Consider the following 57671-nt stretch of genomic DNA (forward strand, 5'->3'; position numbering starts at 1 on the left):
GACCGGCTTCTGCTAAAGCCTCTTTAATTAGAGGAATGGTTTTACGCACATGGTCTCTTGAAGCAAGTTCAGGCACTACTCCGCCATAATCTGCATGTACCGCAATTTGTGAATATAAACGGTGCGCCATGATCCCTTGCTCTTCATCATAAATAGCAATACCGGTTTCATCACAAGAGGTTTCAATACCCAAAATTCGCATCTTTAATTGTTCCAAACGTCATTTTTATGCGATCATAGCGCCGAATTTATAAATTAACCACTGCTTTTCGATAAAAAAGCCATTTATAACTTTACATGGCCTTGGGGTTCAGATTAGAATAGCGCACCAATTTTAATCGGCTTGGTTAAATTTTACCAAGTATCACAGTATTCACTAGAGGTGAGGGCAAAAATGCCAGTAATTAAAGTAAGAGAAAACGAACCGTTTGACGTTGCACTACGTCGTTTTAAACGTTCATGTGAAAAAGCAGGTATCCTTTCAGAAGTTCGTCGTCGCGAATCTTTCGAAAAACCAACTTGGGAACGTAAGCGTAAGAAAGCTGCAGCTGTTAAGCGTCACGCTAAAAAAGTTTCTCGCGAAAACGCTCGTCGCGTTCGTTTATACTAGAACTTAGGTAATAAGTTCCTAGTTATGAGTTTGCTAAGTCAACTCAACGAAGAAATGAAAAATGCCATGCGTGCCAAAGACAAAATTCGTCTTGGCGTTATACGCATGGCATTGTCAGCTGTTAAGCTTGCTAAAATTGACAATCAACAAGATATGTCAGAAGCAGATATTCTTGCTTTAATCACTAAGATGATTAAACAACGTAAAGAATCTGTTGCCATGTTTACCCAAGGTGGACGTGACGAATTAGCAGCAAAAGAACAAGCTGAAATTGTTGTATTAGAAGAGTTTTTACCACAAGCATTAACTGCAGATGAAATTAAGCAATTAATTTCTGCAGCTATCACTGAGTCTGGCGCAGCATCTATGGCTGACATGGGCAAAGTAATGGCGATATTAAAGCCGAAAATGCAAGGCAAAGCTGACTTAGGTCAGGTGAGCGGACAGGTTAGAGCCACTCTAAACGCATAAATCTATAAAAGATTTATTAGAAGCCGTACTTACCTAGTAAGCACGGTTTTTTTATATCTAAAGCATACTAATTATTGTTATACCAATTCCATTAATTAACCGCTCATTTTTAATGGTTAAAATGAATAACTACTGCGTTATAAAATTTATAAGTAGAATAACTACTTACTAAATTTTATGCCTTGTATTTATCCATTTTTCCTTATGAAAAAGTAGATCGCAAACTTAATGGAATTGGTATTACGCCTTTTAATTAATATAGTTGTATGTCTTTAATAATTTATGCCACTATAATCATTACCCTACAATCCATTTTCCAAAAAAGAAATTATCCTTAACTATGGCCGGTATGATCCCCAGAACATTTATCGACGACTTATTAGCTCGTACAGATATTGTTGATTTAATTGACTCTAAAGTTAAATTAAAAAAAGCAGGGAAAAACTATCAAGCATGTTGCCCTTTTCATAGCGAAAAAAGCCCTTCTTTTTCAGTCAGCCGTGACAAGCAGTTTTACCATTGTTTTGGTTGTGGTGCGCATGGCAATGCAATTAGTTTTATCATGGAATATGAGCGTTTAGAATTTGTTGACGCTATCGAAGAGCTCGCCAGCCATAACGGGGTTGAAGTAGAGAGAGAACAATCAACTCAAACTCCAGCTCAACAACGTCAGCAGCAAATAGCACATAAGCAAAAGCTAGACGATTATGAATTACTCGGCAAAATAAGCCAGTTTTACCAGCAAAACTTAACTCGCCACGCTGACGCAAAAACCGTGATTGATTACCTCAAAAACCGTGGTTTAACGGGTGAAATAGTCAAACAGTTTGGTATAGGTTACTCAGCCGATAGCTGGGATGACATGATGAAAGAGTTTGCTAAAACCAATCAAACTTCAACTCAGTTAGTTGATTTAGGTATGGCAATTCAAGGTGACAAGAGTCGTCCTTACGATCGTTTTCGCGGTCGAGTTATGTTTCCAATCAAAGATAAACGTGGACGAGTCATAGGTTTTGGTGGCCGCATTCTTGGTGATGGTACGCCAAAATATTTAAACTCGCCAGAGACTCGTATTTATCATAAGGGCCAAGAGTTATATGGTCTTTATGAAGCAAGGCAAAATTGCAAAAACCTTACTCGTTTAGTTGTGGTTGAAGGCTATATGGATGTCGTTGCTCTTGCACAGCATGGGGTTAATTACGCCGTTGCTTCACTAGGTACGTCTACTACCGAAGAGCAACTCACCACCATGTTTAGAACTGTTAAAGAAGTTATTTGCTGTTACGATGGTGATAAAGCTGGACGCGATGCGGCATGGCGAGCAATGGATAACGCCCTGCCTTTAATCAATGATGGTATTTCATTAAAGTTTGTTTTCTTACCTGATGGCGAAGATCCAGACACTTTGGTAAGAAAACAAGGCCAACAAAAATTTGAACAAATTTTAGATAACGCTAAGCCTTTATCACAATTTTTATTTGAACATTTGTTAAGTGAAGTAGATATAAACTCTTTGGAAGGAAAGTCGGCCTTAGTTGAATCATTTCAGCCATTTTTACAAAAGCTGCCAGAAAGTACTTTAAAAGACTCAATCCGTAATGAGTTAGCAAATAAATTTGGCCATGGCACCGAACAACAGCTTGCCAAACTCAATAAAAATAAGACTCCGAGCCAACAACAAGTAAAAAAATCGAAATCAAAAGCAACTCCAATTCGATTAGCTATTGCATTATTGCTTGAGCATCCCCATTTAGTAAACGTACTGGATGATTTATCAATTTTAGAACAGATAAATATACCAGGAATAGAATTATTCAAACAGTTAATGCACCAATGCAAAGCCAACCCCAACATAACCAGCGCACAAATTGTTGAAAGCTGGCGAGATACGGAGCAAGGTAAGGTATTAGCAAAATTAATTGTTTGGCAGCATCATATTGATGATGAAGCCGCAGAAGAAGTTTTTATTGATATTTTGGATAAAATTATCAACACATTTGTAGAGAATAGAACAGAGTCTCTACTACAAAAAGCTCGTTTAGGACAATTAAACTCTTCGGAAAAACAAGAACTTCAAGCCCTGCTTAATGCGCAGAGTGAATAAAAAAGCTAGTATACTAAACTGGCTTTTATGGAATCGTCTTGCTATAATTTCGTCCTTTACTATTTGTATTTTGATAGCCATATATAGGTGGACATTTGTCAATGGATCAAGCCCCACAATCTAGACTTAAAGACCTTATCACTAAAGGTAAGGAGCAAGGGTACTTAACTTTTGCTGAGGTGAATGATCACCTTCCTCAAGACATAATTGATTCGGATCAAGTTGAAGATATCGTTCGCATGATTAACGACATGGGTATTCAGGTGTTTGAAAACGCACCAGATGCCGATGACTTAATGATGAGCGAAGCTAATACAGATGAAGATGCAGCCGAAGCTGCAGCTCAAGCATTAGCAACGGTTGAAAGTGAGATCGGTAGAACTACCGACCCTGTACGTATGTATATGCGTGAAATGGGTACAGTAGAGCTTCTTACACGTAAAGGCGAAATAGTTATCGCTAAGCGTATTGAAGAAGGTATCCGTGAAGTTCAACGTAGCGTTTCTGAATATCCTCCGGCGATTAACCACTTACTTGAGCAATGGGATAACTTTGAAGCTGAAGAAGCTCGTTTAACAGATATCATTGTTGGTTTCTTAGACCCTGATGCGCCTGATGAAGTTGCTCCAACAGCAACACACATCGGCTCTGAATTATCAGAAACTGAGTTAGATGACGAAGATGAAACCGATGTAGATACTGACGACGAAGATGAAGAAGAGGAAGATACAGGCCCAGATCCTGAGCTTGCTCGCGAAAAATTCAACGAGTTAAGAGCTAGCTACGAAGCAGCAAATAAAGTTATTGAAGCTAAAGGTCGTAATCACAAAGATGCGGTTGAAGCGATTGATAAAATTGCTGAATGCTTTAAAGAATTCCGTATCGTTCCTAAGTTATTTGACCGTTTAGTTAAAGGCATGCGCGATGTTATGGACCGAGTTCGTGTTCAAGAACGTCTTATCATGAAGCACTGTGTTGTTGGTGCTGGTATGCCAAAAACTACTTTCATCAAGATATTCCCTGGCCATGAAACTGAAACTCAGTGGTTAGAAGATGAAATTGCTGCAGGTCACCCGTACTCAGAAAAATTAAAACTTGTATCTTTTGATATCGAGCGTTGTATTTACAAATTAACGCACCTTGAAGAAGAAACTTTTTTAAACGTTCAAGGTATTAAAGACATCAACCGTCGTATGTCAATCGGTGAAGCAAAAGCTCGTCGTGCGAAAAAAGAAATGGTTGAAGCTAACTTACGTCTTGTAATATCAATCGCTAAAAAATACACCAACCGTGGTTTACAGTTCCTAGATTTAATCCAGGAAGGTAACATTGGTCTGATGAAAGCTGTTGATAAGTTTGAATACCGCCGTGGTTACAAGTTCTCAACTTACGCTACTTGGTGGATCCGTCAAGCAATAACACGTTCAATTGCCGACCAAGCACGTACCATTCGTATTCCGGTACACATGATTGAAACAATCAATAAATTAAACCGTATTTCTCGTCAAATGCTACAAGAGATGGGCCGCGAGCCAACTCCTGAAGAATTAGCAGAACGTATGGTGATGCCAGAAGATAAGATCCGCAAGGTATTAAAAATTGCTAAAGAGCCAATCTCAATGGAAACGCCAATTGGTGATGACGAAGATTCGCACTTAGGTGACTTTATTGAAGATGGCAGTGGTGAATTACCAGTTGATGCAGCAACAACTGAAAACCTTAAAAATGCAACTCACGAAGTTCTAGCTGGTTTAACAGCACGTGAAGCTAAGGTATTAAGAATGCGTTTCGGTATCGATATGAATACTGACCACACTCTTGAAGAAGTTGGTAAACAATTTGACGTTACCCGTGAGCGTATTCGTCAAATCGAAGCAAAAGCATTACGTAAACTTCGCCACCCTTCTCGTTCTGAGCAACTTAAGAGTTTCTTAGACGGCGAATAAACAACGTTTATACCCATAATAAAAACCTGCTTCGGCAGGTTTTTTTTTATACGCAAATGTAAGATTTATTTAACAAAGCCAAACAAGTCTACTTAAATGAAAAGATTAATAACAAGTTATTACTTTTCATTATTCCTAAGCTACTAATTTCAATAAATAAAAATGATAAAGTTAACTTAATCTTTAGTTAACAAGTGTTTGAGTTTATGAACAATCAAAAAAAAGAAATTAGACAAAACTTTGAGGGCTTAACATCAGGAATGGCAGCAGCTATTTCAGCTTACCTAATAGCCTTGGCCACTAAACTTGTTTCTATCACCCTATTCTCAACGGTAGCAGCCTATGTCGGTACTTTTTCTTTAGTTATGTTGGTGATGTTTCGAGTAGGATCTTTTTTTGAGCAAACCGCCCAAATCAAAAATTCAGAACATTTACGCAGCATATTTTTATTAGGAATGACAAGCGGCTTACTTACTTACCTTATTATCTTAGCCAGCATAAGTTGGGGCCTACCATTACTTGCAATAATGGCGTTCTCATTGTCATTATTCCTATTTCAACCTAAGAAAAAGCCAGCCAAGCGTAACATGCCAAATCAGGCTCAATTAACAGCGGCTAACAATTATCATTTGCCAAACCTGAATAAAGCCAGAATGCAAAATAAAGGCAAGCTAATACCAAACATCATTAAGTTTAAACAGCTTAGTAAAACCGCATAAAGCCAATGTTAATATAATGATAATCGCTTGCACTAAAAATTAGCCTCCCCTATGATGAAGGTACTTAACAATAAAAAAGTTACCTTATGAAAAAAAGTTTAATCATCCCGGTTCTTGCCTTGAGTTTTTCTCAACCTTTATTTGCAGCTGACAATGCCGACGATGGAGCTTGGCAATTAACCGTATTTGCCGGGCAACGTACATCAACAACATTAGAAGATGATAAAGATGACGACGATGTAAGTATTGATGAAACGGTAACTGAGGTAGACTTTCTTAATGATACATCTGCTGGCCTGATTTTAGGTTGGGAATACGATAATAACGGACGATATGGCGAACTATTATTTAGCCATTCAGCCACAGAATTTGAGTTTGACAACGATGTTGAACTCGACGATATGGATGTATCTGTTACCTACCTTCATTTTGGAGGCTCTGTACCAGTAAGTAGTGGCAAAGTTCCAATATATGTAAGCGCTGGTATTGGTATTGCTCATTTAGCTCCTGGTGATGACTCCTTAGATACTGAAACCAGACCTTCAGCCAACCTTGGTGTTGGCGCTAGATTTAACTTTAATGAAAACTTTGCTCTAAGATTGGATGCTAGAGGTTATGGCACATTCTTTGACAGCGATGGCTACATCTTTTGTTCTGGTGATACTTGTAGAATCCGCACGTCTTCCAACGTTTGGTTTCAAGCCGATTTTACTGCGGGCTTAACTTATACATTTTAAATTGACTAATTTATAAACGAACAAACAAAAACATCAAAATAAATACGCTCCAAGTGGTGACAATAAAATAAAAAGTGCTTATACTTGCCACCGCTTTTGGTTATTATCTAAATAACTAAAAAGTTGCTCTCTAGATGGCCCCTTAGCTCAGTTGGTTAGAGCATCCGACTCATAATCGGCAGGTCCCCTGTTCAAGTCAGGGAGGGGCCACCATCTAGAACATCAAAGTCTACCTAGGTAGGCTTTTTTTGTGCCTGAAATTTACTTTCTCTTCTAAAAACACTTCCTTCTAGCGCTATCATTTACCGTAATTACATTTGCCAGTTATATATTCTTCTAATATTATTTAGGGGCTTGAAGCGTACAGCCCTAGTTTCTTACTTTAGATGTAGCTTAGCAAAACACCCATAACAAAAAATTATTATATTTATAAAATCTAATAATTTTTATTAATCATACAAGTTCCATATAATAGCCTCATTGAAACAGACAACGTATTTAATTTAATTAACACTTAGGAATTTATATTATGAAAATGAATCATGTAGGCCTTATGGTAGGCGATATGGACAAAGCAGTAGACTTTTACACTAAAGCATTAGGTTTACGCATTGTGATGAATAACACCAAAGTTCAAGAAGAGCGTGAATCAGCAATTGGCAGAATGTGTATTGCTGTATTTGGTGAAGGTTTTGAAGGTTTTAACATTGCTCACTTAGTAACAACTGATGGTATCGGTGTTGAATTATTTGAAATGAAAAACCGTGAAGATCGTCACAACGTTGACTTTAACCGTTTAGGTATCTTCCACTTTTGTTTACAAACAGATGACTTTGAAGGTGCAATGGCACGTGTTGAAGAGTACGGCGGTAAAGTACGTATGGATGTTATGCGCTACCACCCTGAAGATGATTCTAAACCAGCAAAAATGGTTTACTTAGAAGACCCGTTTGGTAACTTATTTGAGTTCTACTCACACACGTATGAAGAAACTTACGCTACTGATTACGAGTAAAAATAATCTTATATTTTATGGGGCAGTTGTGAACTGCTCCATTTTTTAAGTTAGTCCCTTTCCTTAAATACCTCACACCATTATCTATTGATTTCAAATTTTATTTATTATTGTATCAGAGCAATAATTACCCTATGATATTTCTTTAAAAGAATAATTCTTCAAATAAAACAATAATCTAAAGGAATAAGTTATGTTTAAAAATCTCGCCTTGTATTTTTTCATCTTCTTCATTAGCTGTAATGCGCATGCAAATAAATGGGATAAACTTTTTGATCGCCCAGAATATTTAAGTGTCAAAATTTCTCCCGATGGTGAACATCTTGCAGTAAAAGTAATGAAAGATGGTAAGCCGGCTTTAGTTTTTTTAAATACGGAAACAATGAATGTTACAGGCAGTAGTATATTTCCGGGTAAAAACGAAGTTGGCTACTATAAATGGATAAATAACGAACGAGTTGTGATTCAGGTAAACCAACGAGAGCCATGGAATAAGGAGTCATTTTATTACGGAGAACTTTTTGCAGTAAATATGGATGGCTCTAAAGGAAAATTAATCTACGGTTACAGAGCCGGTGAGAAGCAAGTTGGTAGTAATATCAAAAAGAATAAACAAATCATTGGTTGGGCACATATTATAGATACTCTTCCCGATGATGATGAGCATATAATTATAAGCTCTACCCCGCAAAGTAAGCATAGTAATGTTATCGCATCTATATTAAAAATAAATATTTATAACGGTAGAATAAAAGAAAAGTTAGGACGAGCTCCGGCTGTTAATGCCAATATAATAACGGATGTAAATGGTCAAATAAGGGCAGCAACAGCTATTGATAAAAACCAAGTATTGCGAGCTTACCTGAAAAAAGATAATGAATGGCAAACAATTCCACAGGAAAATTTTGGCTCTAGCTTTACACCAATAACAATCAATAGTTCGGGGGATCAGCTTTATACCCTAGATAATTATAATCAAGATTTTACCGGTCTTTTTAAATTAAATCTGAACACTGGTGAGTATAAGCATATTTTAACGGACAAAAATGTAGATATTAGTGACGCTATCAAATCAACAGATGGCCGAACTGTTTATGCGGTACGAGCTGATGATGGGTTTCCTGTCTATTACATGATCAATAAATCTTTACCTGAAGCAAAAGTTTTCAAAAACCTAGTCGCTACTTATCCTGGCCATTCAATTGATATCACTAGCCATACTAAAGATGGTAAATCTTATATTGTAAAAGTTTCATCGGATATTGAGCCTGGCAACTTTTATATTTACGATACAGAAAAAAATTCGATAGCATTACTCTTCAAATATTATCCTAAGTTAGACAGTAAGCACTTAGTTTATACTGACCCATTCAAGTTTACCGCATCAGATGGATTAGAAGTAAATGGCTTTTTCACCCAAGGTAAAGTCGCAAAAAAAGGCGACATAGCACCATTAGTTATATATGTTCACGGTGGGCCACACATTAAAGATTCTTGGGGATTTGATCCTAATAACCAGTACTTAGCCAACAATGGATATTCGGTTTTGCAAGTAAACTTTAGAGGTTCTACAGGCTACGGTGCAAATTTTGAAAGTGCAGGGTATAAAAATTGGGGTACTAAAATTCAAAGGGATATTAGAGAAGCTTTTGATTGGGCGGTTGCCAATGGTAAGGCAAAAAAAGATAAGGCTTGTATAATGGGTGGTAGTTTTGGTGGTTATTCTGCTGTACAAAGTACCATTATTTACCCTGATGCTTACAAGTGTGCTATATCTTATGCTGGTGTATTTGACCTACCTTTAATGTTTGATGAAGGCAATATTAAAAACGTATATTATGGTAAAAGTTATCTCGAAAATACTGTCGGGAAAGACGAATCAACATTAAAAGCGATGTCACCCGTATACAATACCGAAAAAATGAAAACACCATTACTTTTAGCACATGGAAGAAATGATAAGCAAGTTCCTTTTGAACACTCTCAGCGTTTATTAAATGCAATGTCTAAAACCGGAAATGATTATATTTGGTACCCTGTAGACTCAGAGACACATGGCTTATTTGATCCTGAAAATAAAAAGCAATATATGAATAACGTATTGAAATTTCTAAATAAGCACTTGATGTAACTCTATTACTAAATACGTTAATTATTTAAATTACTGATAGTAACAATTAACCAGCGAGGCTAGTTTAACTATGCCTCGCTTTTTTATTTTTTACTTCTTTCCATTTTAATGTCCAAGTAGCAGGCAGAGAAAAGCTAATATTTTAGATAATTTATTGACAAAATTTAATTACAGACAAGAATTTTATAAGCAACTAAGTTCTTTAAGGGCAATATGAGAGTATTCAACAAGCAACGGAAACTATCTTTATTTACCAAAAAAATACGTCAATATTTAGCCTATGCCTTAGGGGAAATCGTTTTAATAACCCTTGGTATACTGCTTGCCTTACAACTTAATAATTGGGATAAATCGATAAAAGACAGGGCAATAGAAGCTAATTTAATTACTAAGTTACTCGCAGAGTTTACCGTAAATCAAAGCAATTTAGATTCTTCTATTACCCATGTTGGCATCGTAGCAACTAAGATGACTGATTTTTTAACCTTAATGGGCCCAACACCTAAAGCTGTCGATGATCAAGTAATTCATGGTTATGTTTCTAATTACTATTGGAATCCAGGGTATACGCCAACCAAAGTAGTGTTTGACGTATCATTAAGTAACGGAGATTTAAACCTAATAAAAAACACAGATCTCCAAGAAAAGCTCGGTACCTGGTCAGCAATGCTTAACTCTAACGATCAATTAGAGGTAAGTATTGGCAAACATCAAGGAGACTATGCTACTGCATGGCTAGGCCTACATTCATGGAAAAGCGCTATAGCAGCGACAGGTGAAATGAAAGATATAGGACCGAGTAACTTCCCTTTTGATCAAAAAAAGTTTTTATCGTTACCAGCCTTAGAGCATGCAGTTTCTCTGAAACTTATTTTAGTAAGCATGCAGAAACAATTACTTATAGACATAAGTGAACTACAAAAAGAAATTATCGAGATGTTAAAAAAAGAGCACTCTTTATCTTAGAAAGTAGAAAAATCAACAACTAACTCGCTATTATTTATACCTTATAAGTTATTCTGTTAACATTATTTTCATTGGCTTATAGGCTATTTATCACTATGATTAAAACATAACAAAAATATTACATTTATCTGGGGATATATATGTCATTTAAACTACTTCCTATCGCTCTTGCGCTAGCCTCAGCTCCTGTTTTAGCTGAGGAAGCTGCTGAACAAGAAAAAATTTGGTCCGGAGATATTGAATTCGGTTACACAAATTTATCCGGTAACACAGAAGAGACAACAACCGTAGGTAAATTTTTAATTAAAAGAGAAAGTGCTCCATGGAAATGGCAAACATTTGTTGAAGGTTTAGCATCTGAAAAGGACGATGAGCGTACAGCTGAGAAGTACGGCATGTTTTCTCGTTTGGAATATAACTGGACAGATAAAAATTACGTGTTTGGTCGAGTATCATACGAAGAAGATAAGTTTAGTGGTTTTAAAAACCAATATACAGTGACTTCAGGTGTGGGTTGGAACCTGTATGATCTTGAAACTTTAGCATGGGACGTTGAGGCTGGTCTCGGTTACCGCTTTGAAGAGAGCGAAGATATTTACGATGAAATAACTGGCGCTTTGATCAGCTTAGGAGAGAAAGAAGAAGAGCCTATTGTTCGTTTATCTACTATCTTCTCTTGGGATTTTGCAGAGAACGCAAAGTTTGTACAATTACTTAGCTCTGAAATGGGTGATGAGAATACAATAAGCTATTCAAGAACAGCTCTTGAAGTGAAAATTATTGGTGAGTTAGCATTAAAGGTAAGTTATAACATTAAGTATACAGAGGAAGTTCCTGCAGAAACGGAACATGCAGATAAAGAAACTTTAGTAACGCTTTCATACTCATTCTAATATCAACTCCTATAAAAATTCGAAGGTTTGTTCACAGCAAACCTTCGAATTTACTAGTGAATTAAAGTCTAAAAATATTATTAATTGTCGCTTAATAGCAATTTGAAATAAATCAAAAAAACGTCCTTAAATAAATTATTTCCATTGGAATTTATCGCGTTTGCCTCTATCATTGCACAACTAAATACCCATAGCATTTATCGAAATTATGACACCAAAATTATTACCTTTAGCCCTTGTATTAGCATCAGTTCCTGTTTATGCAGTGGAGCCTGAAGAAGTAAGCTCTAAACAAAAAGAGCATGTTTGGTCAGGTGATATTGAGTTCGGCTATTCTCACTTTACCGGTAATACTGAAGAAACCAATACGGTCGGCAAGTTTTTAATTAACCGTGAAAGCGCTCCTTGGAAATGGCAAACCTTTGTTGAAGGTTTATCGAAAACCAAAGAAGGTGAAAGATCAGATGAAAGATACGCGATGTTCACCCGTATTGAATATCACTTCACTGAAAAAAACTACCTTTTTGGACGTACATCATACGAAGAAGATAAGTTTAGTGGCTATGAAAGACAATATACAGGTACGGCAGGTTTAGGTTGGAATCTTTATGAACTTGAAACTTTGTCTTGGGATAGTGAGATCGGTATTGGTTATCGATATGCCGCAACAGAAGATGTTTATGACGACGACACAGGTAGCCTTTTAGCTTTAGGTGAAGAACAAAAAGAAGCAATAATTCGTTTAGCAACCGGCTTAACTTGGGAGTTTTCTGAGAATGCTAAATTTACGCAAACACTCAGTACCGAACAAGGTGATGAGAATAATGTTAGTACCTCGAAAACGGCCATACAGTTAAAAATCATTGGCGAGTTAGCATTAAAGCTAAGCTACGATGTTAAGTATATTGAAAAAGTACCGCTTGATACTAAGCATACAGATACTGAAACCGTAGTTACCCTATCCTACTCTTTCTAATCCGCTAATAATATAAACTAGGTTTAGAGGTGAAACGCCACTAAACCTATTCCATAAATAGATTAACCACAGACTTTATTACGGCCAGTTTTCTTCGCTTTATATAAAGCTTGATCAGCTAATTTAAAAGTTTGTTCAAAGTTAGTATTTCGCTCTTTTTGAGCAACTCCAATTGAGACACTTACACTTACTTTTTTAACTGAGCCTTTATTTTTTTTGTTATTTCTTTGCTCTTTAGTTTTTCTTTTTGGGCTACGTATAACCATTTTATAGTTAGCAATAACTAACCTGATGCGTTCTAACTCAGTAAGAATTTGTTCAGTATTTTTTCGAGGAAAAACAATACAAAACTCCTCCCCTCCATAGCGAAAAACTTTACCGCCTTTTTTAACCGTATTGAGTTTACTTGCCACCAATTTCAACACCTGATCGCCAATATCATGACCATAACTGTCATTGAACTTTTTAAAGAAGTCGATATCAACAACCGCAATTGAATATTTATTACTCAAAGATAGTGCTAACTGATTAAGGGCGCGGCGAGATGGAAGCCCGGTAAGCTCGTCGCGATAGGCAAAAAAATAAGACTCGACAACCACAACAAGTAAATAATAACTTACCAAAACAGTTAAAGTTACACTCCATGGCAGTTCGATAATTTTATAGAAATGTAAGCACCAAACAATACAACTAATAAGCAAAGCAACAACAACTAAGTTGGCTGTAACTATACTTCGCCAAAGTAATAATAAGCTGACCAATAAAATTGGCACTTCGAGTAGTAAATAATGATTCCAGTTACTAGTAAATTGATTAACATTTAACTGCTCAATAACCACTTCAATTGCAATACCCCAAACATAAGCAGAAAGTCCACATAGGCCAAATAATATTACGCGACTAATACCATGAGCGGAAATAACACCACGCTCTTTTAACTGTGATAATAAGGCGAAAATAAACAACCCACTTAATAGTAACCAGCTTTGGTTTGCTAAAACCCAATTAGACCAAGCCAACTGCTCATTAATGGTGATATAAAATAATGCAAAAATGATGGTAAGGAAGGTAAAGCGACTACGGCTAAAGTGTGCCGAAAAAATGATGGTGATAATAAACAAGCCATAAAGGGATTGCTCAAATAAAGCTACTTTTGACAGCCAAATATGTTGAGTATCTATAGCAACATAAAAGGCCAAAGATATTACCACTAAGCTTAGTAATGTAACTTTAATTCCATTTGCGATATTCAACAAAGCCTTCCATTTCCTATTATCAATAATTATTTTAAAAGTATTTACTTAATTTATAACAGCAATAAACATCTAGCAATCAAATAGCACTTTAAAAATAATTTCATTTCAAAACAACAAGAAAACGTTTTCTTGACATAAGCAAAAACCACAACTAACTTAAATACTCTTAGATAAAACGTTTTAACAATTACTAAGAATATTTTGTGAGTACTAGGAAATATAATAAAGCTCACTTTAACAGTGCTAAGTAATATCAAAAGGAAAAGTAAACTAGCAACGATAATAAAAATAATGAGGCAAACATGTCCAAGTTTAACAATATAAACAACAAGAAAGTATCTGCATTATCATTGTTGATGATAGCATCAGGATTCACCACAACAGCCTATGCAGCAATAGTAACTAAAGCAAATACAGTGATTAAAGCCGATCACTACTTATTAAGTAACAACCTATATAACGATGGCAGTGATATGTCTTACGATCCTGCTCAAGTTGATGTGTTAGGTGCTGCTTTTTCAATAAATTATGTTGATGCCGGTGGTTCGGGCATGGATGCTTATGTCCAAGGTACTGTAGGGGGAGCAAAGAGTGGTGGTGCATGGCGCCCTGGAGATTACTCTCTTACAGGGATGCCCGTACAAATTCAATCTTTAGATAATAACTTTCGTTTGAAGTGGAAAACATTTCAAAATAGTGATGCTCATGATGCTGACGACAAATGGTGGGCAACCATTAATGTCATTTTTGATGCAGGTACTGATGTATCCGAACCCATAGCAGCTGATCGTGATTATGATGTAGTTATTCAAATGGAGCGTTACGAGCAAGACACTCTTACCGACAAGGAGAAAGCTAATAATAATTCTTACTGGTGGTTTGCACGTAACCCTGATTCGAGTATAAAGCCTCTGGTTTTAAATGTTGACGGCATTGATTATGAGTGGGCAGTGCGTTATAAATTTTTCCAAAATAGTGGCGACGATAACAATAAAGTTCATATTAAGTTTATCCCTGTAGATAATAGCAATACTCCTCCTTATATAGATCACCCTTTAAAAACTTTTGTCGATGCAACAGTTGATTACTTACAATACATTGATATTCCGTCAGCAGAACTTAGCTTAGCGAATGAAAAGGTCGCAGATCCGAATTTATGGGTCAAGTCGGTACGTGCAGGCTATGAGGTATACACAGGTCAATTCACTGTTGGTAATGAATACTTTAAGACCGTCATAGACCTTACCGCACCAGACACACCAGAAAACCTTTCTGCTATAGAAAATTCTGACCATATCGCTGTCAATTGGGATGAAGTTAATGATCTGGCATTACAAAATTATATACTTTATCGCTCAGTGAATGGTGGTAACTTTACACCAGTTGCCGCTGATTTATATAATGGAAGCTATAACGATAGTGATGTTCTAACTGGCAACAACTATGATTATTATGTAACGGCACAAGATAGATCGTTTAATGAATCACCGGCTTCAACGATTGTAAACCAATCATTTGGAGGCGTTAGTAATAACGCTCCAGTTTGGAATAATCCCGACTTTAGCCAACCCGACATTATAGAAAATGTAAGTTACGTCAAATATCTTGCATCTCGAGTCACAGATGCTGAAAGTGATCCATTAACCTTTAATAAGGTATCAGGACCTACTTGGTTAACCATAAACGCAAATGGCAAAATAGAAGGTACGCCATTAAATAGTGATGTAGGAACTAATGTATTTGTAGTGAGTGTAACTGATGGTTTTAATAGCCCAGTTAATGCGACGATGACCATTGAAGTATTAGCGGACACAGCATCTAACAGTGCTCCAGTATTTAATAGCGATCCTATAGTTTCAGCTAGCGCTCAAAAAAACCAAGCATATAATCAATCAATTGCAGGGGAAGTAAACGATGCTGATGGTGATACTTTAACGTTTAGTTTAGTATCAGGCCCATCATGGTTGAATGTGAGCAGTACCGGTCAATTAACCGGTACACCACGTAAAAAGCAAGTTGGTATTAATAGCTTCGTAGTTAGCGTAACTGACGGTATTAATTCAGCAGTGCAAGCAAGTTTAACTATTGATGTAAGCAATTAATTATTTAAACCTATTTGATTGAATTAGCATTACAAATTTTGTTAACTAACACACTAAAAAAGGGTAAATGATATTTCATCATTTACCCTTTTATTTAGCTATTGATTGATAATTAGATTAGGTTATCTTTTACCCCAAGGGTCAACCTTGCCGGAGAAACGTTCACGGGTAACCTTGGCTTTGCGCGCTCTAATTTCTTCAGCATGTTCTAGGCTAAGTTCGGAAGGCTCTAGAGGTTCCAAGCCAGAGCGAAACACTCGCTTTCTTGGCGGTAAATCATATTCTTTATTATCTGGCTTTGGCATACGCTTAAAACGGTATAAGTAAAAATCTTCTAACTTCTCTCGAGCCCATTCGGTTTTCTTAAGAAACTTCACACTTGCAGCAATACTTGGATTGTTTTTAAAACAATTGAGGTTGGTATAAGCCGCTAATATTTCCCAATCATAATGATGAACTAATTCAGTAAGTAAGGCTTCAAGCCCTAAGCCATGTAGAGGGTTATTTTGTTGTTCTTCTAAAGACGCCATGAGTTTTCCTAGCAACCGTAATTTAGCAATAACTTAATTATAAATTCATAATATTTATATAGATAGTAAAAGTAAGCGCTGTTAGCTATTTAACTGAAATTTCTTTTTCATTAAGCAAATACACTTCTTTGCCTTTCGCTAAGCCTGGACATTTTTCTTCGGCTTTTTCACACCACACATCAACAACGTGTAAATCTTCATCAACCTTAACGATATAACGCCAGCCATAGGCTGTCTTTTTAGTACTTTTTTGACTTTTAGCACCAAGAATGCCACCAAATATTTTAGCCGCTGTATTACCTGAACCAGAGCCAAACATAGAGCCAATACCTGCACCCGCAACAGCTCCTAAAACAGGCTTGCCATCTTTACCTACCTCGGTAGTAATGGCCTCTGCTTTTTCAATCACGCCTTCACTAACAGAATCGCTTGCATGAGCAAAACCAGTGCAAAACAAGGCGCTTATAACAAAAATAAATCGTTTCATGAAATTCCTATAATTAGAGCATATTCAAATAAAATAACAAATTTTAAACATTTACATTGTTTTAAAATGTAAAACCTCCAGCTACCACTAAAAAAATAGAATAAATGTGCAATAAAAAGTAACGAAATAGGACATTTTGTTAACATTATCATTGACAATAATAGCTAAATTCGCCAATATCAGATTAGAATAATTATTCTAATCCATAAAAAATAAAAATAACATTTCAGGGAAATTCTAGTGAGCCTTTTTAAGAGTGCAATCAATAAATATAATTTATCTGGGGTAGCTATTGCCCTTTCTTTTGTCTTACCTAATACAACTTTCGCGGCAGAAGTACCTAGTGCTGAAGAAGATATTGAAGTAGTTGTCGTTGTTGGCTCACGAGCTGAACCTCGCAGCATTCATGAAAGCTCTGTGCCAGTTGATGTATTTGACGAAAACGACATAATTCAATCAGGCTCTTTAAGTGGTGAAATGAGCCAAGTACTTCATAATTTAGTTCCTTCATTTAACTTTCCTCGCCAGTCAAACTCAGATACTGCAGATCTTGTACGCCCAGCACAGCTACGAGGCTTAAGCCCAGACCAAACACTGGTATTAGTTAATGGTAAGCGTCGCCACACAACAGCAATTTTAAACACTGGTGGTAAAACAGGTCGCGGTAGTGCTCCTGTAGATTTAAATACTATTCCTATGAGTGCAATTAAACGAATTGAAGTACTTCGTGACGGTGCAGCAGCTCAATATGGCTCAGACGCAATCGCAGGCGTTATTAATATTGTGCTTAAAGACAACAATGAAGGCGGCTTATTCTCTGCAACTTATGGCGAGCATAATACAGATTTTGAACCAACAGATGAAAGTATCACCGATGGTGAAACAGTTTTAGTTACTGGTAACATGGGTTTTAGCACTGGCGATGGCTTTGTAAATGTAAGCGCACAATACCGTACTCGTAATGCAACTAATCGTGCTGGCTTTGATCAGGTGCCTGGTTGGGAGATGGATCCAGAGTGGTCGTGGTCAGGTGACAGTTTTGATGCCGCTGTTGGTAATAAAAATTACAAAGTAGGTGACCCTGAAGATAAAGGCTACAGCCTTTTTGTAAACTGGGAACAACAATTAACTGATGACTTAAATTTATACGGTTTTGCTAACACCAGTAACCGCGAAGCAACAGGTTCAAACTTTTATCGTTACCCATATAATACTTGGAATAACGTACCTGAGGTTTACCCTAACGGCTACCTTCCTGAGAATGTTGGTGAAACAACAGATAACTCATTGGTATTAGGTGTTACTGGCGGCAATGACTGGCAGTGGGATTTAAGTGCCAACTACGGTAGCAGCGAATTTAATCTAGACGTTGAAAATTCAATTAATGCTTCTATGGGCGTCGATAGCCCAACAAATTTCCATATTGGTGATTTTGAATACGAGCAAATGTTATTAAACTTTGACGTAGTTAAATTAGCAAACCTTGGCAATATTCCTGTAACTATTGCTCTTGGCGCAGAATATCGTAATGAAACTTATCAAACAAGCTCTGGCTCAGAAGCATCTTATGCTATTGGTCCTTTTATTGCAGCAGCTGGTTCTCAAGGTATCCAAGGCTTACGCCCTGAAGATGCGGTCGATGTTGACCGTGACGCAATGGCCGTTTACTTAGATACTGAATTTGAAGTTACCGATGCATTAACTCTAGCAACGGCTGTTCGTTATGAAGATTACAGTGACTTTGGCGATACATTAAATTCTAAATTAAGCTTACGCTACGCTGTTACAGACAACATTGCTCTGCGCGGCGCGGCAAGTACAGGTTTTAGAGCACCATCGTTAATTCAAAATAGCTACCAAGCTACTTCTACTGATTTTGGTGACAATGGCGAACTATCTACATTTGCAATTTTACCGGCAACCGATGAACTAGCAATGTCATTAGGCGCAGAAAGCTTAAATCCAGAAGAATCAGAAAACTACAGCGTTGGTTTTTCAGGTAACTGGGATTTCGGTTTAAACGTAACTCTAGATTTTTACCGTATTGATATTGATGACAGGATCACCTTATCAGAAGGCGTTTTTGCTGATGAAAATGGTACACCAATTGCTGAATTACCTGGAGCTGGTGATCACCCAGGTATTCAAGGTGCACAGTTCTTTGGTAACAATGTAGATACCCGCACCGAAGGTTTTGATTTAGTGGTGCAATACAATTGGAATAATTTCGATTTCTCAGTAGCTTATAACGCTAACGATACGGAAATTACTAACGACGGCACAACCAACGTTGAAGAAATAAACACTCTTGAAACTGCCGCACCAGATAATAAATTAATCTTTTCTACCAACTGGCAATCAGGCAATTGGGCAGCAATGTTACGTGCTACTCAGTACGGTGAAACTAAGCGTGTATTTGATTTTGGTGGTGGTTATGAACCAGAGCAAACTTACGGTAGTAATATGACGGTAGATTTTGACCTTCAATACGCATTTAATAACGGTATTACATTCGCTGTTGGCGCAAATAACTTATTAGATGAATACCCAGATGAATCAATCGATGACATAGCTTATTTCGGTAACTTACCATACGACGTAATTCCACCAGTTGGTATGAACGGTCGTTATATTTACAGTCGCTTAAGCTATAAATTTTAATTAGATATTTTTACTTTATACGACTCACTCTTTATTTGTTCTGAGTGAGTCATTTACAATCCAAACGGGCTTTATATGAACAATTTAAAAAAACTTTCCCTTTCTCTTAGCGTTGCTGCAACAATGTTAGTTGCACCAATGAGTTTTGCTCAATCAGCATTGGTTTTTCAATCAGACTTTGGTGACAAAGATGGCGCTGTATCAGCTATGAAAGGTGTATCTGTTGGCGTTGATGCAAGTTTACCTATTTATGACTTAACTCATGAAGTACCAACGTTTAATATTTGGGAAGCGTCATATCGCTTATTCCAAGCATCTAAATACTGGCCAGAAGGAACAGTGTTTGTAAGTGTTGTCGATCCAGGTGTTGGTACCCCACGTAAATCTGTAGTACTTAAAACTAAAGCTGGATACTACTTTGTTACTCCAGATAACGGCACATTAACCATGATCGCTGAGCATCAAGGCATCGCGGAAGTACGCGAAATTGATGAAAAAGTTAACCGTTTAGCTGGCTCTGCCGATTCATATACATTCCATGGCCGTGACGTATATGCTTACACTGGTGCACGTTTAGCTGCAGGCGCAATTAGCTTTGAAGAAGTTGGCCCTAAATTACCTAATCAAGTTGTTAGCATTGACTACCAACATGCAACCGTTAAAGATTCTACTATAGACGGTAACATCCCTATCCTTGACCCTCAATTTGGTAACGTTTGGACTAACATCCATCAAGACTTACTAAAAGAAGCGGGCATAAAATTAGGCGATACTTTATGTGTAACAGTAAAAGATAAAGATGAGACTGTTTTAGATACTAAACTTCCTTATTTAGCCTCTTTTGGTAAAGTTAATGTTGGCGAGCCATTAATCTACGTAAATAGCTTACTTAATGTTTCATTAGCATTAAACCAATCAAACTTTGCTGCAAAACATAACATTGCATCGGGTGCAGATTGGACTATTAAATTTAAAGAATGTAACTAATCTTCATGTTTAATTGCTGTTGATTTAACGGCAGTTTACAAATAGATTTTAAGCAGTAATTGTTTTGCAATTACTGCTTTTTTATATGCTTTTATAAATGCTACTATGGCGACAATTAAATCTAACAAGAAAAGTTTATGAGTAAAAAGTACTACGTAATTTGGAAAGGCGAGAAAACGGGTGTATTTGATAATTGGCCTTTAGTAAAGCAATTAACCGCTGGTCGTGCGGATGCACAATATATGGGCTTCCCTTCTAAAGCCGAAGCTGAAGCAGCCTTTGCTTCAACATACTCAAAAGCACTAATGAAACGCTCATTAGCTAAGAACCCTAATCAAAGTTTATCAGGGGCAAATACTAAATCTAGCGCAATAAAAGCCAGTACAGCAAAATCAGCCTATAAATCAGCTCCGGCCAACCGCAATCATGCCGACATTAATATCTATTGTGATGGGGCTTGTTCACCTAATCCAGGTAAATCAGGTACCGGGATGGCAGTGTATCAAAAATCAGAGTTAACTGAGTTATGGTACGGTTTGCATCAAGCTATGGGTACCAATAACACAGCAGAGCTTAATGGTATGCTTGAAGCTATGCGCTATGCAGCGCCTCATGCAGCAAAAGGCATGCATATCCAAATTCTTTCTGACTCAAAATACTCCATTGATTGCATAACTAAGTGGGCAAAAGGCTGGAAAAACAAAGGCTGGACCAGAGGTAAAGGGGAAGAAATTAAGAACCTAGCAATTATTCAAGAATGCTTTTCATTATACGAGCAACTAAAAGCTAACCTCACCATTACTCACGTAAAAGGCCATGCAAATATTGAAGGTAATGAATTATCAGATCGCATGGCTGTTTATGCTCGAGTAAATAAACAACAAGGCTTTGTTAAATATACTGACAACCTAGATATTCAAACCATTTTAGCAATGGAGTCTGGTTAAGAAGAATATAGGCGAGATACTTTCATTGTCTCAATAAATCAAGCAGATACACAATGTTACATATATATTCTTAGCCCTTACTTGTTAAGCTAGTGATAAAGATTATAATAAAATTAATGTTTTCAACAAATTGCTATAAAGCAATAGGGAAGTTTTATGTTTCAAGCAACGCAAGTTAAATCAAGCTTAAAAATACTGATGGCCACTTTGTTGAGTATTATTATCACCGCGTGTTCTTCATCAGGTACTGATATTGAAAGTGATTTAGATATTTCAGGCGCGCCTGATTGGGTAAATGAAGGAACAACAGCAGTTAGTGATAATGACGGTAAGTACCTACAAGGTGTCGGTATGTCTGTTCCTGTCCATGATGAATCTTTACAAAAATCAGCTGCAGATAGCAGAGCAAGAGCGCAAATAGCGCAAATACTATCAACCTTTATGGATGTTAGTATCGATGATTATATGGCTAACAATGGCGATATTGGCACAACTAATATCGAACGTGAAATAAAAGCATTAAGTAAAACATCACTTAATGGCTCTAAAATCATGGCACGTTGGAAAGATCCTGAAACCGGTAATATTTATTCATTTGCTGAATTAGATTTAGACAAGGTTGAAGAGATGATCAAGCAATCTAGCAGCATGAATAATGAATTAAAATTATATTTAAATGAAACGATGAATACCAAATTTGATCGTTTCATTAAACAAAACGAATCGGAGAATAAGTAATGAAATCTAGTAAATTAGTCGCTATAACTTTATCAAGTGTATTAATTTTAGGCGGCTGTGGCACAACAGTAGAGCGTGTCGATGCAGGTACAACCGTTGATTTAAGCGGTGCATGGAATGATACCGATTCGCAACTTACCGCAAGAACTATGGTTGAAGATGCATTATCTCGACCTTGGTTTAAAAAACATATGCAAGCAACAGGTAAAGCGCCAACAGTAATTGTCGGTAAAATTAAAAACCTTAGCCATGAGCATATTAATACACAAACATTTATTGCCGATATCGAACGTGAGTTAATTAACTCAGGTGATGTTGAGTTCGTTGCTGATGCGACTGCCCGTAAAGAAATTCGTGAAGAGCGTGGCGACCAAGACTTAAACGCCACCGAAGAAACTCGCAGCGCAATGGGCCAAGAGATAGGCGCAGATTACATGATGCAAGGTAAAATCAATACCATTATTGATGTTGATGGCACTGACCAAGTTCGTTTCTATCAGGTTGACCTAGAGTTAATCAGCATGAAAGACAACCGCAAAGTTTGGATCGGCCAACAAAAGATCAAGAAACTTGTTGAAAACAGTAAAATGAGAAAATAAGTGTTAATGAGTCTTACTAAGGGCAGAAGTACGCTTCTGCCCTCTTTTATTAGCTATCGATCATTTTTAGTTTTAGCCCTGTTATTACTTTCAGGCTGTAGTGTCACCCATAAAAAAGTAAACCAGCTATCACAATCATTAAACACCAACTCTCCTGAAGCAGTTCTTACCCAGCTGCAAACAATTAAACCTAAAGAAAAAGACCGCCCTTTATTTAATTTAAATATAGGAACATTGCAGTTTTTATCTCAAGACTATCCTAGTGCTATCACTTCATTAACGTTAGCAAAAGAAGAAATGGCCGTGCTATACGCAACCTCTATTACAGAAAATATTGGTGCCGCTACCGTTAATGAAACCATGCGCAGTTACTCGGGCACCCCTTCTGATTTAGTCATGGTGCATAACCTTTTAGCCTTATCTTATTTATTTAATAACGATCCTGATTCTGCTCGCGTTGAAATATTGCAAGCGGATATTATGATGAAAAAGCTCATTAAAAAAGATTCAAATTCAGGCCAACTTGCAAGTGCACACTTAATTTCAGCGGTAATTTACGAGTTACTAGATGAGCAAGACAATGCACTCATTAGTTACAAGTTTGCGGCCGAATTAATGCAAGCTAGAGGCACTCCTTTAACGAATGATATTAAGTTAGCGCTAACAAGATTAAGCAAAGAGCTTGGAATACTTGATCAATTCGACCAATACAAATCAGAGTTTGGTATTAGTGACGAACAAATAGAGAAGCTAACGGCCAAAAACAGTAGTGCACTTTACTTTATCCATTTTGATGGCGTGGTAACCAGTAAAAAGGAAGTTTCAATTATGGTGCCAAGTTACCATGATAACCGTAACGATCAACTCATTCGTATTGCCATGCCTTCATATCCTAACGTTGTGCGAAACATAGGAAATGCAACAATTGATGTTGGTGAACAAGATATTCGCACCAGCGAGATTGAAAATGTAAATACCATCGCCAGAGAAGATCTAGACGCAGAATATCCGGCAATATTATTAGCCACAACGTCAAGGGCTGTACTTAAATACGATGCGGTTAAAAATGCTGAGAAGAAAGATCCTTTAGCAGGCTTTATTATGAATGTAGCGACAGTATTAAGTGAATCAGCAGATGTTCGTAGTTGGAATATGCTACCAGCATCAATTCAATACGCCTATGTATCAACGGGTGAAGATAATGTCGCAATACGAGCTCGCAGGTTAGCTAAGCGTAAAATAGCCTTAAACCCTGGTAGTAAACACGTTATTTTAACCAGTAGTATTAGTGATAAGTTATTTCATTATCAGCAAGAAAAATCGATTTATTAATTTAAGCAATTTAGTCTTAAATGGATAAATTTAGCAAATGCGGCTATAAAAAGTATATAAAGGAAATATTATGAAACTTCAGTTAAAACTTACTTTGCATATGCTACTTTGTGGCTTTTTACTTGCTGCATGTAGCAGTAATGACGACACTACTCCACCAAGCTGGATAAACTCTCCTGATAGCCTATACCCAAGTACACAATACTTAACAGCCGTTGGGCAAGCGTCAAAACGCGATAGAGCATCAAATGTAGCTTTAGCTAACTTAGCCAAAATTTTTACTGTTGAGATAGAGGCCGACTCATCAGATCTAACCAGTGCTGTAAGTACTAGTTCGCTCGCGGGGATGCAAACAACTACTACGCAAGAGCTTTCTCGAAATATAGTGACCAACACCGAGTTAGAACTGCAAGGTGCAATAATTAAAGAAGCATGGCAAAGCCCAACGGGGGATTATTACGCCTTAGCGATTTTAGAAAAACAAAAAGCGGCAAGACACCTAACTCAAACCATAAGAAATGCCGATAAAAATACTCAGCAATTAATTAGCTATAGCAGCAACCAAGCGCCAAATATAGTTCTCGCGTTGACATCCTTGCGCCAAGCAAGAGCAGAACAAATAAAAAGAGAAGTTGCCAATAAACAATTAGTACAAGTAGCTAATCAAGGCATTGTTAATAAAACCAGTAGCAAAGAGATTGAAACCTTAATTAAACTCTCATTAGCTGAATTAAAAGTTGCTACGGCTGCAGAAAGCGAACGCAGCAATAACGTTTTACAGTCTGCTTTAGGGCAATTAGGTATACCGCATGCTATTGAATCGAATCTTACTTTAAAAGCAAACCTAGACACCATAGACCCGACCTTTACTAATCAATGGTATTGGCTTCGTGGAAGCTACGATTTAAGCATTTTGGATGGCGACACGGTTATTAGCTCAAAGCGCTGGCCTATCAAAATTTCGGCGAAGGAAGAGCAGCTGCTTGAAGCCCGCTTACAAGATCAAATCAGCGCAAAATTACCAGATTATTTAATTGAGTTGTTAAGTACTCAACCTACCCAGAACTTTTAAATAGCAAGCTAGAAAGCATTCAAAAAAATTTTTCTTCCCCCTAAAAAATAAGACTGTATAAAAACACAGTCTTATTATATTATGTTGACAGTATCCCGTTTTGAGTTTTCACTTTGAAGTTATACATTGCCGAGAAACCAAGTTTAGGGCGAGCCATCGCTGACGCATTACCTAAACCACATAAAAAGCAACAAGGCTATATCGAAGTTGGTAATGGAGACATTGTAAGTTGGTGTATTGGTCATATACTCGAGCAAGCTGAGCCAGATGCCTATGATGAAAAATTCAAAAAATGGGACATGGCTCACCTGCCTATTGTGCCCGACGTTTGGCAGTTAAAACCAAAATCTCAAACTCGCTCACAATTAACCGTTTTAAGGAAACTAGTTAAGCAATGTAGTCAAATTATTCACGCCGGCGATCCAGACCGCGAAGGCCAACTATTAGTTGATGAGGTTATAGATTACTTAAAAGTTAGCGCCGCAAAAAAAGCCAGCATGCAACGTTTATTGATCAGTGACTTAAATTTACCCGCGGTTAAACGTTCGCTTAGTGCATTAAAACCAAATAGCGAATTTATGCCACTGTCAGTATCCGCCCTTGCTCGCTCAAGAGCCGATTGGCTTTACGGGCTCAATCTAACTCGCGCTTACACCATTATGGGCAAAAAATCAGGCTTCAATGGCGTGCTATCTGTTGGCCGGGTACAAACCCCTATTCTAGGCTTAGTAGTACAACGCGATAATGAAATAAATAACTTTGTCAGCAAGCCTTTTTATGAAGTTATTGCTCATATAGAAGACAAAGATAAACAAACATTTACAGCTAAATGGCAGCCTTCAGAGGCCTGCCAGCCATATATGGATGACGAAGGTAGAGTACTTGTTAAAGCACTAGCCGAAAACGTGGTTAAGCGAATAAACAATAAACCAGCCATTGTTACAGAGTTAAAGCAAGAGCAAAAGAAACAGTTTGCCCCCCTGCCTTATAATTTATCTGCCCTGCAAATAGATGCTGCAAAACGTTTTTCTATGAACGCTAAACTCGTGCTTGATGTGTGCCAAAGCTTGTATGAAAAACACAAACTAATCACCTACCCTCGCTCTGATTGTCGTTACTTACCAAAAGAGCAGCTAACACAAGCAAAATCTGTTATTGATAACTTAGCCAAGTCATCAATGCCATTTTCAGTCTTTGCTAAACAAGCTAATTTAAGCATAAAAAGTAAGGCTTGGAATGACAGCAAAGTTAGTGCTCATCATGCAATTATCCCTACGGAAAAGTTAGTAAACCAAACTAACTTGAACTCTTTTGAGCAAAATATTTACCAGTTAATAGTGACGCAATATTTAGCGCAATTTTATCCAGCCTTCGAGTATGCACAAACCAAAGTTAGTCTAAATATTGAAAATGGCGTATTTAAGGTAAACAGTAAAACGCCTTTGATAGAAGGCTGGAAAGCTCTCTTCAAGCGAAAGTCTGCTGATAATAATGTTAGAGATTTATCAGAGTCACAATCATTACCTCAGTTAAATAAAGGCGATGTTCTACATTGTAACTTAGGTGAAGTATTAGAGAAAAACACCCAACCACCACAAGATTATACCGATGCCAGCTTACTTGCAGCTATGACCGGCATTGCTAAATTTGTCCGCGATGCACAAATTAAAAAAGTATTAAAAGATACTGATGGTTTAGGCACTGAAGCCACTCGCGCAGGTATTATTGAATTGTTATTTAAGCGTGGATATTTAATACGCCAAGGTAAAAAAATAAAAGCAACAGAAGTTGGAGTGTCATTGATTAACGCTTTGCCAGAACAAGCAACACTACCTGATATGACAGCGCATTGGGAGTCGACTCTCAATGCGATATGTGACAAACAAGCTAGTTATCAAAGCTTCATGTCGCCTTTATTAACAACAATTAGCCAAATGATACAACAAGCCAGTGAACTAACCTTAGTGAATTTTCCCAAGCTTGCTAACAAACCTAAATTTAAACGTAAGCGTAAAAGCAGTTATAAAACAAAGGCGTCAGCTAAGCCAAAGAAGTCAGCTTAGTTATAGCTAGTTGAATAACCAGCAGGTTAAGAAGTTGTTTCTGAATTCTCTTGCTCAGCCGCTTCTAGTTTAGCTCGCTCCGCTTTAGATATATAACGCTCTTTATTCGGTTTGTTTAGTTTAGCATTGGCTTTTTTTATCTTGGCTTTTAAGGTTGATTTCACTTTCTTTTTGCGGTTCATAACAATATCACTTGTATTAACTCTATAGTCGAACAACTATAGATCTTAGCTCTAAGTTTGGGTAAGTTAAGTATATCAGAACTGTATCTATTTAAATAAGGCTAACATGTCTGCATTAACAACCGCCCCAAAGCATATACAACTCGCTGTAGACCTAATTCAGTTGCTAGAAGAAAATAATATAGCTACCGATACCGCGATAGCAGCATTAGAAATTGTACTAGCTGATTTCAAAAATAAAGATGCAAGCAATCAAGATTAACATTTAATTTAATTGCTATACTTAAACTAGCAATAAAAATAATAACTAATTTAATAATAAAATGAACATGCAGCCAACTAACAAACAAAACCCTTTTCACAGCAATAACCGATATCGTCGCATAATTTTAGCTTCGGCTTGTGCATGTATTTTTTCATTGCCTAGCTTTGCTGCTGACACATTAGTTTATAAATACAGATCTAAATCAGGTGTGCCTTCGTTTAGTGATGTTGAGCCACAAGGTGTTGAATATAAGCTAGTGAAAGTTGGTTGTTTTGCCTGTAACGTTAGTTCAATGGTCAATTGGTATAAAACGCCGTTAAACACCAAAGCATTTGCCAGTATTATTGAAGAAATGGCGTTTACTTATAATGTAGAGCCAGCTCTTATTAGGGCCATAATTCACGCCGAATCTCACTTTAAAGAGCGGGCGTTGTCAAAAGTTGGCGCCCAAGGCTTGATGCAATTAATGCCAGCAACAGCAAAAGAGCTAGGCGTTAAAGATTCATTTGTAGCAAAGCAAAATATCCAAGGTGGCACTAAGCATTTAGCTAAGTTATTTAAGAAGTATCGCGGCAATATTGAGCTAGTCGCCGCGGCTTATAATGCAGGTGAAGGTGCGGTAAAAAGATATGGAGGCGTACCTCCATATGCAGAAACAAAAACCTACGTTGAACGAGTGCAAATATTACACATGCGCTATCGTAGAAGTTAGAGTTAGTAAGTACCTCTTAACCCCATAAAGTAATCAAAGCTTGGTTTATCTTGCGCTTTTTGTGCAAGTGACAACCCTAACTCTACTAATTGTTGATTTTGAGGGTAATTAGCAATAATCGATTTCAAGATTGCAATAGCTTGTTTGGTATCACCAGTTCCATCTACTGACAGCGCATATACATAACCATACTGAGAATTAGCTGGGTCTAATGTCATTGCCTTTTTAAATAAGGGTACTGCTTTAGGTAGTTGTTGATTTCTAACTAAATGCAAACCATAACCGTAATTTAATAATGCTGAACTAGGTACTTTATTTAAACCGGCATTGTATACAGAGATCACTTGCGCAGGCTTATTTTGCATACGATAAAACTCTGCCAAATTGCTATAAGCAGCATCAAAATATGGTTCAACTCTAATCGCTTCTTTAAAGTGCTTTTCAGCATCTGAGAAGTTCGACTTATCAATTGCCAGTAAGCCTTGATTTAATCGTCCTTCACCGCGCCAGCCACTTTGCTCTAACGAAACCGTTAACTCTTTAAAAGCTTTATTAAAACTGGCTAAGTTAGCTTGTGGCATATAAATATCGACCATAGAGCGAGCCGCTGCCACTCTAATCGCTTTTCTTGGGTCATCAAGCAAATGGCCTAATGCTTGTGCTCGAATTCCAGAATTAATTAAAGTACCAACACTTGCAGCTGCAAGTCTAAGTAACTCTTGCTCATGGTGTAAATAAGGCTGAAGAGCATCAGAGCTAATTTCTTGCGTACTAAACGTCAACATTTGCAAAGCTGTAGCTCGGCTGATCACATCAATATTGTCATCGGCAATAATTGCTAAGTGCGAATCGAGTGCTAGTGGCTGCCCCGACTTCAACATAAAGAAATCGCGCTGGGTTTTACTGTCTATACGAGGTTTTATCTTCCAAGACTTCATAAAATTTAATGCCCAGTCATTATCTTTATCTTGATGACAACTAGTACAGGCATTAGGCGAAGAAAATTGTTTAGATAATTCTGGTCGCGGTATTTTAAAACTGTGATCGCGTCTATCATCTACTCCCATGTACCGATTGTCAGGCATATGACAATTAACACATTGCGCGCCTTCGCTACCAACATCATGATTATGATGCTCTGGCTTATCAAATACTTCACTAGCATGGCATTGTAAACATAAGCCATTACCAGGAATTTTAACCTTCATCGTATGTTGATCATGACAATCAATACAGTTAACACCTTTGGCAAACATCTTCGACTGTAAAAAAGAACCATAAACATAAACTTCTTCTTTAATTTGGCCATCAACATGATAAGCGGGAGCCTGCAACAATTGTGGAGTAAATTGATCTAAGAAGTGATTATTTGGCTCAATACCATCTGTTAATGGCGCACGTAAAGAGTGGCAAGAAAAGCAATTATCCATAAAGCTATTATCACGTTTTGCTCCAATCCATCTGGCGGTATCTTCACCAAACTCTCTCTTCCAAACACCTTTGTCTACTGTTGATGAATGAGTTACATGAGTAGTATCAGCTTTATTCTTCGTTGCTTGCTCGCTATGTTGTTGCTTATCACCATGACAAGAAACACAGCCAACATTAATATTACTAAACTCTGAAGCAAAACGATTTTGTTGCACATCATAGTTACGCTTTAATCCATCCGAATGACAATCGGCGCACATACCATTCCAGTTTTGTAATGGTTGTCGCCAATGCAATCTATCTTCTGGTTTTATTTCTTCGTTAGCGTAATTATGATACCAACGTTGGCCGCCCTCTTCTTTGTCTCGGCTATCCCAAGCAAATGGTAACACCTGATAGCTGCCGGCTTTAGTTTCAACTAAGTATTGCTGCAAAGGATAATGGCCAAAAGTATAGGCTATCTCTAATGTTTGCACTTTATCGTTGTAAGAAATATCGACAAAATACTTACCTTTATTCTTATAAAAGTAGGCTTTTTGTCCATAGTGCTTGGCTGTTTGTTTATCAAAGTTAGCCTTTACTGTTGACGAATCGGCTATCGCCATAGCTTTTGCATGATCAGATTGCTGCCATTTATTGACTTGCTCAGTATGACAATCAACACAAGCACTATCGCCTTGTGCTAAAGTATTGGTAGCAAATAAAGTGGACAGCACAAGCATTACTTTAAGTAATGAAGAAAAAAGAACAATGGTTGGTTTCACAAAAAGCCTATTATTATTGAAGAGTTATTAGCTGTGATTAGCTTATTACATCAATACAGGTAATCACAGTAAATTTATATTTAAAGGGGTCAAAACCTACTTAGAAGCACTTTCTTCTAATAGTTTTTGCACTTGATAATAAGCCTTATGCGGCACTAAATCATCACTCCAGATACCAAGTGTCTTAATAGTCTTATCTTTAAAGTGCGGCACATCTGCTATTGTCCAAACACTCCAACCTACAACACCTGTATCGCGGTTATTAAGTAATACTTCCAATATATTGGTAAATGCATCAGCAACAAGCTGCTCTTCGTATGGCACTTCATTTTTTAAATGAATATTAGTTTCAGTGACATGGAATTCTAAATTGTTACTGTGCGCCCATTTAACTAACTCATCCAAAGTCTTTAATCTTTGATGGTTTCTATCGGCAAATTCGACATATTCATTACGCATATGTGCTTGCCAGCCAATGCCATCAATGCGCAAACCTCTATATCTAAGGTATATTACCAACTCTTTCATCAGCGCGATTGATTCAAGAGTTGTCATACGGTGTTGGTTTAGAATTAACTTTAAATCAGGAGCATTTCTTTTGGCTATAGCAAAAGATTCAAGAATATAATAAGGCACACCGAGTTTTTGTAATAATGGAAATTGATCAGGAATATTGGTTTCAAAACCTAAAATAGTCCACGGGTTCTCCCACTTATCAACGCCCGGTTTAGGACCAAACCAAGTCCCCTCTTCCGTAATGGCTTCATTTACTACATCTAACCATTTTACTGATTCATGTCCGTTGTAACGTTTTGACAATGCCGTCATATAATCGGTTAGCATATCAAGCATTTCGGTATGAGTACGGTGATCTGCAAGAGCCCATTTAGAGCTTTGCGGGCTAATAGGGCCATGAATTCGAACTAACTGACCATTTTCTTTAGCGGTAGCAATCCAAGCATCAGGTTTTTCCCAGCGCCACTGGTTTGGCTTAGGGTGAATGTGACTTTGCTTATAAATATTAGCAGGGGTGATATAACGAAACTCTTTATTTAATAAATCACCTTTCGGGCCATCAAGTTCATTATATTGAATGGTTCCGCCAATATATACATTAGTTGGGTACTTGTCGGCGACAATATCTCTTAATGGGCGCCCTTTATTTTGCTCAGTAACTTGCGCTTTACTTTTATCAGCGCTTTTTGCTGTAGATTCAGCTGATACATGTGCTGTAAAGGCAGCTAAGCAACAAGTTAGTAATAAATTAATTTTATTGAATTTCATAATTGATTCTTATTAATAGTTTTAAATAAAAAGGCTTAATCGGCATTATTTATTCTAATTTTTGAGCCGCTTACACCATAAAAAATAATATAGACATAGCACAGTAAAGGCACTAAAAAGGCCATTTGAATACCGATAATATCTGAAAACATCGCCTGTACCATAGGCACAATAGCACCGCCGGCAATTGCTAAGCATAAAATACCTGAGCCTTGACTCGTGGCACTTCCTAAATCTTGTACGCCCAAACTAAAAATAGTTGGAAACATAATTGAATTACACAGCCCCACCAATAAAATAGCCCACATAGCAATTTCGCCATCAGCAAATACAGCAAAAGCAATTAAGATCACAGCTAAAGTAGCATTTACGCTAAGCATAGTATTTGCGGCAATATAACGCATTAAAAAAGCACCGATAAAGCGACCAACCATAGCGCCTCCCCAATAATAAGGGACGTAATTAGCAGCTTCGACAGTACTAATATTGGCAATATTAGGTTGGTTTAAAAAGTTAATAATCAAACTACCAATAGCGACTTCAGCGCCAACATAAACAAAAATACCTAAAGCACCTAACATAAGGTGCGGAGTTTTAAGTACCGAAAGCATGCTAGATTTAACTGATTCGCCACTTTGTGCATCTTCATTTTTATGTAAATCGGGTAATTTTAGTAATACAAAAATAACCGCTAACATAAATAAAATACCGGATACTACAAGGTATGGCCCTTTTACGGAACTTGCTTGCTCGGCTTTTATTTGTGCTTGCTCGGCTAAAGATAATTGCGCAATATCTTCAACCCCAATACTCACCGCAGCTAAAATAAAGGCACCACCAATAAATGGCGCTATTGTAGTACCTAGCGAATTGAACGCTTGAGTTAATGTTAACCTACTTGATGCAGTTTTAGCTGCTCCAAGCAAGGTTACGTAAGGGTTTGCAGATACTTGTAAGAAGGTGATACCAGAAGCAAGGACAAAAAGAGCAAACAAGAAAAGAGGATAAGACTGCGTAGTTGCCGCAGGATAAAATGTTAAACAACCACTACCTGCAATACATAAACCGGTAACAATACCGTATTTATAACCAATTTTTTTAACCACATTTCCGGCAGGAATCGATACCACGAAATAGGCACTAAAAAAACAAAACTGTACTAGCATTGCTTGCGTGTAATTTAGGTCGAATACATTTTTTAAATGGGGGATTAAAATATCATTTAAGCAAGCAACAAAGCCCCACATAAAAAATAAGCTAGTTAATATTATTAAGGTATATCTCTGATTCATTGATTCATCGCTAGTTAAGTATCAAACACTAAATAAAATATTATCCTTAATATTATTTTCTCTACCGATGAAAGCTGTATAACTATTTCATTGGCAATCCCTGCACTATACGAAATAAAAATAACAGAAACAACAATTAGCTCAGCTCTCCATATTATTTTACAAAGACTTTACAAAAGCCTTTAAAATGCAAGATTGACAACGTTATCTTATTTGTTGCATAGTTGAGACAATTAACTAAAAGAGCCTAAATGCACAAGTATGTGCTTATAGTTTAGTAAGGAATTACTTTGTCTAATATAACAATTAAAGATGTTGCAGCTTTAGCAGGGGTTTCAGTAAAAACCGTTTCAAGGGTTTTAAATAAAGAAGCCAATGTTCGTGATGTAATGATTGAGCGTGTAAATAAAGCGGTAAAAGAATTAAATTTTACACCAAACCCTATGGCTCGAGGACTTAGAGGCCATAAGACATTTATCATCTCGTTACTTTATTCAAATCCTAACCCTGGATATATCGTTGAGTTACAAAAAGGTGCTATGCAACAAGGCAGCATTGATGGTTATAACCTGCAGATTTTTCCCTGCGATCACACTGCAGATGACTTATATGAAACAGTCATCACTTTTTTAAAAAATTCACCACAAGATGGTATTATTCTTACCCATCCTATTTGTGACAATAAAGCGATTATCAAATACTTAGAAGACAATCAAATTCCTTTTGCTAGGATTTCTCCGTTATATTCAGATCATAACTCTCCTTATGTGGGCAGTGATGATGAAAAAGCCGCATTTGAAATGACTCAATATTTGATCTCTTTAGGCCATACTAAAATTGGCTTTATTAAAGGTCATCCTGATTTTGCAGCCACTCAAAAACGCTTTGATGGTTATAAAAGAGCATTAACAACCAATGCCATCGGCTTTGATGAAGAGCTAATAAAGCAAGGCTTATTCACTTTTGAGTCTGGTGAGGCCTGTGCAAGACAGCTTTTAACGCAAGATAATAAACCTACGGCAATTTTTGCCAGTAACGACTATATGGCAGCAGGCGTGCTAAAAGTTGCCAAGCAACACAATATAAACGTACCTTCAGAGCTAACCATTACAGGTTATGATGATGCGCCTGTATCAAAACAACTTTGGCCACCAATAACAACAATCAAGCAACCAATTTATCAATTGGGTATGGCCGCAGTTGAAAAACTTGTCCATATCATTAAGAAAAAATCATATAAAGATATCGACTCCATTTATGATTGCGAATTAATTATTCGTGACTCGTCGAGTCCATGCATTTTATAAAAATATAAAACTAGGTAACCAAATGAAATTTAAAACCAAAACGGCATTGAGCTTACTATTGTCAGTATTAAGCGGTGCTGCCGTTGCTAGCCAAGCTGAGCGTCCAAATATATTACTACTTGTTGCAGAAGATATGAGTGCGCACGTAAAAGCATTCGGTGATGATGTAGCAATTACACCTAATATTGATGCATTAGCTCAAAAAAGTATTATTTACCCAAATTCATTTACCACTGCTGGTGTTTGTGCTCCAAGTAGAACTGGCTTAATTACCGGTGTACATCAAGCAGCGGTTGGTGGCCAACATATGCGCACACGTGATTACAAAGAGTCTCTTTATCGTGCCGTGCCAGCAGAAGATATTAAAGCGTTTCCTGAACTATTACGTAAAAATGGCTACTACACTTTCGTATCGTCTAAGTTAGATTATCAGTTTAGTGAAATTCAAGCGGGCACAGGCCCTTTCACTATTTGGGATTACGAAGGTAGCAAACCAAGTTGGCGTGGCCGAGAAAAAGATCAACCATTTTTCGGTATGTATCACTTTAATATTAGCCACGAAAGTGCATTATTTCCTAAGAAAATTGAACAAAATGTAGCTGAGGGCATTGTTAAACAAGTCGTACAGCCTGAACAAGTATCGGTACCGGCTTATTACCCTGATACACAAATAGTTAGAGAAGCTATCGCCCAGGTTTATAACAATGTTTCAGCGATGGATAGACAAATTGGCGCTATTTTAAATCGTTTGAAAAAAGACGGGTTAGCTGACAATACCATTGTAATTTGGACTACAGATCATGGTGACGGCTTACCTCGCGCAAAACGTGAGATATACGACAGTGGTATTAAAGTGCCATTAGTTTTACATTGGCCAGAAAAATACCGTCCAGAAAATTTACCTGCTCGAGGTATTAATGAACAATTAATTAGCTTTGTCGATATTGCCCCATCAATTTTAACTATGGCTAATATTGATGTACCTAGCTACATTCAAGGTAGTGCGTTATTAGCTGACCAATCATTGCCAAAGCGTGATTACATTTTTGCCTCAAAAGATAGACTCGACGAGTTTAATTTTTATGAGCGAGCAGTGCGTAGCAATAAATTTAAATACATACGTAACTACTTACCAAACAAACCAGGTGGCGTTAAGTTAGGCTATCGTGAACAGTTACCTATTATGGCCGAGTTATGGCGCACTCTAGAAAATGGTGAAATGAACAAAGGCCAAGAGTTTTGGTTTAAACCTCGTCCTGCTGAAGAGCTTTACGATATTATTAATGACCCAGATGAAGTAAAAAATTTAGCTGACAACCCTAAATATAAAGATGCATTAGAACAAATGCGTGGCGCTTTAACTGATTGGCAGCATAAAGTTAAAGATTACAGTAAGTTAAAAGAATTTGATCAAGCAAACTTATTTTGGCCACAAGGTAAAGAGCCTGTGACACCAGAGCCAACAATTACCACAAAAGACAAGCTTGTTGTTTTAAGTAACTCTAATAAAGGCGCTTCTCTTGGTTACAAAGTAAATAACGGAAAGTGGAAAGTGTATAGCAAGCCTGTTAGCTTAAAAGCTGGTGATAAAATTACCGCTAAAGCGGTACGTTATGGCTGGAAAGAAAGCTCAGCAGTAACTTTAACCATTAAATAATAAGAATAACAAATGAAACCACTATATAAATTTAGCAAAAACTTATGTTTAGCATCGGCGTTAATCGCATCAGGCTTTATATCAACAGCCATTGCAAAACCAGTGAGCTTAACCGATAGCAAGTTACAGTTTTTAGGTACAAACTACGTTAACCAAACTGCTGAGCAAGTAAGCTTTACCCGTCACAGTAAGGAAGTTTTATCGATAAAGCCAATGGAGCTTGCGTTCAATGCAGGTAAAGCGCAAACAACATCAGGTATTGCTTTAAAGCTAGCAACAAACAGTAACTCAATTGCATTTAAGTTTGTGCCATTACCTACAGAGAATCGTGGCTCAGAGTTTGTACTTTTTGAAAATAACGTTGCAGTTAAAACCTACACCTTCCCTAAAAAGGCTAAGCAATTAGATATTGCTTATACAAGCAAACTAAAGGGAGCGAAAGAGTATAAATTGATGCTACCAACGTGGAGTAATGTTGGTTTACAAGCAATCAGCATTGATGATGAAGCAGAGCTACTAAACATTAAAACACCACGAAATGCTAAATATGTAGCGATGGGCGATTCTATAACTCATGGTGTAGGTCAAAAAAATGCCACACAAACTTATCCGTATATTGTCGCGGATGCGTTAAACTTTGAGTTATTTAACATCGCAGTTGGCGGTGGTAAAACGTCAATACCAACAGCGCAAATGTTAGCTGACTTTGACGACATCGAATTAATCACTTTATTAATTGGTTACAATGATTGGAATTCGCCAAAAGCAGATGTGGCAGTATACCAAGCTAACCTAGATAAAATGCTCAGTATTATTCGTAAGTCGCATCCACAAACAACTATCTATTGTATTACGCCATTATTCACTAAGTCTTTAAAAGCTAAAAGAGTTGACCAACCTTTAAATGCATACCGTCAGGCAGTTATCGATGTAGTAACGGCTAGACAAAAAGCTGGTGATGACAATATTAACGTTATTAAAGGTGACCAAATCACTTCGGTAAAAAACTTACGTGAAGACAATCCTAAAGATCCTGTACATTTAGGTATCAATGGTGCGCGTATGTTAGCCAAAGAGCTAATTGAAATTATTAAATAGTTAGCAATCCATTTTATCTGAAATAATTCATATCTATAGGGCTTCTTAACGAAGCCCTTTTTTATTCTTTACGTAACCTTTACTAAAATCATCCCTGACTCGAATTGACACCGTTATCAATTCAGGTAATCTAATACTACACATAACTACAATAGCAATTCCAATAACCAATGTGCTTTTATTGCATGTATTAGCACATATAAATATTAAGGACTTGCTCATATAATAAATGGTGCATAAATGCAGTCTAAATTCTTACTAAGCCTTGTTGGTTCAATCTCGCTAGCGTTCAGTTTTACTACTTCAGCAATTGCAGCTGAAACAAGCGTTAAAGCTGAAAAACCAAACGTGCTGTTTTTCCTTATCGATGACATGCGTGTTAACTATGGTCCGTATGCTAAAAAAGGCCCTCTTACCCCAAACCTAGATCAATTAGCCGCTGATGGCGTAGCTTTTAATAAAGCTTATAGTAACATTCCTGTTTGTGGCGCTTCTCGCGCGAGTATGCTTACAGGTATTTGGGGTTCAAAAAATCGTTTCGTAGCGTTTAGCCCTGCCGATAAAGACACTCCTGACGCTATTGCATTACCACAACACTTTAAAAACAATGGCTATAAAACTATAAGTCTTGGTAAAGTATTTAATAACCAAACAGATAAAGTACAAAGTTGGTCAGAAAAGCCTTGGCGCCCTTCTGATAAGCTAAAGCTTAAAGGTAAAAAAAATAACCGAGCTAACTTAAAAATTCGTCATGATTACCAAACTAAGCAAGCTAATGACATTTTCGATAAAGCACAAAAAAATGGCCCTTCTAGTGAGTCTGCCGATGTAAGTGACTTTACTTATTTAAATGGTCAAATTGCCGAGCAAGCAATCGCAGAGCTTAAGCAATTTAAAGAAAATGATGAATCTTTCTTTTTAGCGGTAGGTTTTAAAAAGCCACATTTACCATTTAATTCTCCTAAAAAGTACTGGGATATGTACAACCGTGACGAATTATCTTTAGCTCCTAATCCAGAAATGGCAATTGACGCTCCAAAACAAGCAGTACACACATGGGGTGAGTTACGTAGCTATTACGACATTCCTAATAAAGGCCCTGTACCAAACGAAAAAGCGCTTGAGTTAATTCATGGTTATTACGCAGCAACAAGCTATTCTGATGCGTTAGTTGGTCAAGTAATGGCACAATTAAAAGAGCTCGATTTAGACGAAAATACTATTGTAGTGGTTTGGGGTGATCATGGTTGGAGTTTAGGTGAGCATGGCTTATGGGCTAAGCATTCAGCATATAATGTGGCAAATCAAATTCCACTAATTGTTAACGCTCCTAAAATTCTTAAAGGTCATGGCTCTAATGAATTAGTAGAATCGGTAGATATTTACCCTACGCTTGTTGAATTAGCACAATTACCAACAATGAAAGATATTGATGGTACAAGCTTTGTTAAACAACTTACCGATAGTAAAGCGCCAGGTAAATCAGCAGTATTTACTCGTTGGAAAAACTCGGACACAATTCGTACCCAGCGTTACCATTTAACAGAGTGGCGAGATAAAAAAGACAGAGTTATCGCACGCATGATGTTTGATCACAAAAATGATCCCGATGAATTAGTCAACATTGCAGAAAAAGCCGAATACAAAGAGACGGTAGCCAAATTGCATCAGCAATTACTACAGCATATAAACAATAAATAGCCTTAAAAAAGCTTCAAAATAAAAAGCACATATGAGTAATTAGTATGTGCTTTTTAAATTTGTAACCAGAAAAAAGTTACACACCTGTTAACAAGTTAATGACGTGTAATAAATTTACACAATGCTTACAGTAATTTTGAGTTTTAGGGCTTTTTTGCCATTTACAAGCGCATTTACATAACATAAGCTTACACAATGTCTATCGTTGTCTGTAATAAAGTTACAAAATAGACGCGTAAAAATATAACAAATCAGGGTTTAAAATGAATTCTAAATTAAAAGTACTCGTTATGGCTATGATGGCTACAGGCACTATTGCTTGTACTCAATCAGTAGATGTTAATAACGCAACAGTTGAAACAAAAGTAGCAGATCGCTATACCAATCTTGAAGCTGATGTAGAAAACCTACTTAGCCAGCTTACTCTAGAAGAAAAAGTATCTTTAGTTCACGCTAACAGTAAATTTGCTATCGCTTCTGTTGAGCGTTTAGGTATTCATGAAATGTGGATGTCTGACGGCCCACATGGCGTTCGCCAAGAAGTATCACGTGATAGCTGGAAGTCAGCTGGCTGGACAGACGATCAATCAACTTACTTACCGCCTTTAACTACGGTTGCAGCAAGTTGGAACCCTGAAATGTCTACATTACACGGTAATGTATTAGGCGCAGAAGCAAGACATCGTCGTAAAGACGTTATCTTAGGCCCAGGCGTGAACTTAGCTCGCCTACCTACTTACGGCCGTAACTTTGAATACTTCGGTGAAGATCCATACCTAGCATCTGTTATGGTGATCCCAGAAATCAAAGCGATCCAAGCGAATGATGTTGCTGCAAACTTAAAGCACTACGCATTAAACACACAAGAGCTAAACCGCCAAAAGGTTGATGCTATTCCTGATGAACGTACATTACGCGAAGTTTACTTACCAGTGTTTGAAGCTGGCGTTAAAGAAGCTGGTGTATATACAATTATGGGGGCATACAATAGCTTCCGCGGTACCAATGCCAACCAAAGCAAATACTTAGTTAACGATATTTTAAAAGGCGAATGGGGCTTTGACGGTATTTTACTTACCGACTGGGACGTAAATATTAATACCTATGATGCTGCCATGAATGGTTTAGATATCGAAATGGGTACTCGTGCTGATAGCTATGATGACTACAAACTTGCTAAACCATTTTTAAAAATGCTTAAGGAAGGAAAAATTCCAGTAGCCGTTTTAGACGATAAAGTTCGCCGTATTCTACGTATCCAATTACGTATTGGTATGATGGATAAAAGCCGTTTATCTGGCCAACGTAATATTCCTGAGCACAGAGCTGCGGCACGTAAAATAGCGGAAGAAGGCATCGTACTTCTTAAAAACGAAGGTATTTTACCGTTAGCTAAAGATGAAGTTAAAAATATCTTAGTCCTTGGTCCAAATACTGACAGAGAGCACGGCAAAGGTGGTGGTTCATCACAAGTTAAATCACTGTACGAAATTAGCCCAATCGAAGGTTTACAAGCAAAACTTGGCGATGACGTAAACATTACTTTCTTACGTACACGTCCTGAAACAGGTATTCCTGCAATTGCTGGTGATTACATAATTAAAAGTAACCCTGGTACAGGTACTCCGGCATGGCAAGTTTCTAACTGGAAAGAAAAAGCTCGTAAAAACTGGAAACACTGGTCATGGGTTCCAGATTCAGCTTACACAGCACCAGCTGATTCAACCATGGAACACGTAACCATGAAAACCACTATTAAGCCATTAGAGTCAGGTGTTCATACACTTAAACTTAGTGCTGTTGGTGATTTCAGATTAAAAGTTAATGGTAAAAAAGTATTAGAGCATTCAAGTACTGACGGTGCAGAATTTAACTACCCTCTTGAGCTAAGTACTGACAAAGAGTACAAGTTTGAAATGCAATACGATGGTAACAAAAACTTTGTATTAGGTTGGGATGCACCAAGCAGCTTATTTAGCACAAAAGAAGAATACATTGCCGCAGCAAAAGCTGCTGATGCCGTTATCTACTTTGGTGGTTTAAGTCACGCCGACGATCGTGAGTCACAAGACCGTGTTGACATGAAACTACCTAATGGCCAAGACGAAGTTATTACTAACTTACTTGCTGCAAACCCTGACACAGTAATCTTTTTAAATGCTGGTTCAGCCGTTGAAATGCCTTGGGTTAACAACGCAAAAGCAATTATGTGGGGCTGGTACGGTGGCATGGAAGGCGGTCACGCTTATGCTGACGCACTATTTGGTGATGTAAACCCAAGCGGTAAAATGCCAATTACTCTGCCTGTTGCATTAGAAGATACTGCAGCCATTGCTTTAAATGACTACAACTCAAAAGAGTCTTTCTATAAAGAAGGTGTATTTATTGGTTACCGCTGGTTTGAACAACAAAATATTGAGCCAATCTTCCCATTTGGTCACGGTTTATCTTACACCACATTTAGCTACGACAACGTTGAACTTTCATCGGCGTCAATTTCAGCTGGTGATGAACTAGAAGTAACAGTTACAGTAACAAATACAGGTAAAGTAGCCGGTAGCGAAATTGTACAACTGTACCTTAACGATGTTCAAGCAAGTGTTGAACGCCCAGCGAAAGAGTTAAAAGGTTTTGGTAAAGTTCACCTACAACCTGGTGAAACTAAAACAGTTAGCATGACACTTAAACAACGTGATTTATCATTCTGGGATGTAAATACTAACGACTGGTTAGCAGAACCAGGACAGTTTGATGTATTAATAGGTGCATCACACACAGATATTAAGCTAAATACTAGCTTCCAATATCAATAAAATAATAAATATTTGATTTTTAAGTTGGTTATTTAACCCACTCAAAAGCTAAAATAAGGTTAACCAAAGCCGACAATTGTTAAGCAATTGTCGGCTTTTTGTTAGCCAAATATAAATATGTAAAGAAATGTAAAGTTTCTACTTGATAACGATGTCAAATGTGATAGATTGTGTAATAACCAATTTTTACATGATCGCGATAATAATAATAAGCCCGCGATAAACAAATATACGAATTAGAAATTCAGGGGAACCAGATGAATTACAATACGACTAAAAAACCTAAACTGAGCATAATGAGCAAAGCTCTAGGTTTAGCTTTGCTTTTACCATTATCTGCAAATGCAGCTCTTGATTCGAACTTCCCTGTTTTGGAAGGCGCTTACTTAAATCACATCAATGAAACAGGAAATCCTGGCAAGAACTTGATTGTTAACCCAACTCTAGATTTATGTATAAAAAATGTTGACGCAGAGGTTTGGACTCCTAACCCTGATGCAGATTGTTCAGCATACTCAAATCCCGTTTATGGCTGGGGCTGGACTGGCGCAAACAAAGGTGGGACAGGTAAAGCTGTAGGTGACCGATACACTCCAATCTTAGGTGGTGGCCCTATTAGTGACGATGGTGTTGCGCATAAAAACTTAGCTCGTGGAGATAAAAATAACGGTGTTTTAAAATTAGCTTCTCCTATTGCAGTTTCGGGTGTATCAAAAGTTTATGTGTATTTTGAAGGTCAACCACAAGGTTTAGGAGGCTCTATACAATTAGATTTAGACGGCACGATACATATAGTAGAAGCTGATCTAATTAAAGATGGTACTTGGGGACCTTTTGGCTATGTTGTTGATTTAAGTGAAAGTGTTTCTGTGCCTTACACAGGAAGCATTGACCTTCAGTTTATCGCTAATGGTACAACTAACGCTGATAAAATAGTGGCAGATAATATTTTCTTGTCTACAGATACTATTCTGTTTCCTGATGTAGATACAGATAAAGATGGTTTATCTGATGATGATGAAAATGATATATATGGAACAGATCCTAATTTAGCTGATACCGATGGTGATAATTTATCAGATGGTGATGAGGTTAATGTTCACGGTACAAATCCATTACTAAAAGATTCTGACAATGACGGCACAGATGATGACGTTGAGCTTGCAGAGGGTACTGACCCTACAGACCCTGCTAGCTTCCCTGGCGATGTTGATGGCGATGGAGTACCTGATTCTATCGATGATTACAAAACAGACCCTAGCGCATCTTTAGATAGCGATGGTGACAGTTACCCTGATCAATTAAACCCGGTTAATGAAGCTTGTGATCAAGCTTGTCTAGATGCCTCTGAACTGGTAGTAGATGCTTTCCCTGACAGTGCTGCCGCATTTGCTGATATGGATGAAGATGGTGAGCCAGATTCATTTATTACTGCAGAATGTAAAGTGGGTGGAGTAATCGAAGGTGAAAACTTAGCTGAGTGTGATGGCTTAACATTAGACTTAGATAGAGATGGTGACGGTGACTTGAACGAAGATGAAATTGCTCAAGGTTCTAATCCAAATAACCCAGACAGTAATTCTTTAGATTTAGATGGTGACGGTTGGGCAAATGATATAGATGGCAAAGAGCTATTAAGTTCTTATCACCTTTCTACAAATACCAATATCATAGCAAGTTACTCTCCTGATGCGGAGACTGCTATATTAGTTAATGAACGTGCAACGGTTGATGTAAATCAAAAATGGGAAACATGGGGCTCTACTGCTACAGATAACGATCCGAATCATTTTTCTATAGTTGACACTACAGACTATGAAGGTGCACCAACGAAAGCGTTTAAGTTAAGTAGCGCATCAACAACATATGATAAAAATAATTCGTCAAAATTAGGTACGCTACAACTTAGAAGTAGAAAAATAGCTCCTCTTGCCACTAATATTACTCGTGGTCGTATTGGTGCTCGCCTAAACATTTCAAGCACAAATGATGTTGATTTACTTGATACAAAGGTCGGCGTGCGCATTGTTGCAACAAGTGAAAGTAACGGGACAAGCTATGTTGGTGCTTTCATTACGGTTACGGCAGAAGATATAGCAGAATATAATGCAAAAGGCTGGTTCTATGCTGAAAATGATTTTGTTACCAAAGGTCCGATTAAAGACCTTCAAGTACAGATGACAACCGATACAACAAATGGTATTGAAGTATTGTTTGACGATGTAGAGTTAAACCTAATTACTCCAAGTGATACAGATTTGGATGGTATTGACGACTCTATCGATCTAAATGATGATGGTGATGAAGAGAATGATGGCGTAGATTTAACTCCTCTTGGACCTGATGCTAAAGACTCTGATGGCGATATGATTCCAGACGCTTATGATGATGATTTAGACAATGATTCAATTGCTAACCCATTCGATGCGAATTTTAACCCTATATTATCTGAAGCTGTTGAAACTAAAACAGATACAGAATCTATGATTGAAGTTACAGCCTTCGATGCAGATGAAGACAACGTAACTTATATCTGGACACTTGCTGGTACTGAACTTGCTGAAAGTGGTAATAAAATTTCGGTTAATTATGCAGATCAATTACCGGGTGTTACAATCCCTGTAACTGTTAAGGCTACTGATGGTACTGATGAGTCGGCTACTCAAACTATTTTTGTAACTATTCCTGGTGTTGCTGAAGATTATGCTCCAACGATCAACGATAGCATGGTTGCTACTGATCATATATTAGGTACTCACACCATTACTGCAGATTACTTCGATAATAATGCTGAAGATACATTAAGCCACACGTGGACAGTTAATGGTGTAGAAACTGCAGATTTAGATGGTACATTAGTTATCAATGATTCTGACTTTGCTGTACCAGGAACCGTTGTAACCGTTGTACTTACAGTAACTGATGGTAAATTAACTAGCGAAAAATCTTGGACTGTAACAACTAACCAAGTAGCAGTACTTAATGTAGAAAAAACCATATTAAATGATGATGAAACACTTTACTCTGTTGGCTATTTTGTTGACGATAATTTAGTGTTAGGCGTTCAAGATGTTGATGGTGATTTCTTTACATATTCTTGGAAGATTGCTGTTAATGGCGTCGATACTCCATTTGAAGATGGTGAATACACAAGTAAAGAGTTAGTAATCAATCGCTTTGACTACCCTGCAGATAGCGTTTTAACTATCACTGTAACTGCTGTAGATATTAATCGACCAGAACAGGCAGCGCACACGGTATCAGAAGTTATTACTCTTGAATTACCAGCAATAGAAGGGAAAAACGATGATGAAATTTACCCTAAAGGCGGTGACGGTGGTGCTATGTGGTGGATGATGGCTTTATTAATACCTGCATTTATCCGTAGACGCATTTCAAAGTAATAATTAACACTATAATAAGTAATTAAATCCCTGATATTCGTATCGGGGATTTTTATTTAAAGCCTTTCTTTTTAATAACAACCACTCGCTCTATAATTTAGTACCTAGAATTGCAGAGCAAAAGCTATATCCTCCCTTTCATAATACCATTTCCATTACAATTGAGAATGCTAGATAACGCTTTATACAAGTGAAATTTATTAGATATAGTTATTCATATCTTTATTAATATAATCCTAGTTTTATCGTATGTATTTATTTTGCATTAACGCATTGCTGCTCTGACCATAAAAAGTTTATTACTATCTATTTTAAAAAATAAGGGCTCTAGAATGAGTTAAAGGCTTAAGGGCCAAGTTGGTATATTCATGTGTCAAGTTAAACACGCATTATGCTTTATATTAATGGCAAGAATATTATTTAGCTTTAAGATAAAAGTGTATTAAGTTGTATAATTCATTAAAGCTTCCCAAAAAGACTCAGAGCACTATCAAAACCAACTCATAACACTCTTACCTATTTATTTAACTTATAGCTATAAAATTGGTTATAAAGGCTCGTAGAAAGAGTAAGAACTGGCAGGTAAACACCAATTAAGACTATTGTTCTATCCAAGATTTATAAATACTTTATTGACACTAGATAAAAGTAGCTTAGCCAAATTAATACTTACAGTTTAGCTTATTACAATTCAATACCATAAAGGCAATATCCTAGGGCAATAAACTAAAATTTATATAATTAGAGGTTGTATAGGTATTTGTGAGGGCTTTGGATAGGAAATGAAAAAGCCAATGCATAATGCATTGGCTTTTGTTAAGGTTACTGAAACCTAATTATGGACAAGTTAAAGTATTAAACTTAACAACTTCGATACCACTAGCTTCAAGTTGCGCTATATCAGAACATAAATTTGCTGGATAATTTTTATGGCTAATATTAACAGTCTCGATCGTAATAGCCTCTTGGTTTATAAAAGGTAGTAATGAAGTAAACTTAGTATTATTACCAATGAAAACTGTTTTTAATTGAGGTAAAGCAGCAATTGCTTGAATATCTGCATCTGAAAGTAGATTACCCATAGCTTTTAACTCTTGTAAGTTAGGCAACTCTTTTAACAATGAATAGTCAGCACCTTTAAAACCATTAATATTTAAATGGGTAAGCTGTGTTAAGTTTTGAGAAATAAACTCAACAACTTCTTTACCTGAATCTTTCAATGGATTAGCAAACTGAAAATTCACATCAACAAGGTTTTCCAAATCAACTAAATAGTTCAAATCATCAACACTAGGAATCGTAGGCCCATTAGCATGGAATTTAGTGATATAAATGAATTCTTCAATACCTTGGAATGTATTAATAAATTTGAACTCTTTAGCTGTACAAACTAATTGGTTAGTTACTTCACCAAGTGTTGTTAAGCCCATATCTAGAACTTTTTCTTGGAAACAAGCTTGTAAAATAGGATCTGCAAATAATGGGTCTTCAGGGTTACCACTTGCTCGAAGAACATCTTCAAATGGGGTTTCTTCAGTCATTATACAGCTTGTTGGCTTAGAGTAGTTTACTGTATCCAATAAGCTGTTTTCAAAGTCACGGTTATCATAACAATTAATATTTGTATCACTTAATACTAATTCAGTTAGTGACGTTAATTTTTCAAGACCTTTGGTGTCAGTAAATTCTGGTGAATCGCATGTTAAAGAAGTTAGATCAACAACAAACTCTTTACCTGCAGCACCTGTTGCTAAACAAGCAGCTACATCATCACTCATATCTATGTTGTCAATAATACATACCGCGGGACTGGAAACACTAACAGCTTCAAATTCTTGTGCAAATGCACTTGCTGCAACACAGTTAACTGCAGTCGCTTCAATATCTAAGTCAGCTAAGTTTGTGAATATCTCTACGCCTTCCATCGAAAGTATATTAATGTCATCACACTTCAAGTTGGTAACTTCATCGGTACTTGCCCAACCGTTTTCTGCGAATTGTTCAACTACACACTGACGAAATGATTGATCAGCAAACTCAAGGTAGTTATAAAAACAGCCTTCTTGCTGAATTGTTTTAATAGCCGTAGCATCACCCAACATAGCTGCATCAGCAATAAGTTGGTTATCAAAACCATCTAAAGTTGCACATGATAAACCTGCACCACTTAAATCAATTGTTTCAAGTTCTTTGAAGTAAGCTAAACCAGTAACACTTTCAATAGGAGTGCTACAAGCTAATGACGTTAATTGGTTTGTATTTGTTATACCTTGCTCTGCGATAGTAGTTTCTACACAGGCTTTCAAATTAGCATCATCGTACTCAACCGAAGCTAACAATTGGTCAAACACTTCAGTTGTTGCTGACCCTTCAGAATCTTCATTACAGCCAGCAAGTGCTGCTAATGCTGAAGATAGAAAAATAATCTTTTGTAATTTCATACTTTTTTCCTTCTAAGAAAGCTATTTTATTATTGTTGTTTTTACAGCTTTTCTTGTTTTGTTGTTCTTAATTAAAGAACGCCAGTTAATTTTGTTCACATTCTACACAATTGCATCAAACTATCACCAACCTGTTACCGTTTAGTTACACTTTGAAACAGGTTGGTATGCACATATTTAGAAGTTATATTTCAATGTTACGTTGTAGCTTTTGCCATTATCAGTAACGGTATATGCTCTCGAGCTATCGCCAACATATTCATATGTTTTCTCGCCAGTTAAATTTCGAGCATTGAAATTCACCGATAAAGCCTTGCTAAATCGATAGCCGGCCGTTAAATCAAACTGGTCATAGTCATCAACATAAACTGCCTCGCCAGACCATGAAAATTGTCTAAAGTACTCACTACGGAAGTTATATGCTAAACGAACATTAACACCATATTTTTCCCAATATACACTTGCATTAAAGGTATCTTTTGATAAACCAGGTAGAGTCATAAACTCACCGGTCACTTCGTTAACAAGCTGTGTCTCACTATCGTTATATGTGTAGTTAATAGCAGTACCTAAGCCACTAAATGCTCCAGGTAAAGAGGTAAATGCTTGTTGATAACTAATTTCAACACCTTCAACGGTCGCATCATCTTCATTAACCGGCTGCTGAACATCCACTGGCCATCCATCGTTAACACCTGGTAATACACGGTTTTCAATCGTTCGAACCACAAAGTCACTAATGTCTTTATAGAAAACACCTGCGGCCAACAAACCTTCACTATTAAAATACCATTCTGCACTTAAGTCATACTGATTAGCTCGGTATGGAGATAAGTTAGGGTTACCTAATTTAAAAACTACTTGGCCTTCATTAGTAGCTGGTCGGTAGCTAGAAGATAGTTGACCGTGACTAGGGCGTGACATAACCGATGCAGCGGCTGTTCTTAAAATAAAGTCAGGAGAAAGGTTAAACGCTAAGTTTAAGCTTGGCAATACATCATAATAATCATGTTCAATCGTTGTCCAAACCCATTCAGAAGCACCTTCTTCTCTAGTATTAGCACTAGACTCAATGTCCGTTGTTACATAGCGTACACCGACATTACCACGGACAGGTATATTGAAGAACTCACTACTAATGTTAGCTTGCGTATAAGCTGCAGAAGTTTCTTCAATTACTTCATAAGTTTCATAGATGATGTCATAAAATTCACGAATATCACCATATAGACTATTTAATAATTTAGTATCTGGTGAATACCAAGAATCAAATGGAGCATTGCCAAGTAAGTCATCAACATGAATATAATTACCGTAATCATCTAGATTCGCATACTCACCACCATTTAACTCTTTAATTTGTTCTTTATATTCTGTATTTTCAGCACCAGTTGCGTTGTTTGTATCGGTTCTATAGTCTTTTTGACCACGCTCATAACGGACACCAAACTCTATTGACCTAAAGTAGTCATTATCAAGTTCCCAATCGATATCAGCTTGGATATATTCTTGAGTATTTTCTGTATAAAAATTCTTAAGTTTATATTGTTCCAGCAATGCATTTTGAGGCAGCATTGCATCCAACTCTTCGGGCTCTGTTGGATAAATAACTTCAGGCATATATGAACCATTGGCTAGTTCATAACCTAAACCGTTGGTAGAGTTACCAAAGTTTGCTTGTGTTTGATTTTGAGTAAGTGTTGCTTCACTACTACCAACAGCAGTTGAAAGTAGTACATCATCCGACAGTTGGTAATCTACACTTAAATTAACACCTAAAGTTTCATCTTCATATTCACGATCGTATGTTACTTGGGTAAAATTATACTTGGATGCCTTACCTAAATATGGGTGTCCAGCTGGATACGCTTCACCAGTGTAAGGGTCTGATGCACCATTTTGCTGGTCATTAATTTGTGAGACAACATTCTTACCATCAATTACTACACTATCTTTTCTAACCGCCAAGTAATCGTTATCACGAAAATCAGCATAGACATCTGAAGACAATCTGTCGCGTGTTTGATTTGCAAATAAGACACCTAAATTAACATCTAGCGTATCTGTAGGTTGCCATTGCATATTTACCGAAGCATTTAAACGTTCTCGTGAATCCTCAATAGTCTGAGTACCAATATTTTCTAATCGGTATACCCCATCGCCAAAATCTTCGAGTTCTGAGTATGGTAAACCTCTAGTGTAGCGATTGTCTTCGTCTTGTAATGCCCAGCCACGAGAAAGCATTTTATTTTGACGAATGGTTCTTTCAAAATAACTCACAGTTGCACCGACAGCAAACGTTTCATCTTCATTCACACGGTTTACGAAAAGATTAGCGCCAGGACCTGTATCTTCCGACAACTCATTATAATCGGCTTTTATTGAAACAGTACCTTTATTACCTACGGCAATTGGCTTACGTGTTTTTAAGTTAACTGTACCACCAAGAGAGCCTTCAACCATATTAGCGGTTGGACTTTTGAATACTTCAATACCGCCAACCATTTCACTGGCAATATTATTCAAGTTTGTAGCTCGTGAACTACCATCAGTGGCAACGTTCATTGAACCAGCATTACCATTTGCCATAGACTGACCATTAACGGTAACTTTACTTAAGCCAGGGTCCATACCACGAATACTTACATACTCACCTTCACCTGCAGCTCGGTTCATCGAAACACCAACTACACGAGAAATAGCTTCGGCAATGTTATCATCTGGTAGCTTACCAATATCTTCAGCAGAAACGCCGTCCATTACCTGATCAGAAAAACGTTTCGCATTCATCGAACGCTTAAGACTTCCTCTCGTTCCTTGAACTTCGATTACTTCAATACCTGCAGTTTCGGCTTCATCTGCTTCAGTATTTTTTTCTTGATTAGCTTGTTGCTGTGCTTCATCAGTTTTAGGTTCGCTTTCTTGAGCAGCGGCCGTCCCCTGAATAATTGTAAAGATGCTAAGCGCTAATAACGATTTTTTATAGTTATCAAGCATTGTTTTCCCCTGAGTAATTATTATCGCTGTTCCCACTTATAAATATGAGATTTGGCAATATCTTTTAATAATATTTTTAGCATACACTAAATGACATCGTTATCAAGGGAATTATTTACACTTCTTTACATTAATTAACAGTTACAGGAAAAACATACAAAAAAAGATAAAAAAATGATAAAAAAAAGCCTCAACATTAGTTGAGGCTTTCGTTTTGTTCAGAAAAAATATTATTTTTTAGCATTCATTTCTTCAAAAGAAATTTTACCATCTTTGTTTGTATCTTTTTTCTTGAAGCCATTGTCAGTTCTTCTATCTTTCTCTACTGGGTCGGTAATACCTTTTTTAGCAAAATATCTATCTAAATTTACTCGATATTCTGCTTTATTCAAATAACCATCACCATCTGCGTCAAGTTTATCAAAGTATGGTTTACTTGCTGCGCTTGCACTCATAGATAAACCTAATGCCACTGTAGCAGCAACTGCTGTAATTAACTTTTTCATGTTATTTCCTCTGTTTTATTTATAATTTTAATTATTGTTTTTAATGATCGCTATTTACGAATTAAGGCGCCTTTATAGCCGTAGTAGCCGATAAACGCATAACATACAGCTGGCAGGATAAAGCCTAATTGAATACCTATAGTATCTGCTAATACACCCTGTAACAATGGTACGATTGCCCCACCAACAATAGCAAAACATAAAATACCTGAGCCTTGGCTGGTTGCTTTACCTAAATCAGCTACAGCTAAAGAGAAGATTGTTGGGAACATAATAGAGTTACATAAACCAACCGCAAGTATAGATACCATAGCAACGTAACCATCGCTATACATTGCAAGTACGATTAATACTACAGATGCAATTGAGTTGAAAGCAAGTATCTTGTGAGCGGCAATATAACGAGTTGCAAATATACCAATAAAGCGACCAACTAATGCTCCGCCCCAATAATAAGCTATATAGTGAGCAGCTTCAGACTCTTCCATTCCTAAGATATTCTCTTCACCCAAGAAGTTGATTAAGAAACTACCGATAGATACTTCAGCGCCAACATAAACGAAGATTGCTACAGCACCTAAAGTTAAGTGTGGGAATGTCCAAGCTGATTTAACGTCTGTACCAGTCGATTCAGAATCATCGATAGCTGAAATTGTTGGTAACTTTAACCAAGTAAATACTGCAGCTAAAGCAAATAGAGCAACGGCTAAACCAATGTATGGCATTTGCACTGACTGCGCTTCAGCAAGTTTATGTTGAGCTAATTGAGCTTCATTCATTAGGCTCAATTCTTCAACACCAACTGCAACGCCCGATAAAATAAGTAAGCCACCAAAGAATGGCGCTACTGTAGTACCAAGTGAATTAAAAGTTTGCGTCATAATTAAACGACTTGAAGCTGTTTTAGGCTCACCTAATGCTGTTACATAAGGGTTAGCCGATACTTGTAAACAAGTAATACCAGATGCTAATACAAACAAAGCCGCTAAGAACATAGGGTAAGATTGCATAGAAGCGGCAGGGTAAAACATTAAACAACCAATACCAGCAACAACGAGTCCCGATACTATACCCATTTTAAAACCAACTCGCTTTACTAAGCTCGCTGATGGCATAGACATAATTGCATAAGCACTAAAGAAACAAAATTGAATCAACATTGCTTGCGTATAGTTTAAATCAAATACACCTTTTAGATGTGGAATTAAAATGTCATTAAGACAGGTAATAAATCCCCATAGAAAAAATAATGAAGTTAAAATAACCAAACTTACGTTGGTATTTAAATTATCGTTGCCTGTCACCAGAGTTTGTGAACTGGTTGTAAAAGTAGTCGCCATATTTATCCCGATATTTTTATAATAGTAATTTTCATATTCTGCTTAGCTAAAATTCATTTGCAAGTTAGCTAAGCAGCGGTTAAATCATTAATTAATGCAAGCATACACCATGTGACATCGTTATCAACACTTTTTTAACATGGTACAATGAGTATAAAAAAAGCTAGGTAAGTTCATACCTAGCTTTATTGAGCTTGTAGCTTTATAAGCGTTTTAAACCTGATGAGTTTTCACGCAGGAGTTGCGCTAATTTAGCAGCAACTTCTTTATATTTAGCGTCATTTATTACATTTACAGTTTCGCCAGGATCTTTAGTCATGTCGTATAAATCACGGTAAACTACTTTTTTATGCTTACTTAACCATTCAGTATAGCGGTAGTTTTCAGTGCGAAGTGAATAACCAAATGCACCTCGGCGCTTATATTGGCTAATAGCCACTGGTTGCTTATCTTCTGGTAACTCTTTGATTGCAGGCACTAGTGAGTCACCTTGTAAATTTGACGGCGCTTTTAATCCAACCAACTCGGTCAGCGTAGGATAAATATCCATTAATCCTACAGGCTTTTTATAAATTACTGGTTTTTGCCCTGGTACTTTAATGATCAAAGGTACATGGTTAGCCTTTTCCATAGTGGTATGTTTCCCCCACATACCGTGATCGCCAAGGTGGAAACCATGATCGCCCCAAAACACAATGATAGTATTATCGGCTTGCCCCGTTTTTTCTAACTCGGCAACCAAGTCACCAACTAAGCTATCAACAAAACTAACCGCGGCATAATAACCATGGATCAACTCACGTTGATGCTCTTCTGAAAAAGCACCTTTAGGGTACGGCTTAACTTTTTCACCAGCTTTAGGAGTTGGCTTATATGTTCGCATTTCACCGTTGTTATTTAAAATAAACTCAGGCTTACTATTTTTAGGCGCATCTTGGAAAGGCGCTAAAGTAAATTCTGCGGGGTTGTATAAATCAAAAAACTTCTTCGGCGCGGTAAATGGTAAGTGTGGACGTTTGTAGCCAATAGCTAAAAAGAAAGGCTTATCTTTGTTTGCCATTTGCTTAAGTAGCTTAATGCCTCGAGCATTAATATTACCATCAACAAACTTAACACTTGGTGCATCAATTGATTCTACCGCTAGCTTTTGCTTGCCCTTCATCGATGCTTTTGGCACTTCATAAGCGATTGACCACGAAGCAGGATCATCTTTCTCCCTACTTTCGACATTACGAGGATCAAAAATTTTACCTACAGCAGCTGTTTCATAACCATTTTGTTTAAACAACTGTGGCAAAGTTACCACATCAGGATTAACCTCACGGATATGATCTTTTAAATTCATAATACCGTTCGTTTCCGGTCGCAAACCTGTCATTAAGCTCATTCTTGACGGACCACAAACAGGCCATTGTGAGTATGCATTAGCAAACATAGTACCTTGATTAGCAATAGCATCTATATTGGGCGTAATTACTTGCTTGTCACCATAGGCGCCGGCAAGGGGCTTTAAGTCATCAACAGCAATAAATAAAATATTTGGCTGTTTTACTGGCTCTGCAGCATTCAATGCTAATGGTAAACACGTAAGTGTTATAGACAGAGCTGAGATTAATTTTGTAAATTTCATAAATGTTCCTGTTACTTCACATTAAGCTGGATTGTTTTTAAATCGCTATCGCGTGAAGAAGAGCCAACCATTAAGGTAAAGTCACCAGACTCAACCCCCCATTGCATGGCTAAGTTATAATAAGCTAGTAAATCAGGCGTAACTGTAAAACTAACTTTCTTGCTTTCGTTTGCACCTAAACTAACACGTTTAAAGCCTTTCAACTCTTTTACCGGACGCGTAACTTGGCTGTAGTTGTCATTAATATACAACTGCACAACCTCATCACCAGCGACATCACTAGTGTTGGTTACTTTAACCGTAACGGTTGCACTACCGTCTTTATTTATCGAGTTTTTATCAAGTGATAATTCAGAGTAAGTAAATGTGCTGTAACTTAAACCAAAACCAAACTCGTATAAATTCTTTGTCGGGGAATCAACATAACGTTTAAAGTAAGTTGATGGTTTATGGTTATAAATTGATTGGATATGGCCCACGCTATAAGGTACAGAAATTGGCATTTTGGCACTTGGATTTACTTTACCATATAAAATTTCAGCTACCGCTTGGCCACCAAAACTTCCTGGCTCCCAAGCTTCAACGATGGCATCAACGTTTTCACTCAACCATGGCTCTGATATAGGTCGACCATTAATTAATACCACAATTACAGGTTTGCCTGCAGCGTGAACAGCTTTTATTAATTCAAGCTGTCTACCGTATAAATCTAATTCAGCACGAGCTACGTTTTCACCGGATGTTTTACCTTCATTGTCAAATCTAAGCGGGTTTTCACCAACAACAACTATGCTCACATCTGCCGATTTAGCTCGTTTTGCAGCTTCAGTAATTTGCTCATCGCTAAGTACTTTAACTTGCTTGCCCACATCTAAGTAATCAAGCTTAATTTTATTACCACTTACTTGCTGCAAGCCTTCCAATATTGTTGTTACGTTATCTTCAGGTTGCTCTAATGACCAATCACCTAATGTGGTATGTGCATCTGCATTAGGGCCTGTAACAAAGATGTTTTTAACATTTTTAAGCGGTAAAACATTATTGTCATTTTTCAATAAAACAATTGATTCGCGCGCCATAGCTAATGCAGTTTGCTGGTGCTCGCTATTAAAATTAACTTTATCGCGCAGTGTTTCATCAACGTATGGATTATCAAATAACCCTAAACGAAATTTAGCTAACAGGATCGGCTTAACGGATGCATCTATGCGCGCTTCAGTTAAACGCCCTTCTTCTACTAACTCAATAATAGGACCTGCAAATTGTGGACCGTGCATATTCATATCCATACCAGAATCAACGGTGAGGTGAACAGCATCTTTATGAGTAGGTACTACTTTATGCAGTGTTTTTAAACGATCAACATCAAGCCAATCACTCACCACAAAACCAGGGAAGTCCCACTCGCCACGCAACACATCAGTTAGTAAGAACTTACTACCATGAGAAGGCACGCCATTAACTTCGTTATGTGCGGCCATTACAGTAAATACGCCAGCGTCTAGAACTTCTTTAAATGGAGGAAAATAGTCTTGTCTTAAGGTACGCTCTGATACATCAAGAGGGGCAATATTTAAACCGTTGATAGAATCACCACCACCAACAAAATGCTTTGCATTAGCAATTACTTTGTCATAGCCGGTAAAGTCAGTTTGTTGTAATCCCTCAACAGTTGCTACGCCCATCTTAGCGACTAAGAAAGGGTCTTCGCCAAATGTTTCACCTACACGTCCCCAACGCGGGTCGCGAACAACATCGACATTAGGCGTAAATGTCCAATGAGAGCCGTTAGCACGCATCTCTTTTGCTGTTTCAACTGAAGACTTCTTAACTAAATCTAAATTAAAAGAGCTCGCCGCACTAATTGGCGAAGGGTACACGGTAGCACCTCTGACTAAAGCATTACCATGAATAGCATCTATACCAATAATAAGTGGAATGCCAAGACGTGACTTCATTGCATGTTTTTGCAACTCATTCGCTTCTTCTATATTAACAACATGTAAAAAAGAGCCTATTTCACTCTTTTCTACCATAGCTAATAAATCAGCAGGACGAAGCCCAGGATAAAAACCATGAGCATCAGAGCTGTTTAATTGCTCTGCAGTTAATTTAGACTCTGACTCTTTAATATGTTCAAGGCCAACAAATTGACTCATTTGTCCTGCCTTTTCTCGCAAAGTCATGCGAGAAATCAAATCATCAACACGCTCCTCGGCTGAAAGATTTTTATCTTGGTATGGCAACAAATCAGCCGCTACCACTGGCATACAGAGCATACTTAAAGAGGCTAATGCGGCGGTTAAAGGCAAAGCATTTTTATATTTCATAATATATTTTCTTATAATAATAGTTGGCTAATTAAATACTGTCTTGACAACGGTGTCAAGACAGTATTTAATGTTTCCATATTCTAATAACATACCTCTATTGTTACTACTAAATAATTTAGAGGATATATCTCAATCAGGAGTTAACGTTGAAATCAACTAAGGCCAATGCCATACAAACTTCAAGGAAGATGTTAATTTTAGGCGTAAGCTCATTGCTTGCTCTATTTAGCCAATCTTCACTTGTGCAAGCCGCAGAGAAACCAGAAAACGGCAAACGTAATATCATTTATGTATTAACTGATGATCAACGTTTTGATGAATTAGGTGTTATGAACCCTATTTTAAATACTCCTAATATGGACAAACTGGCAAATGAAGGTGTGCATTTTAAAAATGCTTTCGTAACTACTGCTCTTTGTTCACCGAGTCGTGCTTCTATATTAACGGGCCAGTACATGCACAACCATGGCGTAGTTGATAACAACAAGCCTGCTCGAGAAGGTACTATTTTCTTCCCTGAATATTTACAAGATGCCGGTTATCAAACTGCATTTATTGGTAAATGGCACATGGGTGAAGCTGCCGGACATGGCGTAAGTGATATGCCGCAAAATGGTTTTGATTACTGGTTAAGTTTCCCAGGCCAAGGTATTTACTACCCAAAAACAATGCCTAATGGTAAGCCTTACACATTCAATATCAACGGTAAACGTGTACCACAAACTGGCTATATTACTGATGAATTAACTGATTACTCTATTGATTGGTTAACTAGTCGTGATGAAAGCAAGCCATTTATGTTATACCTTTCTCATAAAGCCGTTCATTCAGACTTTTCTCCTGCAAAACGTCATGAAAAATTATACGAAGATATAAAACTACCTGTACCAGCAAGCCAAGCCGATACACCTGAAAACCGTAAAGGCAAGCCAATGTGGGTGCAAAACCAACGTAACTCATGGCACGGTGTAGACTTCCCTTATCATAGTGCTCTTGATGTACAGTCTTACAAAAAGCAATATCACCGTGCTATTTCGGCAGTTGATGATAGCTTAGGACGTATCTTAGCTTGGTTAGATGAAAATGACTTAACCGATAGCACTACTGTTATATTAATGGGTGATAATGGCTTTATGTTTGGTGAGCACGGCCTTATCGATAAGCGTAACGCT

Annotated in this window: 43 protein-coding genes and 1 tRNA gene (2 of these 44 running past the window's edge); 30 read left to right on the plus strand and 14 right to left on the minus strand. The window is 37.3% G+C overall.

Annotation, left to right across the window (positions count from 1 at the left end; genetic code table 11):
• A protein-coding gene (gene tsaD, locus FNN08_RS13215; RefSeq protein WP_143586556.1) for a tRNA (adenosine(37)-N6)-threonylcarbamoyltransferase complex transferase subunit TsaD crosses the window boundary here: on the minus strand, positions 1–202 show its 5' end (the start). 812 nt of this gene lie to the left of the window's left edge; the window shows 202 of its 1014 coding nt (coding positions 1–202); the start codon lies at positions 200–202; its stop codon lies beyond the left edge, outside the window.
• 192 nt (positions 203–394) lie between these two features.
• Here tsaD and rpsU point away from each other — a divergent pair, with 192 nt between their 5' ends.
• The 12 genes from rpsU (at position 395) to FNN08_RS13275 (ending at position 12568) form a co-directional block, all read left to right on the plus strand.
• Entirely contained in the window at positions 395–610 is a 216-nt protein-coding gene (gene rpsU / locus FNN08_RS13220; RefSeq protein ID WP_068544693.1) for a 30S ribosomal protein S21, read from the plus strand.
• A gap of 24 nt (positions 611–634) precedes the next feature.
• Positions 635–1081 carry a GatB/YqeY domain-containing protein gene (locus tag FNN08_RS13225; RefSeq protein WP_143586558.1) on the plus strand — a complete coding sequence of 149 codons (447 nt, stop codon included), beginning with the start codon at positions 635–637 and terminating at the stop codon, positions 1079–1081.
• Positions 1082–1421: 340 nt separating this feature from the next.
• Positions 1422–3185, plus strand: a complete 1764-nt coding sequence (gene dnaG, locus FNN08_RS13230; RefSeq protein ID WP_143586560.1) for a DNA primase — start codon at positions 1422–1424, stop codon at positions 3183–3185.
• A gap of 101 nt (positions 3186–3286) precedes the next feature.
• Positions 3287–5131 carry an RNA polymerase sigma factor RpoD gene (gene rpoD / locus FNN08_RS13235; RefSeq protein WP_143586562.1) on the plus strand — a complete coding sequence of 615 codons (1845 nt, stop codon included), beginning with the start codon at positions 3287–3289 and terminating at the stop codon, positions 5129–5131.
• Positions 5132–5337: 206 nt separating this feature from the next.
• The gene (locus FNN08_RS13240; RefSeq protein WP_143586564.1) at positions 5338–5850 is read left to right on the plus strand and encodes a hypothetical protein; all 513 of its coding nucleotides are present in this window, start codon (positions 5338–5340) and stop codon (positions 5848–5850) included.
• A gap of 86 nt (positions 5851–5936) precedes the next feature.
• A complete protein-coding gene (locus FNN08_RS13245) occupies positions 5937–6587 on the plus strand; it encodes an outer membrane beta-barrel protein (RefSeq protein ID WP_143586566.1) in 651 nt (216 codons plus the stop codon).
• A 136-nt stretch (positions 6588–6723) separates the two neighbouring features.
• Positions 6724–6800 (plus strand) — tRNA-Ile (locus FNN08_RS13250).
• Between the two features lie 316 nt (positions 6801–7116).
• Complete coding sequence (locus FNN08_RS13255; RefSeq protein ID WP_143586568.1) at positions 7117–7602, plus strand: VOC family protein; 486 nt, start codon at positions 7117–7119, stop codon at positions 7600–7602.
• 193 nt (positions 7603–7795) lie between these two features.
• Positions 7796–9733 carry an alpha/beta hydrolase family protein gene (locus tag FNN08_RS13260; RefSeq protein ID WP_143586570.1) on the plus strand — a complete coding sequence of 646 codons (1938 nt, stop codon included), beginning with the start codon at positions 7796–7798 and terminating at the stop codon, positions 9731–9733.
• A 213-nt stretch (positions 9734–9946) separates the two neighbouring features.
• Positions 9947–10699 (plus strand): hypothetical protein, encoded by a 753-nt coding sequence (locus FNN08_RS13265; protein WP_143586572.1) that lies wholly within the window; start codon positions 9947–9949, stop codon positions 10697–10699.
• A 140-nt stretch (positions 10700–10839) separates the two neighbouring features.
• On the plus strand, positions 10840–11592 hold the full coding sequence (locus tag FNN08_RS13270) for a YdiY family protein (protein ID WP_143586574.1): 753 nt from the start codon (positions 10840–10842) through the stop codon (positions 11590–11592).
• A gap of 208 nt (positions 11593–11800) precedes the next feature.
• Positions 11801–12568, plus strand: a complete 768-nt coding sequence (locus FNN08_RS13275; protein ID WP_143586576.1) for a YdiY family protein — start codon at positions 11801–11803, stop codon at positions 12566–12568.
• A 62-nt stretch (positions 12569–12630) separates the two neighbouring features.
• Here the strand turns inward: FNN08_RS13275 and FNN08_RS13280 are convergent, their stop codons facing one another.
• On the minus strand, positions 12631–13824 hold the full coding sequence (locus FNN08_RS13280; protein ID WP_185962670.1) for a diguanylate cyclase: 1194 nt from the start codon (positions 13822–13824) through the stop codon (positions 12631–12633).
• Between the two features lie 302 nt (positions 13825–14126).
• On the opposite strand from FNN08_RS13280, the gene FNN08_RS13285 reads away from it, so the two are divergent.
• The gene (locus FNN08_RS13285; RefSeq protein WP_143586580.1) at positions 14127–15926 is read left to right on the plus strand and encodes a putative Ig domain-containing protein; all 1800 of its coding nucleotides are present in this window, start codon (positions 14127–14129) and stop codon (positions 15924–15926) included.
• 122 nt (positions 15927–16048) lie between these two features.
• Here the strand turns inward: FNN08_RS13285 and FNN08_RS13290 are convergent, their stop codons facing one another.
• Complete coding sequence (locus FNN08_RS13290; RefSeq protein WP_143586582.1) at positions 16049–16456, minus strand: VF530 family DNA-binding protein; 408 nt, start codon at positions 16454–16456, stop codon at positions 16049–16051.
• Positions 16457–16541: 85 nt separating this feature from the next.
• Positions 16542–16943, minus strand: coding sequence for a hypothetical protein (locus tag FNN08_RS13295; RefSeq protein ID WP_143586584.1), 402 nt, complete (start codon positions 16941–16943; stop codon positions 16542–16544).
• 240 nt (positions 16944–17183) lie between these two features.
• Here FNN08_RS13295 and FNN08_RS13300 point away from each other — a divergent pair, with 240 nt between their 5' ends.
• The 8 genes from FNN08_RS13300 to FNN08_RS13335 all read left to right on the plus strand — a co-directional run bounded on the left by FNN08_RS13300 (position 17184) and on the right by FNN08_RS13335 (position 27342).
• Complete coding sequence (locus tag FNN08_RS13300) at positions 17184–19604, plus strand: TonB-dependent receptor plug domain-containing protein (RefSeq protein WP_143586586.1); 2421 nt, start codon at positions 17184–17186, stop codon at positions 19602–19604.
• Positions 19605–19679: 75 nt separating this feature from the next.
• Positions 19680–20591, plus strand: a complete 912-nt coding sequence (locus FNN08_RS13305; protein ID WP_143586588.1) for an S-adenosyl-l-methionine hydroxide adenosyltransferase family protein — start codon at positions 19680–19682, stop codon at positions 20589–20591.
• Positions 20592–20728: 137 nt separating this feature from the next.
• Complete coding sequence (locus FNN08_RS13310; protein ID WP_143586590.1) at positions 20729–21538, plus strand: ribonuclease H family protein; 810 nt, start codon at positions 20729–20731, stop codon at positions 21536–21538.
• Positions 21539–21694: 156 nt separating this feature from the next.
• A complete protein-coding gene (locus FNN08_RS13315; protein ID WP_185962671.1) occupies positions 21695–22276 on the plus strand; it encodes a hypothetical protein in 582 nt (193 codons plus the stop codon).
• Complete coding sequence (locus FNN08_RS13320; RefSeq protein ID WP_143586592.1) at positions 22276–22875, plus strand: penicillin-binding protein activator LpoB; 600 nt, start codon at positions 22276–22278, stop codon at positions 22873–22875. The genes FNN08_RS13315 and FNN08_RS13320 overlap by 1 nt, the downstream gene beginning before the upstream one ends.
• 6 nt (positions 22876–22881) lie before the next feature.
• Positions 22882–24207 carry a COG3014 family protein gene (locus tag FNN08_RS13325; protein ID WP_260679351.1) on the plus strand — a complete coding sequence of 442 codons (1326 nt, stop codon included), beginning with the start codon at positions 22882–22884 and terminating at the stop codon, positions 24205–24207.
• 70 nt (positions 24208–24277) lie between these two features.
• Positions 24278–25279 carry an LPP20 family lipoprotein gene (locus FNN08_RS13330; protein ID WP_143586594.1) on the plus strand — a complete coding sequence of 334 codons (1002 nt, stop codon included), beginning with the start codon at positions 24278–24280 and terminating at the stop codon, positions 25277–25279.
• 113 nt (positions 25280–25392) lie between these two features.
• Positions 25393–27342, plus strand: coding sequence for a DNA topoisomerase III (locus FNN08_RS13335; RefSeq protein WP_143586596.1), 1950 nt, complete (start codon positions 25393–25395; stop codon positions 27340–27342).
• 26 nt (positions 27343–27368) lie between these two features.
• Here the strand turns inward: FNN08_RS13335 and FNN08_RS13340 are convergent, their stop codons facing one another.
• Positions 27369–27524 carry a DUF2986 domain-containing protein gene (locus FNN08_RS13340; protein ID WP_143586599.1) on the minus strand — a complete coding sequence of 52 codons (156 nt, stop codon included), beginning with the start codon at positions 27522–27524 and terminating at the stop codon, positions 27369–27371.
• 106 nt (positions 27525–27630) lie between these two features.
• Here FNN08_RS13340 and FNN08_RS13345 point away from each other — a divergent pair, with 106 nt between their 5' ends.
• Both FNN08_RS13345 and FNN08_RS13350 read left to right on the plus strand, forming a co-directional pair.
• The gene (locus FNN08_RS13345) at positions 27631–27786 is read left to right on the plus strand and encodes a YbaM family protein (protein WP_143586601.1); all 156 of its coding nucleotides are present in this window, start codon (positions 27631–27633) and stop codon (positions 27784–27786) included.
• Positions 27787–27853: 67 nt separating this feature from the next.
• Positions 27854–28501 (plus strand): lytic transglycosylase domain-containing protein, encoded by a 648-nt coding sequence (locus tag FNN08_RS13350; protein WP_185962672.1) that lies wholly within the window; start codon positions 27854–27856, stop codon positions 28499–28501.
• Positions 28502–28503: 2 nt separating this feature from the next.
• Here FNN08_RS13350 and FNN08_RS13355 read toward each other — a convergent pair whose 3' ends face one another.
• From FNN08_RS13355 to fucP (FNN08_RS13365), 3 genes are all read right to left on the minus strand, one after another.
• Entirely contained in the window at positions 28504–30696 is a 2193-nt protein-coding gene (locus FNN08_RS13355; RefSeq protein ID WP_260679352.1) for a multiheme c-type cytochrome, read from the minus strand.
• A gap of 96 nt (positions 30697–30792) precedes the next feature.
• Positions 30793–31980, minus strand: coding sequence for an endo-1,4-beta-xylanase (locus tag FNN08_RS13360; protein ID WP_143586605.1), 1188 nt, complete (start codon positions 31978–31980; stop codon positions 30793–30795).
• 35 nt (positions 31981–32015) lie between these two features.
• On the minus strand, positions 32016–33272 hold the full coding sequence (fucP, locus tag FNN08_RS13365; protein ID WP_143586607.1) for an L-fucose:H+ symporter permease: 1257 nt from the start codon (positions 33270–33272) through the stop codon (positions 32016–32018).
• 290 nt (positions 33273–33562) lie between these two features.
• Here fucP (FNN08_RS13365) and FNN08_RS13370 point away from each other — a divergent pair, with 290 nt between their 5' ends.
• From FNN08_RS13370 to FNN08_RS13395, 6 genes are all read left to right on the plus strand, one after another.
• Entirely contained in the window at positions 33563–34579 is a 1017-nt protein-coding gene (locus tag FNN08_RS13370; protein WP_143586609.1) for a LacI family DNA-binding transcriptional regulator, read from the plus strand.
• A 22-nt stretch (positions 34580–34601) separates the two neighbouring features.
• Positions 34602–36236 carry a sulfatase gene (locus FNN08_RS13375; protein WP_143586611.1) on the plus strand — a complete coding sequence of 545 codons (1635 nt, stop codon included), beginning with the start codon at positions 34602–34604 and terminating at the stop codon, positions 36234–36236.
• A 12-nt stretch (positions 36237–36248) separates the two neighbouring features.
• The gene (locus tag FNN08_RS13380; protein ID WP_143586613.1) at positions 36249–37334 is read left to right on the plus strand and encodes an SGNH/GDSL hydrolase family protein; all 1086 of its coding nucleotides are present in this window, start codon (positions 36249–36251) and stop codon (positions 37332–37334) included.
• A 240-nt stretch (positions 37335–37574) separates the two neighbouring features.
• The gene (locus FNN08_RS13385; RefSeq protein ID WP_143586615.1) at positions 37575–39035 is read left to right on the plus strand and encodes a sulfatase; all 1461 of its coding nucleotides are present in this window, start codon (positions 37575–37577) and stop codon (positions 39033–39035) included.
• Positions 39036–39298: 263 nt separating this feature from the next.
• Positions 39299–41848, plus strand: coding sequence for a glycoside hydrolase family 3 C-terminal domain-containing protein (locus FNN08_RS13390; RefSeq protein ID WP_143586617.1), 2550 nt, complete (start codon positions 39299–39301; stop codon positions 41846–41848).
• Between the two features lie 257 nt (positions 41849–42105).
• The gene (locus tag FNN08_RS13395; protein ID WP_143586619.1) at positions 42106–45252 is read left to right on the plus strand and encodes a hypothetical protein; all 3147 of its coding nucleotides are present in this window, start codon (positions 42106–42108) and stop codon (positions 45250–45252) included.
• 836 nt (positions 45253–46088) lie between these two features.
• On the opposite strand, the gene FNN08_RS13400 is transcribed toward FNN08_RS13395, so the two are convergent.
• The 6 genes from FNN08_RS13400 to FNN08_RS13425 form a co-directional block, all read right to left on the minus strand.
• On the minus strand, positions 46089–47693 hold the full coding sequence (locus tag FNN08_RS13400) for a hypothetical protein (RefSeq protein WP_143586621.1): 1605 nt from the start codon (positions 47691–47693) through the stop codon (positions 46089–46091).
• A gap of 177 nt (positions 47694–47870) precedes the next feature.
• Positions 47871–50690 (minus strand): TonB-dependent receptor, encoded by a 2820-nt coding sequence (locus FNN08_RS13405; RefSeq protein WP_143586623.1) that lies wholly within the window; start codon positions 50688–50690, stop codon positions 47871–47873.
• Between the two features lie 230 nt (positions 50691–50920).
• Positions 50921–51196 carry an EF-hand domain-containing protein gene (locus FNN08_RS13410; protein ID WP_143586625.1) on the minus strand — a complete coding sequence of 92 codons (276 nt, stop codon included), beginning with the start codon at positions 51194–51196 and terminating at the stop codon, positions 50921–50923.
• Positions 51197–51246: 50 nt separating this feature from the next.
• Positions 51247–52536, minus strand: a complete 1290-nt coding sequence (gene fucP, locus FNN08_RS13415; protein WP_143586627.1) for an L-fucose:H+ symporter permease — start codon at positions 52534–52536, stop codon at positions 51247–51249.
• A 202-nt stretch (positions 52537–52738) separates the two neighbouring features.
• Entirely contained in the window at positions 52739–54166 is a 1428-nt protein-coding gene (locus FNN08_RS13420; protein ID WP_143586629.1) for a sulfatase, read from the minus strand.
• A gap of 11 nt (positions 54167–54177) precedes the next feature.
• Entirely contained in the window at positions 54178–56496 is a 2319-nt protein-coding gene (locus tag FNN08_RS13425) for a glycoside hydrolase family 3 N-terminal domain-containing protein (RefSeq protein WP_143586631.1), read from the minus strand.
• A gap of 149 nt (positions 56497–56645) precedes the next feature.
• On the opposite strand from FNN08_RS13425, the gene FNN08_RS13430 reads away from it, so the two are divergent.
• A protein-coding gene (locus tag FNN08_RS13430) for a sulfatase (RefSeq protein WP_260679353.1) crosses the window boundary here: on the plus strand, positions 56646–57671 show its 5' portion. 615 nt of this gene lie beyond the right edge of the window; 1026 of the gene's 1641 nt are visible here — the first part of the coding sequence; its start codon is at positions 56646–56648; its stop codon lies off the right edge, out of view.

The organism is Thalassomonas sp. M1454 (assembly GCF_007097525.1).
In the GTDB taxonomy this organism is placed as follows: domain Bacteria; phylum Pseudomonadota; class Gammaproteobacteria; order Enterobacterales; family Alteromonadaceae; genus Thalassotalea_A.

What these genes read in the sequence shown, in the direction of transcription:
- rpsU (WP_068544693.1), top strand. Translation starts at nt 395, where the DNA reads ATGCCAGTAATTAAAGTAAGAGAAAACGAACCGTTTGACGTTGCACTA.
- FNN08_RS13225 (WP_143586558.1), top strand. Translation starts at nt 635, where the DNA reads ATGAGTTTGCTAAGTCAACTCAACGAAGAAATGAAAAATGCCATGCGT.
- dnaG (WP_143586560.1), top strand. Translation starts at nt 1,422, where the DNA reads ATGGCCGGTATGATCCCCAGAACATTTATCGACGACTTATTAGCTCGT.
- rpoD (WP_143586562.1), top strand. Translation starts at nt 3,287, where the DNA reads ATGGATCAAGCCCCACAATCTAGACTTAAAGACCTTATCACTAAAGGT.
- FNN08_RS13240 (WP_143586564.1), top strand. Translation starts at nt 5,338, where the DNA reads ATGAACAATCAAAAAAAAGAAATTAGACAAAACTTTGAGGGCTTAACA.
- FNN08_RS13245 (WP_143586566.1), top strand. Translation starts at nt 5,937, where the DNA reads ATGAAAAAAAGTTTAATCATCCCGGTTCTTGCCTTGAGTTTTTCTCAA.
- FNN08_RS13255 (WP_143586568.1), top strand. Translation starts at nt 7,117, where the DNA reads ATGAAAATGAATCATGTAGGCCTTATGGTAGGCGATATGGACAAAGCA.
- FNN08_RS13260 (WP_143586570.1), top strand. Translation starts at nt 7,796, where the DNA reads ATGTTTAAAAATCTCGCCTTGTATTTTTTCATCTTCTTCATTAGCTGT.
- FNN08_RS13265 (WP_143586572.1), top strand. Translation starts at nt 9,947, where the DNA reads ATGAGAGTATTCAACAAGCAACGGAAACTATCTTTATTTACCAAAAAA.
- FNN08_RS13270 (WP_143586574.1), top strand. Translation starts at nt 10,840, where the DNA reads ATGTCATTTAAACTACTTCCTATCGCTCTTGCGCTAGCCTCAGCTCCT.
- FNN08_RS13275 (WP_143586576.1), top strand. Translation starts at nt 11,801, where the DNA reads ATGACACCAAAATTATTACCTTTAGCCCTTGTATTAGCATCAGTTCCT.
- FNN08_RS13285 (WP_143586580.1), top strand. Translation starts at nt 14,127, where the DNA reads ATGTCCAAGTTTAACAATATAAACAACAAGAAAGTATCTGCATTATCA.
- FNN08_RS13290 (WP_143586582.1), bottom strand. Translation starts at nt 16,456, where the DNA reads ATGGCGTCTTTAGAAGAACAACAAAATAACCCTCTACATGGCTTAGGG.
- FNN08_RS13295 (WP_143586584.1), bottom strand. Translation starts at nt 16,943, where the DNA reads ATGAAACGATTTATTTTTGTTATAAGCGCCTTGTTTTGCACTGGTTTT.
- FNN08_RS13305 (WP_143586588.1), top strand. Translation starts at nt 19,680, where the DNA reads ATGAACAATTTAAAAAAACTTTCCCTTTCTCTTAGCGTTGCTGCAACA.
- FNN08_RS13310 (WP_143586590.1), top strand. Translation starts at nt 20,729, where the DNA reads ATGAGTAAAAAGTACTACGTAATTTGGAAAGGCGAGAAAACGGGTGTA.
- FNN08_RS13315 (WP_185962671.1), top strand. Translation starts at nt 21,695, where the DNA reads ATGTTTCAAGCAACGCAAGTTAAATCAAGCTTAAAAATACTGATGGCC.
- FNN08_RS13320 (WP_143586592.1), top strand. Translation starts at nt 22,276, where the DNA reads ATGAAATCTAGTAAATTAGTCGCTATAACTTTATCAAGTGTATTAATT.
- FNN08_RS13325 (WP_260679351.1), top strand. Translation starts at nt 22,882, where the DNA reads ATGAGTCTTACTAAGGGCAGAAGTACGCTTCTGCCCTCTTTTATTAGC.
- FNN08_RS13330 (WP_143586594.1), top strand. Translation starts at nt 24,278, where the DNA reads ATGAAACTTCAGTTAAAACTTACTTTGCATATGCTACTTTGTGGCTTT.
- FNN08_RS13340 (WP_143586599.1), bottom strand. Translation starts at nt 27,524, where the DNA reads ATGAACCGCAAAAAGAAAGTGAAATCAACCTTAAAAGCCAAGATAAAA.
- FNN08_RS13345 (WP_143586601.1), top strand. Translation starts at nt 27,631, where the DNA reads ATGTCTGCATTAACAACCGCCCCAAAGCATATACAACTCGCTGTAGAC.
- FNN08_RS13350 (WP_185962672.1), top strand. Translation starts at nt 27,854, where the DNA reads ATGCAGCCAACTAACAAACAAAACCCTTTTCACAGCAATAACCGATAT.
- FNN08_RS13360 (WP_143586605.1), bottom strand. Translation starts at nt 31,980, where the DNA reads ATGAAATTCAATAAAATTAATTTATTACTAACTTGTTGCTTAGCTGCC.
- fucP (WP_143586607.1), bottom strand. Translation starts at nt 33,272, where the DNA reads ATGAATCAGAGATATACCTTAATAATATTAACTAGCTTATTTTTTATG.
- FNN08_RS13375 (WP_143586611.1), top strand. Translation starts at nt 34,602, where the DNA reads ATGAAATTTAAAACCAAAACGGCATTGAGCTTACTATTGTCAGTATTA.
- FNN08_RS13380 (WP_143586613.1), top strand. Translation starts at nt 36,249, where the DNA reads ATGAAACCACTATATAAATTTAGCAAAAACTTATGTTTAGCATCGGCG.
- FNN08_RS13385 (WP_143586615.1), top strand. Translation starts at nt 37,575, where the DNA reads ATGCAGTCTAAATTCTTACTAAGCCTTGTTGGTTCAATCTCGCTAGCG.
- FNN08_RS13390 (WP_143586617.1), top strand. Translation starts at nt 39,299, where the DNA reads ATGAATTCTAAATTAAAAGTACTCGTTATGGCTATGATGGCTACAGGC.
- FNN08_RS13395 (WP_143586619.1), top strand. Translation starts at nt 42,106, where the DNA reads ATGAATTACAATACGACTAAAAAACCTAAACTGAGCATAATGAGCAAA.
- FNN08_RS13400 (WP_143586621.1), bottom strand. Translation starts at nt 47,693, where the DNA reads ATGAAATTACAAAAGATTATTTTTCTATCTTCAGCATTAGCAGCACTT.
- FNN08_RS13405 (WP_143586623.1), bottom strand. Translation starts at nt 50,690, where the DNA reads ATGCTTGATAACTATAAAAAATCGTTATTAGCGCTTAGCATCTTTACA.
- FNN08_RS13410 (WP_143586625.1), bottom strand. Translation starts at nt 51,196, where the DNA reads ATGAAAAAGTTAATTACAGCAGTTGCTGCTACAGTGGCATTAGGTTTA.
- fucP (WP_143586627.1), bottom strand. Translation starts at nt 52,536, where the DNA reads ATGGCGACTACTTTTACAACCAGTTCACAAACTCTGGTGACAGGCAAC.
- FNN08_RS13420 (WP_143586629.1), bottom strand. Translation starts at nt 54,166, where the DNA reads ATGAAATTTACAAAATTAATCTCAGCTCTGTCTATAACACTTACGTGT.
- FNN08_RS13425 (WP_143586631.1), bottom strand. Translation starts at nt 56,496, where the DNA reads ATGAAATATAAAAATGCTTTGCCTTTAACCGCCGCATTAGCCTCTTTA.